Raw genomic sequence first — 57,671 nt, forward strand, 5'->3', positions numbered from 1 at the left:
CCCTGGAAGCTCCGCCAACAGAAAAGGAGGATTTATGCGCCTTTGATATCACTTGACCTGAAACTCGTCATGTGAGCGGCGGATGAACTCGTCGGGGCCAAGCGTCATGAGCTGCTGCCGGTCGGCGCCTTCGCGACGATAGTCCTTGTAGCGGAAGGTGACGCCGCTCTCGTCGAGGCGGATGAGGCGGCTGTTCGAGATCGCGACCCGGTGGGTGTAGCGCGACAGGTAGGCGAGCACCGCTTCCGGGCCGGCGAAGGGCGCCTTGGCGTAGACCACCCAGCGCTTCTTCCGGACCGGCGACAGGTGGCGCAAGAATGCCCGCCGTTCCGCGAAATGAGCAATTGCGCCGAAGAAGGCGAGCCGGCCAGCGTCGTGCAGCGCGACCAACCGGGAGAGGAACAGGCGGCGGAACAGCTTGCCGAGCACGCGCACCGGCAGCAGGAAGGCCGGACGCGACGATATCCACCGGCTAGCGTCCGGCGCGATGCCACCGCCCGGCACGATCATGTGCACGTGCGGATGGTGTGTCATCGCCGAGCCCCATGTGTGGAGCACGGCGGTGATGCCGATGCGCGCGCCGAGATGCTTCGGATCCGCCGCGATCGTCAGCATCGTCTCCGAGGCCGCACGGAACAGCAGGTCGTAGACCACCGCCTTGTTCTGGAACGCGATGTCGGCGACCTCGGCGGGCAGCGTGAAGACAACGTGGAAGTAGCCGACCGGCAGCAGGTCGGCCTCGCGCTCGGCAAGCCATGTCCGCGCCGTGGCGCCCTGGCACTTCGGACAGTGCCGGTTGCGGCAGGAGTTGTAGGCGATGCGCAACTCGCCGCAGTCCTCGCAGGCCTCCACGTGACCGCCAAGGGCTGCGGTGCGGCAGTGCTCGATCGCCGACATGACCTTGAGCTGCTGCAGTGTCAGATGCCCTGCATGGGCGGCCCGGTAGGCCGGCCCGGCAGTGCGGAAGATGTCGGCAACCTCGATCGAGGCGCGCACGCTCAGCCGTCGGGTGAGATCTCTTCCGGCTTGAAGAGGCCAAGCTTGTCGAGCGGGCTCGTGACGGCGCGCACCGTGCGGGTTGCAACCTTGGTGTAGAAGGCGGTGCTATTTAGCTTGGCGTGCCCGAGCAGGACCTGGATGATCCGGATGTCGGTGCCGTCCTCCAGCAGGTGGGTGGCGAAGCTGTGGCGCAGCGTGTGCGGCCCGACCCGCTTGGCGATGTCGGCCGCCTGCGCTGCCTCGACGACCACGCGATAGAGCTGGCGGGTGCTGATGGGCTTCATCGCATGCTGCCCCGGAAACAACCAGCCGTCGCGATGCATCACGCCCTGCTGGCGTCCGACCTTCCACCACTGGCGCAGCAACAAGAGCAGGTCTTGCGACAGCATGGCGTTGCGGTATCGCCCGCCCTTGCCGCGCTCGACGCGCAACAGCATGCGCTCGCTATCGACGTCGGCAACCTTCAGCATCGCCACCTCCGCCACACGCAGGCCCGCGCCATAAGCGACCGACAGCGCGGCCTGGTGCTTGAGGCAGGTGGTGGCGTTGAGCAGCCGGGCGACCTCATCGCGGCTCAGCACCACCGGCAGCTTGCGCGGATGCGCCAGACGAACGAGCTTGCGTGCCAGATCGGGACGATCGACCGTATGCGTGAAGAAGAAGCGCAGCGCCGACACGATGCTGTTCATCGTCGGAACGGGAACACCGTCGTCCTGCTGCTCGATCTGGAACTGGCGCAGGTCGTCGGTGGTCGCTGTGTCTGGTGAACGCCCGAGGAACGTCGCCAAGCGTCCGATGTCGCGGAGATAGTTGCGCTGCGTCTCCTGTGAGAAACGCCGCATGTTCATGTCGTCGATCAGCCGCTGCCGCAGTGGACTGATCGGTGCATCGAGAACAGGATAGGGCATGGTCAGGCTCCTTGTTGAAGAAGCCTGTGATGCTCTGCCGCTGCCGAACCACCCTCAATGCGAGCGCGACGTCCGGCTCGTGATCTCTACCTCACCGCACGCGCCCATCCCGCGCAGCGGGTTCGTTCTCCGGCCCCAATGCGGTCATTCTGGAGCCTGGCTCCGAACGTTCGCAAACGAGGTTAGCTAGAGTGGACTGTATGGCGTCACGGGAGCATACGGAACGATACGGGAAGATTTCTGATTTTTGCCCACGAAAAAGTCAATAAAATCAAAGATTTTAATACGTCCTCCGGGCCCACCATTGGCTTTTGTGGCCGTTGATTTAATTGGATTTTTTGGCCATTTTTGTCCCACCTCTTTCAACCCCCTCAGAAAGTGGGACAATTTTGTTCTCTTTTCGATCGATAACCAGCAGGTATTTCGCCGCTCTCGCTACCTTCCGGCGACGCGCTTTCTTGATGTAGTGGTCGGGCTGCTGGTACGTAGTCCACCCATATATCGCCTTCAGCTGCTCGTGCGTCGCGCCGTTCTCAGCGGCGATCGTCGCGCCGGCCTTGCGAATTCCATGAGCACTGCAGTGCGGCAGCTCAGCTTGATCACACCACTGGCGCATCTTGTTGCCCAGACCGTTCTCCGAGAACGGGCGACCATACTCATTGACCAGGAAGGTCATCTGGTCGGAGGGCGTGTGCTCAAGTTCCGCCTCTAGTTCGGGCAGAAGCGGGAGCTCCACCAACACCGCATCCTTGTTACGACTGGTCTTCCCAGGCTTAATTCTGATCCACTTCTCCCACTGCTCGGTCTCCTCGTTGTAGACGAGCGTGATGTGCTGTCGACCGAAGATCGCGACGTCGGACAACCGCAGGCCAGTAAACATGAAGATCGAGAGCGCACGTCTGGCTGCGGTACCCAGCGGATGCCGCTTCTCATATTGAACGATCTCCGACACGTCCCATGCGTGCCAGCCGTCGCCGCTCTTTAGCCGTCTGATGCCGCGGGCGGGATTGGAGTCGACGCCCGGAATCTCTGTGTCCTTTGCCCACTCAAACATCGCGCTGATGGCTTTTACGATATTGTTTGCCGCGCCAAGGGCGTCGAGCCTGGTGTCCCTGATCTCCTTAACATGAGACCGTTTCATACCGGCGAATGGCAGAGATCCCTTGGTGGGATACTGAGGATCCGGGTCACCTTCGAGGGGATGAGGTAATTCGCATACGCGCTCCAGAATTGCTCGTCGGCGCGCCATAGTGTCTTGGGTGATTTCCGTGCCGCCCCGACGGTAATACTCCTGGCAAAGCCACAGCAACGTGCCTTTCTTCGCTGGCTCGGAAGGCTTGGGGAGGCGCCGGCAAATCTCGGGAAGAGTGCCGGGCCGAACATAAGTGACCTCGGCGCGCGCGCACCGCAGTTCCTCGAGGAACTCGTCGCTGCCGGTCGGTTCACGGAGCCGGACCTTCTTCCGACCCGGTGCGCGAAAATAGTACCGATCATTGCCGTGGCGATCAGTGTCCTTCACTACGCCCTTAAGATCGATTTTCACGGGCTCATCCGTCATGTTCGTGGTTTTCGATCCCAAGGATTGTCTAGTGGCGGCGAATCTTCGTCAAGCTTTGGTGCTCCTCCGATTTGGCGGTGAGGGAGCTTTCGAAAGGCCAATACAAGTTCCTCGACGTCCCAAACAATGCGCCCCTTGCTCGGCATTCGTGGCTGGGGCATCCGGCCGTCCTGGACCATTTCATCAAAGGTCGTTGAGCTTACGCCGATGAACGTCGCAGCCTGCTCGCGATTGATTCCTACCGGCGGGAGCGAGGGCGGCAAGACGCTCGGGGTGCGTAGCATCGGTTTAGCGCGTTGAAAGCGCGTTTTTGACGCCTGCCTGTCTTCCTATGTACCCGTCCGAATATTGCAGACGCTCAATCATGTCCTAGCCCTGTGCTTGCAGGCTCACCCTAGGTCTCCAGACCTCAGGATCGCTCAAGACACCGGACTCTTTTCCAGCCTTTGTGTACGATGATGGGTATCTTAATGCGCTCGAGGCCAAGAACTGAATGGTCGGCGACTTGGAAGGGCAAAATGACCGTGGAACCACGAATCTGAGTCAGAGGCGGAATCCAACTGAGGAAAGTATGGCTGTGTTTTCAGACGGTTATGACTCTCATGCATGCGTAACAACCAACAAGAATACCAACAAAATGTTTCTGTGGTTACTTTCATTCCTCATGGAATGCGCGACTGATTTGGTCCGACAGCGGCTTCACAAAATAAGAAAGCGCCGTACGCTCGCCCGTCTGGATCATCGCTTCGGCCGGCATGCCGGGCACGAGCGTCAGGTCCTTGAGCTTCGTCAGTTCCGCATGCGGAACCGACAGACGCACCAGGTAATACGAAACGCCGTTTTTTTCGTCCGTCGCCAGATCGGCTGCGATCCGGCTGACATATCCGTTCAATACCGGCGTGGTCCTCAGATTGAAGGCTGACATCCGCAGCACGGCCTTGTGACCAAGCTGGATTTGGTCGATGTCCTTCGGGGTGATTCGTGCTTCAAGCGCAAGATCGTCGCCTTCCGGCACGATTAGCATAATCGGATCGGCGGGCGTGATCACTCCTCCGACCGTATGAACTGCGAGTTGTTGAATGGCGCCTGACTGCGGCGCGACAATATCGATCCGTCGCAGTTCCTGTTCAGCCGCCACCTTGCGCTCAACATACTCCCCAACCTGCGCCTGAACCTCTCTGAGCTCCTGGCCGACTTCCGTCTTGAAATCCGGATCGATCTGCAGGATCTGCAGGCGCGTTTCGGCTATGCGGGCTGCCGTCTGTGCCTGATGTGCAATCTTCTCACCGCGTTCGCCGCCGAAAGTGGCAACCTGCGTCTTCAGACTGTTCAAGCGTTGGTCCGAGACAATGCCTTGGTCGCGCAGCCCACTCAGGGCAGCAATTTCCTTTTGGAGGATCTCGGTGCTTTTCTCAGAAGCGATTGCCTGCGCCTTGAGCCCCTCGATCTCGTGCTCATATTGAGTGATGCGTTCCGCTAGCTGCGCCTGCCTTCCGTCGCGGGATTGTCTGCGGAATTCGAACAGCCGCGTCTCGCCATGTACTGCCGAAGCTACGTCCGGAACATCTCTGCGGGCGAGCAGCCAGTCCGGGAAGGCGATCTCCGCCAGATCGTCACGCTCAGCTTCGAGTCGTGCCAGGTTGGCGGCCAGCTCATCGAGCCGCTTGGTGACTACAGCGAGAGTGGCGCGCGTCTGGGTGGCGTCGAGCCGCATGAGGATGTCGCCGGCTTTTACTTTATCACCTTCGCTCACCAGGATTTCTCCCACCACCCCGCCGGTCGGGTGCTGCACCTTCTTCACATAGGAATCGACGACAAAGTGTCCGGACGCGACAACCGCGCCGGAGAGATTCGTGAAGGCCGCCCAGGCTCCGGCTCCTCCCACAAAGATCACGCTCGCCAGCAGGCCCGCCACCAGGTGCCGGCGAATGGACCTGGAAACGTCATTGTTCTGATGAATGCCGGACACCGGGATCCTCCATGTCAGCGCGCTCGTTATCCTGTGTAGACTCGATGGCCTTGACCCCAGCGCCTGATGCCATCGCTGCCCCCTTAAGGACTTTGGAAAGCGCCTCATCACGCGCACCGAATGCTCGCTGCCGTCCACCTTCCATCACCAACACCAAATCCACGGCGCGGATGGCGCTCGGCCGATGGGCAACGACAACCGCAATGCCCTTGCGCTCGCGCACGGAGGCGATCGCCTTGACAACCGCAGCCTCGCCTTCCGCATCGAGATTGGCATTGGGTTCATCCAGCACAACAAGGAAAGGGTCTCGATAAAGAGCACGGGCAAGACCGATACGCTGGCGCTGCCCGGCGGAAAGTGCCGATCCGGCCTCACCAATCGGAGTTTCGTAGCCGTGCTCAAATCGGAGGATCAGTTCGTGCGTGCCCGCTGCTTTCGCCGCGGTGACAATAGCCTCAGGGTCAGGATTATCTTCAAAACGAGCGATGTTTTCGGCAATGGTGCCGTCGAATAGTTCAACACCTTGCGGCAAATAGCCGATATGACGGCCTAGCGCTTCCCGGTCCCATTGATCGAGGCTTGCGCTGTCGATGCGAACCTTTCCGGCGACCGGCGCCCATGCGCCGACGATGGCGCGCGAGAGTGTCGACTTGCCCGAACCCGATGCACCGATGATCCCGAGTGCGCTTCCCGCCTGAACGGCAAACGCAAGGCCGGTCACGGTCGGCTTCCTTTCGCCGGGCGGAACGATTGTCACGCCTTCGAGGCGGAGTTCGCGTTCAGGTGCAGGCATTGGCATAACAGGAGCGGTTTCAGGAACCTTTCCCAAGAGGTCCTCCAGCCGCGCCCAACCCTGGCGCGCCATGAGGAAGGGTTTCCAGCTTGAAATGGCCAGATCGACCGGAGCCAGCGCACGCCCCATCGTGATCGAACTGGCAATCATGACCCCGGCCGTAGTCTCCTGCCTGATGACAAGGTACGCGCCGACGGCAAGAATGGCCGATTGCAGCAGCACGCGCAGCGACTTTGAAATGCCACCCAGCCCACCTGCCACGTCCCCGACTTTCCGGTTGGCGGCCAGATACTTGGCATTGGCCTTGTGCCATCGGGCAGCGATCCGCTTTGCGAGACCGAGAGCTTGCACGACCTCGGCATTGCGGCGCGCTGCTTCCAGTAGACCATTGCGTACCATGTTGTGGTCAATGGTATCGCGTATCGGCCCTTGCGAGAGAGTGTTGGTAAGGAGTGTCAGAGATGTGAGACCGATCGCCCCGATAAGTGCCGTCATGCCGATCCAGAAATGAAAGAGGAAGCAAATGCCAAGATAAAGCAGCATCCATGGCAGATCGAAGAACGCTGTCGGGCCGTTTCCACCTAAGAATCCGCGAACATTGTCGAGATCGCGTAGCGGCTGCAAGCCGTCGCCCGGCATGCGCGTTAAAAGCGGAAGGCGAACGATCGCATCGTGAACGCGTCCGGAAAACTGTTCATCGAAACGCTCGCCAATCCGCAGCAGCACGCGGGCGCGCAAAACATCGAGCAGGCATTGGAACGCATAAAGCCCTGCAGCAAGCACGACGAGCCCCACTAGCGTCGATACGCTGCCACTTGCCAGAACGCGGTCGTAGACCTGAAGCATGAACAGCGGCGAGATCAGCGCAAGCACGTTGACCACGCCGCTGATCAACAGAATTCCCCAAATAGCGGAAGTCAGAGGGAAAGGTCTCAAAGCTGAATCCTTCAAGGAATGGTTACTCACGTAGGTCTCCGTGAGGATCTGGCGACCCAGCTCCCCATATTGCTCCCCGAGCGGCGACCGACTGCATCCGCTCGCTGATTCAGGATCAGTGCTCCCGCCGAATATGTTTGGTTTGGCATCTAATGGAGCGGGTCAACAACAACACCGTCCGGCTGAAGGTTTGGAAGGGCAACGTCATCGTGGCCGGCCGCAAGGGCCCGAACAGGCTTCCGCCTCCACGCCTTCAGGGAGATTTCGGTGTACGACCAGCGCGACGTGCAGGGCTTCGTCAAGCTGTACACGCTGCGACTGCTCCCGGGCGCCCCGGCCCATCGCAAGTAGCGGAAACGGAAAGCGCCCGCCCCCGGGGGGCGGGGCGCTGTTCCGTATGGGTTTTCTGGATCAAACGAAGGTGAAGTCCGACGCGGTCAGGCCTAGGTCGGCCACGGTGACCACACCGCCCAGGTGGACGAATTCATGCGCGCTGTTGTCGGCGGTGACATAGGCCAGAGTTGCGACTCTGTCGGTGTAGCTGCTTTGGTAGACAATGATGTCGCCGGCGTGCTCGCCGGAGATCGCACTCGCGGCTTCAGAAGCAGAGTTGAAAGATTCGCCAGTGATTACCACGACGTGTTCGCCGTTCGCACCCGAGGCCGCACCACTGTAGAAGCTGCTCACCGGGTAGCCGGACTGTATGCTGGCGTTGTTGACGAAGTTCGCGCCAAAACCGTCATTGTAGAGGCCCACCGCATCGAAGGCGAACTTGTCCTCCGCCGGGTTGAAATCGGTGATAGTGGTAATGTCCGACTTCGACCCGACAACCCCAGGCACCGGATTGTGGAACTGGAACACGAACGTGTCACTGTCGGTGCCCCCGGTCAACGTGTCCTGGCCGTCACCCACGTAGAGGACATCCTGGCCGGGACCGCCGCTGAGCCTGTCATTGTCCTCACCGGAGACGCGCGGGTTGAAGCGGCCGTTGTCGCCGGAGAGATCGTCCCAGCCGTCTCCGCCGAAGATGCGGTCGTTACCCTTGCCGCCGATGAGTCGGTCACTGTCCGGGCCACCCGAGATCTCGTCGTTGCCGCCACGACCGTCAATCCAGTCACCGCCCTGGAAACCCTCCATCCAATCGTCAAGCTCGGTGCCGATGAGTGTTTCGGCACCCGGGCCACCCTCGATAATCTTTGCCATCGAAAATACTCCTAATGATGCACCCTGCCTGACGCGTTCATATTGCTCATCGGATAATTAGAGAAATCGATTGCTTGGATAGACACACATTTACGAAATGGATGCATTCACGTTCACTTCGCCCTTCTGCTGAGCAGTTGCGGGCTCGCTGGCGGCGGGGACGCTGGTCGCCCAAGCAATCGATGAAGATTCGACACTCAAACCGGGACCAGGACGAACTTCGTAACGGGGCCGTCCTGGTTGGGCCCCAAACTTCTCTCTGTTTGCTCGACGCCGGCATACCCGCACCGTGAGCGCTGGACGAGGACAAGTTCCGCTGGCGGAGAACGGCGTGATCGGCTTGCCGCGCCGAAACTGATGGCGCTCGTCGAAGGCATGGACTGGACACGCGTTCGAGCCGAACGGCGACGGCGTCCGGCCGGAAGGCGGTGGCGAAGTGACTCAGGCGCAAAAGGCGGGCTTCAGGCCGTGCACAATAAGCTTCTGTCGGCGTCATGACGAGAAGCGCTTCGGCCCGTCCCCACGAAATCGATACGCTCAAGGCGATGTTCGTCGCCATGGCGGCGGAGAAGGCCGAACTGCAACAACTCCGGAGCGAAACACTCAAGGCCGAGATCGTCCGGATGGCGACACTCAACGAGCCTGCCCAGGAGCGGATCGCCGACCTTCATGGGATCGTCAAGCAGCTGGAGCGCGCCGCTTCGGTCGCAGCTCCGAGAAGCTCGAACGTGACCAGCAGGCCTTCGCCTTCGACGAAATCCAGACCGGGCTCGGCGCGATTGAGTCCGAGCTCGAGGCCGCAAGACCGACAGGCGAGCCGCGACGTGCTGCGCGACCGCACAAGGCGTTCCCGGCGCATCTGGAGCGGGTCGAGATCGTCATCCAGCCCGAGCCATGGGGGAAGAAGCGCTCCCGCAGCCAATCGTCCAGTCCGTCAAACGCGGTCGGCCGCACAGGCTTGCGAAACGGAACAGTCCCGCCCTCGCTTAGATACCGAGGCACCGTGTTGCGAGCGCACCCGAATTCATTCGCCCGTCGGTTCCCCAGCCAAGCTCATGCAGCGGCAGCATCGCTGCCACCTCTTCAGGCTGAAGGATCTGCTCTCCCTGCATCGTTCTCGACAATGCAGGAATCGCCCAATCCCAATCGCCATCCATGCCTCCTCTCATAACCGAGGGGTCGTCGGCCGACAACTGAGACGTCCGGTGCTCTTAGGCGGGGTAATCATACGAGATGCCTCCTGCAACATCATTTCCCGCATCCATAGGCTTGCCGGATCATTATTGTGAAGCGCAGGCCATTGGACGGCCTCCGTGAATGCGGCAGGAAGTGGCGGCGGAAGTTCGACAATCCGCAGGGGTGTTAATTTTGCGAAATGCTGCGCCAGCCGTAAGGGCATTGTCCCAATGCGGTTGGTGCCTGATAGAAGGGGCGGGATCATGCTAAAGCCCTGTACGACGACCTCGATACGTCTCTCGAAACCGTTCTCGAGCAAATACCATTCCTCGATGGAGGGCTGCCGGGTGTCCCCGAATTTAAGCACAACCTGCCCCATCGACAAGTATCGGTCGAATGTAAGTGGCTCTGACAGCTGCTTGTTCGTGCCGCAGCCTACGCATACGAGCATATCTTCGAACAGGGCTGCGCGAGGATGTTTCGACATGAACACTTCCGGCATAATCAGAAAATCAACGTCGCCGCGCCGGAGAAGCTCCTCGGGGTCGTCGGAAATAAGCAGACATTCGAAGCGGACGGCGGGAGCTTCCCGCGCAGCACGCTTTACGATCTTCTTAAAAAATACGAGCGTGAGGTAATCGGAAAGGATGATGCGGAAGCGACGATCCGATCGGGCCGGGTTAAAGGCGTCCCAGGAAATAATCGACAGCTGGATGTGCAGCAATGCCTCCCGGACTGCTGTGGCGAGCCCCTCCGCGCGCGGTGTCAAAATGAGTTCGCGGCCGTTCATCGTAAATAGCTCATCGCTGAAATAGGCGCGTAACCGACCGACGGCGGCGCTCATGGCCGGCTGACTCAGGTTAATACTGCGGGCCGCGGCGGTGACTTTACGCTCCCTGATCAAAGCGTCCAGCACAACGAGGAGATTTAGATCGAGTCCCTTAAAACGCATGTATTGACCTATCCGACGCGTGGATGGGTATCGCCCAAAGAAACAATTTTACGAATGGTGAGTAGCGTCAACGCATCAGCCGACGACGAAATAGAGCAACCGATAGGAAGAACGGCAAAACCGTGTATATGCAAAGCGCGCCGATATGCAGGCCCATGCTGCCGGCCGGACGGCCAAGCATCGCCGGACGAATGAGGTCAATTGCATGTGCGAGCGGCAACAAGGAGGCGACGTCCTGAAAAGCGCCGGGCAATTGGTTGACCGGAAACATCGCGCCGCAAAGGAACAGCATGGGTGTTATAACAAGCGTATTATAAAATATGAAATATTCATAACTGGGCGCAAGCGCCGTGACGACCATCGCTAGACTCGCGAAGGCGAGGCCACTGAGAGCGATGACTGGCAGCAAGCAGAGGATGGATGGCCACGATGCGTAGCCGAGCGTGGTGGCAACAATAGTGATTGCTGTGCCCGCCATCAGGGCCTTGGTGGCTGCCCACGCCAATTCGCCGAGTAAGATATCGCCGAGCGTCAGCTGAGTGCATAGCATTGCTTCCCAGGTGCGCTGGTGGTCCATGCGGCCGAAACTCCCGTAAACCGTTTCAGCGGTCGCCGATGCCATCGCGCTTGTGGCAACCATGCCAGCCGCGAGAAACGCAATGTACGAAGTGCCATCAACAGGACCTATCATTGTTCCGATGCCAAAGCCGAGACCGAACAGATAGATCATCGGATCGGCGAGGTTGCCGAGAACCGATGCAAGCCCGATTTTCTTCCATCCAAGATAGTTGCGGCGCCAAACCGCGACCCAATTCCACGCATTGGCGGGCATGCCCGCCGCATAACGTTCGCCCATTGTTCAGTCCTCCATCTCGCGCCCGGTTAGCCGCAAGAACACATCCTCGAGATTGGGGGGACGCTGCAGAAGGCGCAGACCCGCGCGCCCGCGTAGCTGCACCAGCACCTGCTCCGGATCGGGTGCATAGCAAAAAAGCGTCTCACCGCTCACCTCGATGCGCTGTGCGTACGGCCGGATCAGCGCACCCAGTTCATGCGGATTGCCGCCGTAGACCTCGACCACGTCACAGCCGATCTGCTCGTCAATGAGTGCGGACGGGCGGCCTTCGGCGATCTTGCGCCCCTCCTCCATAACGCACAGCCGATCGCACAGCCGCTCGGCCTCTTCCATGAAATGGGTAGTCAAAAGAATAGTCTTGCCCCGCGCCAGCAGCGATCGCAGCCGTTCCCAGATCAGGTGGCGGGCCTGCGGATCGAGGCCGGTGGTCGGCTCGTCCATCACCAGCAAGTGCGGGTCATTGATCAGCGCACGCGCGAGCGTCAGGCGCCGCTTCATGCCGCCGGACAGTTCGGCGACGCGCGCATCCGCTTTGTTCTCGAGGCGGGCGAACTCAAGCAGCGACGGTATAACCGCTTCGATCTGGCGTCTGCTCATCCGGAAGTAGCGCCCGAACACCAACAGGTTCTCGCGTACAGTGAACGCGGTATCAAGATTGTCGAACTGCGGGACCACGCCGATGCGCATACGTGCCAAACGCGCGCGCGCCGGCACTGGAGCGCCGAGCACAGTAATCTTCCCCGCATCAGGCGATGTCATGCCGAGGACCATACGCGCAATCGTGCTTTTGCCCGCACCGTTCGGTCCCAAGAGCCCGAAGCATTCCCCCGCTGCAACGCGGAACGACAGTCTGTCGACAACGAGCTTGTCATAAGTTTTGCTTACGTCAGTAAGATCGATCGCTACCATGGACATGGGTTCATTTTACCGAGAGGGTCGCCAAGACTGGCGGTTGCTTGGTTGCCTGCCGGACCTGAAACTGTGACTCGTCTTCGCCATCCCAGCCGTCGATAACGAACTGATCGACATCACAAGGATTTAGCCCCTGTTCCGCCAAAGCGGCGACAATTGCGTCGAGATTATCGATGGTTTGGTAACGCGGATTGTTGTGCCGCTTTTCCTGCTCAACGCAGAAGACGAGCCGTCCATCCTCGACAAGGGCGATCGCCCCGTCATGGGTCAGCTTGATACCACAGATGCGCATAGTGTCTCCACGTTAACGGCGATAAATTCGATTCATCAGGAAGCGGAAAGCGGGTTCCGGAAACGGACGAGCAAGCAGTGTTCGTTAGCCGACTCGCCCCGACACTCAAGACGCTCTACCTCGATCAACGTTTCGTTCAGCATGGCGATGACCGGCTCAGCACCAGCTGCATGACCCCAGCGACGGCAATTAGCATCCCTTGCCGATCCGAAGATCAGATACCCGCCTGGCGCAAGCACCCGCACCAGGTTTTTGACGGCCGCGCACATCTCGGCTATGTCTTCGAGGTAGTAGAGGACCTCTGCCACAACGATCAGGTCAAACAACTGGTCGGTCGAAAACTGTTGAACATCGGAGAGCATCCAGTTGATGCTCGGCGACTCCTTCATCCGTTGACGTGCTCGAGCAATCGCTTGCGCCCTGACATCGATGACGGTGAGCCCTTGGCAGCAGGGGGCTAGTTTCTCCGTGAATGCGCCGGCAGCGCACCCGACTTCGAGGGCATTTGTGATGGAGCCTTGGGCAAGCGCCATCCGGAGCATTTGCGTGTGGCGCTCCCGCTCGAACGGATTGCCGTCGAGGCGCCACGGATCGTCTGCGGCCAATTCCCGATCGAGCAACTGATGATTCATGTTCTGGGTCAAACTCGTCCACCTCTCGTCCACCTAGGTCGCCGCAGATGTTGCTCGACAGCGCTAATCCCGAAGGATCCGCGCAAGATTGAGCCTGCGAAGCGGAGCCGCATGCGGTGAGAATTCTGCCCTGCTTGATCCAGCGATCGGAGTTTGGGTGGGGGCCTGTTTTCCCCCAGTGTTCGATGTAGCGACAGCAGAGCTTCGCGACAGCCAATCGCTATTGCTCAATGTACACAGCGCGTAGGCCTTCAAGGGAAGTAAGAGAAAGATGTTGATGAACGTGTGCAGGGAAAAGCCCAGAAATCGAAACTGTCGAGCACGAAATGCTACCACGCTGCATCGGAGCATGGTCATGGACACAATCATCAGTCCTGTCCACCAAGGCACAGTGCCTGTCAGTGCGAAATGTGCGAGGCCCGTTAGTACCGATAGGGCGAGGAGTAGCGGCCCGAGATTCTGTCCGACCACGTCCAACGTGAGATAGCTATTGAGGCCGGGCAGCAAGCGCAGCCCAAGCAGCGTGTCCCGGAATGTGCTTCGTGCCCAACGGAGTTGTTGGCGCAGATACGGTCCGAGTCTGTTCGGAACGACTGTGGCCGCGATGGCGCCCGGAACGTACTCGGTTCGAAAGCCTGCTTTCAGCATGAGGATAGTGAGATGGCGATCCTCCCCGAAGTCGCTTGGCTTGCCCCGAAAAAATTGCGACTCGTACTGGTCCAGTAACAAAAGGAGCGCAGACCGGCGGTACATGGCACATGGGCCGCAACAGCACATAACGGCACCGAAGCGAGCCTGTGCCGCGCGCTCCTCGTTGCAAGCCAGCCAGTACTCCATGTCTATCAGCCTTGTCAGCCAGCTCTCGCTCCGGTTACTGGCAATCAACTGACCCATGACTGCGCCGACCGCTGGATCTCGCATCTTCGGTACAAGCTTGGTGATGACGTCGGGCGCGAGTATCGTGTCTGAATCAACGTTAAGCACCAAATCCCCGGATGAGCGGCGTATCGCGGCGATCTGCGCCTTGCGCTTTCCAACATTCTCGGGAAGCAAAATGATGTCGAACCTAGGGTCGCGCGCGTAGGTTTCGTGGACAGTTCCTACGGCTTCGCGATTTCCAGAACCGTCATCAACCACATAGACCCGAAGTCTTCCGGCGTATTCTTGGTCTGCAATGGACGCCAGGCACTCTGAAAGCGTGCGCGGATCCTCGTTGAAGCAGGGGACGATGACATCCACGCTGGGCAGTTGATCGGAGCCGACGAGATCCTCCAACGCCGATGAGTCGTTTGTCGGCAGAGCATAAATCCCCTGCATGCTCTTATAAGCAGTCGAGAGCAGTGCATAAAGCGAAATGGCCACAGTGCTGGTTGTACCAAGAAGAGTCATGGGATCTCGTTTGTTCAGTGATGTTGAGGAAGTGAGCGGATTACAAATCCGCGCTCATGAAGTGCTGGAATCAGCCGGGACAGCGCCGTGACCGTCTGGTCGCGCAGACCGGCGTGAGCGCCCTGGCTCAACTCGCCGGGAGGGCATCCGTCGTGCAAGAGTACGATTGCGCCCGGCCGGACAGAGGCGAGCACGGTACCGATAATCGCGTCGGCCCCAGGGCGAGACCAATCTCGAGGGTCGACGGACCAATGGAGGGCCGTCAGCCCGGCGATCTGTGACGCTGTGAAGACTTCTTCGCTCCAGGCCCCGTAGGGCGCGCGAATATAGCGCACCGAGGCCTGAGGGCACGCCCTCATGATGGCGCCGTTCGCTTCAAAGATCTCACGTTGCACTTCGCCGAAGCCGCATTTGTACAGATCCGGATGAGTCATCGTGTGGTTGCCTAGCTCGTGCCCTTCTGCAAACATTCGTTGGATTAGATCCGGGTGCTCTAAGGCGTAGGCGCCGATGACGAAGAAAGTCGCCGGCACCCGCTGCTCTGCCAACACATCCAGAATCTCCGGTGTGAAAAGTGGATTGGGACCGTCGTCAAACGTCAGATAAACGCTGCGACGGCCGGTGCCGTCAGAGCACTCACGGCGCACTTCGTACAAGCAATCGGGACGGCTCATAGCTCTGGTCCGTTCCGATCGATCATCGTGCCCGTGGGCCATTCGCTGATCGGCCGTCCAACTGGCAGAACAATGGTGAGTGCGTCATCGATGCGTGTGGGCGGCAGGTCGAGGCGCGCCTCTGGTCGGGTGGAGCGCACGCGAATTCCCGACAAAACGGCCATAGGGCTGTATCGCCGCCCGAACCTCTCAACATGATTCCGCAGCGCGTCCCGGACGGTTCCGAAAGCGAATGGAACGCCAAGCTCCTGCAGTATTGGAAGCATGACATGGATTGAATGGGCGATTCCGAGACCCTCAAGATCCGGACGTACCCCGTACAGGCCCAGCTCAGCCACCAACAGATCGACCGCGTCAACCTTGATGAAACGGCGCAGTATGCCCATGTGAGCCGCTACACCGCTCGAATCATAGGCGATTGCGCGGAGTTCAGGCCTGGCTCCGGCCCAGCTTCGACTACCTTCGAACGGTTCTGCGTTGGACGCCCCAGTCGGCCCGTAGGTATTACGAAAGAACTGGGCGAGCTCGACGTGGTCCGAGAGCTGCAACTCGTTTTCCCAGCACAATTTCCACTGCACCTGAGGGCGCATTCAGGACCTCTCTTCAAAATAGTTTCTTGCGGGCCGCATTACCCGGCCAAAGCGGCGGCGTTGTTGGCTGCACTCAACCGTTGTCGTTAGCGACGGTGAGCCAGCCGGTGGGGCTCGCCAATGAGCTCTCTCGATGTTCCCGCCCGTGTGGCGGCGCCGTCGATTTGAGCTTGACGTCGGTCATTTACGTTCCTCTAATGCATGGTTCGTAAATTCGTAAAATTGATTGTTTAGATGATGCCCATCCACACGCTGGATAGATCAGGATATGCGGTTTAAGGGGCTGGATCTGAATCTCCTCGTTGTGCTGGACGCTCTGATCAGGGAGCGTAAAGTCACTGCCGCGGCCAACAGTATTAACCTGAGCCAGCCGGCCATGAGCGCCGCCGTCGCTCGGTTACGCGCCTACTTCAGCAATGAGCTATTTACGATGAACGGCCGCGAGCTCATTTTGACACCGCGCGCGGAGGGGCTTGCCCCAGCAGTCCGGGACGCATTGCTGCACATCCAGCTATCGATTATTTCCTCCGACGCCTTTAACCCAGCCCAATCGGATCGTCTCTTCCGAATCATGCTTTCCGATTACCTCACGCTCGTGCTTTTTAAGAGGATCGTAGAGCGTACTGCGCGGGAAGCTCCCGCCGTCCGCTTCGAATGTCTGCCTATTTGCGACGACCCCGAGGAGCTTCTCCGGCGCGGCGACGTTGATTTTCTGATTATGCCGGAAGTGTTCATGTCGAAACATCCTCGCGCAGCCCTGTTCGAAGATATGCTCGTATGCGTAGGCTGCGGCACGAACAAGCAGCTGTCAGAGCCACTTACATTCGAGCGATACTTGTCGATGGGGCATGTCGTGCTCAAATTCAGGCACACCCGGCAGCCCACCATGGAGGAGTGGTATTTGCTCGAGCACGGTTTCGAGAGACGTATCGAGGTCGTCGTACAGGGCTTTAGCCTGATCGCGCCCGTCCTATCAGGCACCAACCGCATCGGGACCATGCCCTTACGGCTGGCGCAGCATTTCGCAAAAACAACACCCCTGCGGATTGTCGGACTTCCGCCGCCACTTCCTCATCCCGCATTCACGGAGGCCGTCCAATGGCCTGCGCTGCACAATACTGATCCGGCAAGCCTGTGGATGCGGGAAATGATGTTGCAGGAGGCATCTCGCCTGGCGCCTTTGCTTGAAAGCTATTGAGCGTCTCGGGCTTCCTGGAGGCGGTCGCGATCGCGTAGGAGCGGTTGCCATTCGGGCGTCAGGCCTTTGGCTCGGCAGAGCGGCGCAGTTCCTTGCTGAGTACGAGGGCCAGGAACGAGCAGAACACATGCCCGGGTTGGTGCTGAGTTGACTGCCGCCTCCGATTTCGCGTGCGAAGTCCCAGAAGATGTTTAGCCCCACTCAAATGCCAACTTTGCCGGCCCTGCCGCGGCTTTTCACGCGCGGCCAGGCGAGGAGATGCCGGTCGACGAGGTCAATCCCAATGGACTGTGCCGGCCTCGGTCGGCTACTGGCGTGAGGCATCCTTGACGACACCGCCCTGCACCGACAACGTCGAGATGTTGGCAATGAAGCCGGTCGCGATTGACGCTGCGAATGTAGGGAATTTACCTCGCGCTTCCGCCCGAACGCGTGGCCGATCCGTTCACCCAGTTGGCGCTTTCATCCTGGGCCGCGGCTGAGGCCTGTAGGGTGCGGCTACCCCGCATGGATCGGATCATCAATCAACTGTCTCTCATTTATGAAAGGAAACTCCCCGCTTACGATAGAATCCATCAACTTCATATATTTTCCGGCAGATGGATGTCGAACGGCAGAAATGTCTGTCCTGGTGTTTCAGCAGTGCCGGTCTCGATAGCCCGCGTCATCAGCGTTATCAGCTCCTGGGAAAGCCGGCGCATTGGCGTGGCGACCGCCATCGTGATGATGTTATCTGCGAGTGCCGCCCGAGATTCCGGCGTGATTTCATTCACGATCGCGACGAGATCGCGACTTTTACCCTCTTCCCGGACCGCGGAGATGGCGCCCTCCATGCCGCCGCCGGCGACATAGAAGCCGACGAGCTCGGGTTCCCGCTGCATGAGATCAAGCGTTGCCTCATAGGTGACCTGCCGTTTCTCCAGGTTCACAAGCGGATCGAGCACCTCGAACGTCGGCGCGTTCTCACGGCAATAGGAGCGAAAGCCGACGTCACGCAGCTCGTGCCCCTGGAAACGATGGCTGCCGACAAACACCGCCACCTTGCCGGGCCGTTTTGCGACCTTGGACACCATCCAAGCGGCCGTGCGCCCCACCTTGCGGTTGTTGAGGCCGATATAGCCCTGTCGCACGCCGGCGGCGAAGTCGGAAAGCAGCGAGAAAACCGGAATGCCTTTGGCCTTGAGGTCCTCAACCGCTGCTGTAATTTTCGGGTGGTCCGGTGCCACCATCGCGATCGCATGGCAGCGTGCGCCCAAATCCTTGAGCGGTGCGATTAGGTCGCTCGGCATATGTGACGGGGCGAATTGGATGAGCGGAATGCCGTGGAAGGACTGGGCCAAATTGACCGACGCTTCGACCTCGCGCGCAAAGTCTTGGTAGAAATGCTGGGCCGGTTTTCTCAAGATGAAGCCCAGACGGTAGCACGGTAGGTCTCGCCGCAAGCGCTGCTTGATGAGCCCGGCAGCATGATAGCCGATCGCGTGGGCGGCGTCGTGGACCCGCCGCGCGGTCTCCTCGCGCACCGGATGGCGGGCGTTCAGAACCCGATCGACCGTTGCTACGCTGACTCGGGCTTCGCGGGCGAGATCGGCAATTGTGGGGCGCTTGGTCATGGGTCCTATTCTGATTGGTTTTTGACGCAGGCTGGCTCTCTGTCACCTAGCGCGATTCGACAATGGTTTCGGGTGGGCAAAGTGAAGACGCCCGCATACTGAATGATCGACAGCGTATTGGACTACTCCAGACGTAGACCGGCCGGGTATAACGGAAGGTTCATTCGCTTAGGGCGGCGACGATTTGCACTCACACATTTAGCGCTTCTGATACATGGTCCGTGAGGCGCCGTTTAGAGCCTGCGAGTCGATCGTTCAGGTCATGTGACCAGCTTGGCGAAACCGGTCGCGGTGCGTCGCCCTTACTCGGCGGAGGATAGCCGGTTTGATGCCTCGGCAAGCTGATGACCGCAGAAGGCGGCTTTCATCTGCGCTCGGTCCAATTCTCCTTCCCAGCGGGCAACGACGAGGGATGCCACTGCGTTGCCGACGCAATTCGTCAGCGCCCGGCATTCGGACATGAAGCGGTCGATGCCGAGTATCAGTGCCATCCCAGCAACGGGAACACTCGGAACTACGGCGAGCGTAGCAGCCAGGGTGATGAAGCCCGCACCTGTTACACCTGCAGCGCCCTTGGAGGAAAGCATCGCAACGAGCAGCAGCAGCACCTGATCGCCGATTGACAGATCCGTGTTCGTCGCCTGCGCGATGAAGAGGGCCGCCAGGGTCATGTAGATATTCGTGCCGTCCAGATTGAACGAATATCCGGCCGGGATGACGAGACCCACAACCGAACGCCTGGCGCCCGCCTTCTCCATCTTCTGCATGAGCGAGGGGAGCGCGGCCTCCGAGGAGGACGTTGCGAGGACAAGCAGCAGCTCTTCCTTGATGTAGCGAATGAGAGAACAGATCGAAAAGCCGTTGTAGCGGCAGACCGCGCCGAGAACCCCGAACACGAAGAGAAAGGCGGTGAAATAAAACGTCGCGACCAGCATCGCGAGGTTGACGACCGAACCGATGCCATATCTACCGATGGTGAAGGCCATTGCGCCGAAGGCGCCGATCGGCGCGGCTTTCATGAGAATGCCGACGAGCTTGAAGACAGGCGCGATGAGCGCCTGTAGGAAGGAAACGACAGGCTTGCCCGTCTCTCCGGCCATCGCGAGCGCCATGCCGAACAGAACCGAGAAGAACAGCACCTGCAGGATGTCGCCTTCCGCGAAGGCACCGACAATCGTTGGCGGGATGATGTTCATCAGGAAGCCGGTGACCGACTGCTCGTGGGCCTTTGCGGCATAGGTATTCACGGCCTGGACATCGAGCGAGGCCGGATCGATGTTGAGGCCGGCGCCAGGCTGGACGACATTGGCGACGATCAGGCCGACGATCAGCGCCAGCGTCGAGAAGGTGAGGAAATAGACCATTGCCTTGCCGGCGACCCGGCCGACCTTGTGAAGATCGTTCATGCCGGCAATGCCGGTCGCAATTGTCAGGAAGATGACAGGCGCGATGATCATCTTGACCAGCTTGATGAAGGCATCGCCCAGCGGCTTCAGGCTCTCGCCGGTCCCCGGATAGAAATAGCCAATTGCGACGCCTAGGGCGATGGCGGCAAGCACCTGCGCGTAAAGCTTGGCATAGAAGGGTTTGCGGGGCGCGGGACTCGCGCCGCGGACTTGTGCAGCTGACACTGTTTCTCTCTCCCTGACCGGATCGAGGTGGCGTGACTTCTCCCGGGCTTCTCCCTATCGCGGCGCTCCGGTCGAACGCTGCACCAACGCCGCCGCAATACCCATGCCAAATGGATCCGCATGACCTGAACTGACGTTGGGCTCGCCAATGATGGGATGAATGCGGTGGCACAAGACGGGAATGACAAGGCCGCCGTCCAGCACGCGCTTGATGTTCTCCGGCAGATTGCCGGTCGATCTCTCTGGCTTGCGGTTTTGCTGCACATCGTGGTGGGCTCCTCGGTTTGCCGACTTTGGGAAGGGCCGCATCGCTGGCACCAGAGCGGAGAATTGCCGTGTTCTTTGCCGCGCTGCCGCTGCAGCGACAGCTTGAAAGCGACGTCGAGACGTAGGGATTGACGCCGCTGGTGCTGACCGCGACGATGCGGTTCAGAAGTTCCGAGCACCGCCGAGAAAGCCGCGCTCGACCGCCAGCTTCGCGCCTTCACATGCGACGCCGCCGCCTTATCTGCGTCATCAATCGAGGAAATGGCGGTTGCCGCGACCGACCAGTGTCGTCGGCAGTGATTATCGCTCCCGCCCCTGGTTGGCAGGCGCTGGTGAATGGCACGGCCCGGCAATTTAAACTCGGCGCGGTCAGCCGCTCGGGCACCGCATCGCCGGCGCCGTATTTCTGTCGTTCAACATCGTCGACAAAAAATTAGAACTGATGAATTCTATCATAGGCCGCGAGGTTTCCTTTCACGAATGAAAGAAAGCTCGATTGACTATCCCGCCTCGCTCCAGTCTTTTGAAAATCAACGTGTGGTTGCCCCCGTGCAAGCCGAGAACGTGGCCAAGCTTCGTGGAGGGAGAGCCAAGCGATGCGTCAGGGGTCGACCCGCTTTGTACTCGACCACACGGCGGTGGCACGAGTTCACGTCAGAGCATTTTCGCGCTTGCCCGCGATGTCGCGGGCGCACATGCCGCCGGCATGCATTTCATGGCGCGAGATCGAGGATCACATGCACCACAACATTCCCAAATCAGAACAAAATGCCAGCGAGTGCCGCATTTCGCTTCCGGATGCGAAAAGGGCTTACCCAAAGTCCGAGACGAACACCGCGGTCCCTTTTGTGCCATCGCACGAGCACGCGCTTACCGGCATCTTCGAAATATCGAAAGTACTCACCGACCCCGCCCGGCTCGAAGTCACGTTGGCCAAGGTCGTCGATCTCCTGCCCTCGTTTGTGCAGATGCGGCACGGCATCATCGCTCTCTTCGACGCTGAGGGCACACTGGACATCACCGTAGTCACCGGCTGCGACGAGAACAGCGATGAGCGCTCGCGGATGCGTCTGCCGCGCAAGGCAATCGATCGGATTGTGACGACGGACACGCCGCTCGTCGCCGAGAACATAGCGGTGCATTCGGCCTTCACTGCCGCTGACATAGAGGTGCTTGGGGCCTCCGACCCCGTGTCCTTCATCGGCGTTCCCATTCGTGTTGATGGGAACGCCGTAGGCACGCTGACTATCGACCGCGCCTTGGACAGCAGGTCAACGTATCGGCTCGATTATGATGTCCGGCTGCTCACCATGATCGCCAACATGGTGGGACAGACAGTCAAGTTGCACCGCTTCTCCGCGGGCGACCGCGAACGACCGACAGAGGTGGAAGATCGGCTGCAAACGCAATTCTCTGACGTCAAGCACCCTGCACCGCAGCGCAAGAAGGTTCACGTCAAGGGAATGATTGGCGATAGTCCGGCGCTAAGCGCGCTGCTCGAGAAGATCGCAGTGGTAGCTAAGGCAAAGACCACGGTTCTGTTGCGAGGCGAATCCGGTACCGGGAAGGAGCTGGTCGCCAAGGCAATTCACGAGTTGTCGCCGCGCGCCAAGCGGCCCTTCATCAAACTCAATTGTGCAGCGCTGCCAGAGACAGTCCTGGAATCCGAATTGTTCGGTCATGAGAAGGGTGCCTTCACAAGCGCGTTCAATTCCCGCAAGGGTCGCTTTGAGCTCGCCGACAAGGGGACGTTGTTTCTGGATGAGATCGGCGAGATCTCGGCCTCCTTCCAGGCAAAGCTACTGCGCGTGCTGCAGGAGCAGGAGTTTGAGCGCGTCGGCAGCAACCAGACCATCAAGGTCGACGTTCGCGTGATTGCCGCCACGAACAGGAACCTTGAAGAGGCGGTTGCAAGGAATGAGTTCCGCGCCGACCTATATTATCGCATCAACGTGGTTCCCTTGCTGGTGCCGGCGTTACGCCAAAGGCGCAGCGATATTCCGCTCCTCGCAGCTGAGTTTCTCAAGAATTTCAACGATGAGAACGGCCGTACGCTGACCTTCGATGCGCGTGCGATTGAAGTACTGATGAAATGTGAATTTCCCGGCAACATTCGCGAGCTTGAAAATTGCGTGCACCGGACAGCGATCCTGGCGGAGGGACGATCAATCGGGAGAAACGACTTTGCGTGCTCCCACGACCAATGCTTTGCCGAGGCGCTGCGGAAGAGCAGATCGGGCAAGGCCGCGCTGCAACCAGCGCCAATCCTCCCAGAGGCAGTGAATCCGGCCACGCCGCCGGATGCGGCCACTCGTTCGGCCGCCACCACAGTCCCGCCTGCCGGAGCAACCCACTCATTGGGCGCGAGGACCACCGACGCCGAGCGCGTCATTGCTGCCATGGAAAGATGTGGCTGGGTGCAGGCAAAGGCGGCGCGCCTGCTTGGACTGACCCCGCGCCAGATTGGCTACGTGCTGAGGAAATACGGCATCGAGGTCAAGCGTCTGTGAAAGCTTGACTCAGGCGGATTAGCTGAGACCGCTTAGCGGCTTGGCCCGCGCAGGGATGCAGATCCGCGTCCGCGTCAAGTCGATCCGACCGAGGACAGCCTGGCCGAATTCCCGTGGCAGCCGGCGTTGCGACCATCTTGTGAAAGGCGACGCTGCCATCGTCAATCCGTCCGCCATGTTGCTCTCGTTGCGCGCTCATACGGATGCCCCTGTGCGACTGAAACGGAGATAAAATATGTCCGATGCAAAACTGCAAGCTGTGCTTTCGTCTCTTCCGCAAGGGACGCGACAGTTAGATGCTCTGCCGTCCAACGGACCAGCGCCGGACAAAAGTTTTGTCAAGCTGAATACGAATGAGAACCCGTTTCCGTTGCCGCCAATCATAATGCAAAGTGCAGTGGCGGCCCTCCAGCGCCAGTATCTGTATCCGGACGACGATAACATCAGCTTGAGGGAAGCAGCGTCCAATACCTATGGCGTATCCACGGATCAGGTCATCGCAGGCAACGGGTCGTCTGAACTGCTCGGACTCATCTACAGAGCTTTCCTCGCCCCTGGCGACAAGGTGGCGATGATATCGCCAGGGTTTTCGTTCAACCGCAAACTTGCCATGTTGCATGGTGCTGAGTTTCTCGAGATCGGATGTCAAACTCATTCGCTGCCAATGGAGCAATTGCTTTCCGGTCCGGCAAAAGACGCCAAGTTCATTCTGGTGGCCAATCCAAACAATCCGACCGGAACATTCCTCTCGATAAGCAATATCGAACGCCTCGTGGCACAATCGGATCGCCTGGTCGTCCTTGATGAGGCCTACGTCGACTTTGCACCCGATCACGGGCTGCGCCTCATCAACCGTTATTCGAACCTTCTGATCTTGAGAACATTTTCGAAGAGCTATGCCGCCGCCGGCATTCGCGTCGGTTTCGGTTTCGGTCACCCTGAGATTATTGGCAGGCTGCGCAACATCCAGAACGTCTTCAACATGAACGTGATCGGGCATGCGGTTGGTATCAGCGTGCTTGCGCATCGCGGCGCCTACGCAGAGAACCACAAGCACATCAGACATGAACGACAGCGAGTGACAGCCGCACTGTCGCAACTTGGATTTTCCGTAACGCCCTCCCACGCTAATTTCTTGCTAGCCCGTGTGCCAGCGGGACAGGACGGCTCATGGTGGCAAGCAGCCTTGGAAAGGCAAAAGATACTCGTTGCCTACTTTCCGGACAATGGTTTGGAACATTGCATCCGCGTCAGCATCGGCACAAAAGAGCAATTGGATGCATTTCTTGCTGCCGCTCGCGATATAGTTGGAAACTTAAACATACCAAGCACCACGGGCAGGGGAGCGTCCGGCTCTGCTCGTTCGGTACGCTGACGCTAATCCGATATCACACATTGCTATCTTTAGACTTGCTTGGTCACCCAAGCACGACAACATTTTTCTTTAAAATCGGGGACAATATCGAGTGACAAACGTCTTTCCTTCAAACCTAGCCTTCGGCATCTTCGATCATCTGGACGAGGACGGCCTCGATATTGCCCGGCAGTACGAAGATCGCCTGATATTAGCAGAGGCGTGCGATCAGCTAGGGTTCTATGCCTATCATCTCGCAGAGCACCACTGTACCCCCCATGGGAGAGGTCCATCGCCGAATCTGTTCTTATCGAGCGTCGCCCAGCGCACCCGGCGCCTGCGTCTCGGACCCTTGGTGATGCTGCTTGCGCTTTATCATCCGCTGCGTGCGTTCGAAGAGATCTGTATGCTGGACCAGTTGAGCGGTGGCAGGCTCGAACTGGGCATAGGGCGCGGTGCTCTCCCGATCGAATTGGGTTACTTCGGGATTGGTGCGGACGCGGTGCCGGGCCGCTATGCGGAAGCCAGCGAAATTCTTATTGAAATACTTGTTAATGCGATGAAGGTCGGCACGCTGTGCTATCAAGGCCGCCATTTTGAGCTCAATGACGTTCCTTTGACGCTAAGACCTCATCAGCGTCCACATCCGCCGACATGGGTCGCCGCCAATCGACCCGAGTCCGCAGCCTGGGCCGCTGCGAATGGAGCAAATATCGCGTGTGTAGGACCTTCCTCTTCTGTTCGCAAAACTACTGATGCGTTCCGCGCCTATCGAGAGGACAACGCTGGCGCGAGCGATCAAGCGCCATTTATTGGATTGCTCCGCATGGTCGTGGTTGGGCGTTGTGACACACATGCCTATTCGCTGGCGGCACCTGCTTACGAACGATGGCTCAAGAGCTTCCAATTCCTTTACGAGCTTAACGCTATCCCCACTCCACCAAACCTGCCGCTGACCTTCGATGCGGCAATAGAGCGTGAATTGTGCGTGGTAGGATCAGCAGCGTCTGTGCGAGAAGCTCTGCTCGGTCAGTTGGAAGAGGCAGGTGCCAACTACCTGCTTTGTCAACTGGCATTTGGAAATCTGCCGCTGGATGCTTCCCTGTACACCGCGACGACCATTCAATCCGAAATCATGGCTCGACTTGTCTGACCGTGAAATTCGCGGTCTGATCTGAAGGTTAAATCGTTGTAACAGCGCTCCCTCACATCCACGTGCTCGAGCGTGCACGTGGTGGGGCGGGCAATCGGGAGGGAGGCCAAACTGACCACGCGCCGGCGGCACAGATTACCAGGGGTTTGTGCGTTGGCTGGCGTCTAGGCCATCGTGTGAACCTGCACGATCCTAAGGAGATGATGGCCGAGCGCGTCACGATGCGGGCGCGTCTGCTCGTCGCGCTCGCGCTAGTCGTTGCCCATAGCCCGCCGCAGAGGTTCTTCTCGCCAGGGGCGGCGCCGGTGCGCCGCCCAGATCCAGCTTCATCAGCGGCTCGGCGGTAGCAAAGCCGTCACTCGCTACGGCGCTGTTGAGGGCGCGCTCGCGAGCGGCTTTGCTACGCCGAGCGACACCACCTGGAGCGAGTTCGCCCGATGTCGCGGGGTGCACCGCGGTCGGATAACGATGCTGGAGGAAATCTTCGCAGCCGGTCTTCACGATGTGCGCGAGTGCTTTCCATGAATGCTGCCTGCTTCCTCGTCTGCGGCGGCCTGAGTGTCCGGCACGCCCGAGTCAATGCCATTACCACAAGGCCGCCAAGACGTCAGGTCTGGGAGCCGGCTTGTACGGTCCTATCGTGTTCGGGAATATCGTCGAAGGAGGCGTAGTTGAGATTGTAGAGTTTGGAATACAGGCCCCCCATAGCTATTAGCTGATCGTGGTTGCCAGTCGCAATAACTTGGCCATTCTGAAGCACGATGATGCGGTTGGCACCCCGGGTCGTGGCAAGACGGTGGGCGATCACGAGGCCAGTGCGGCCTTCAAGCAGCTTTATCAGAGCCTTCTGAATCTGCATTTCCGTGTAGCTGTCGATGTTGGCGGTAGCTTCGTCGAGCACGAGGATCTGGGCGTCAGCGACGAGGGCGCGAGCGAAACTGATGAGCTGGCGCTGGCCGAGAGATAAGTTGTCGCCGCGTTCGCCAAGTTGGGTCTCATACCCGTCGGCGAGGCTCATGATGAAGTCGTGCGCACCGACCGCCTTGGCGGCCTCGATCACCTTGTCGCGCGTGGCTTCCGTCTTGTGGTATCGAATGTTCTCGAAGACCGTCCCGGTGAACAGGAATGGCTCCTGCAGCACCATGGCGACCTGGCGGCCGAGCGATTCCTGGGTGAGATCGCGCACATCATGTCCGCCGACCAGCACTTGGCCCTGCTGAACATCATAGAAGCGGTGGACCAGGGCCATCGCGCTCGATTTGCCAGAACCGCTCGGCCCGACCAGTGCGACCGTCTCGCCGGGATTGACCCGGAACGAGACATTTTTCAGCACCGGACACTTGGGATTGTAGCCGAAGCCGACGTCCCTGAACTCGACCGAGCCGTCCATTTCGGGCGAAAGCACCTTGGCATTGGGTTTGTCCTGAACATCGATCTTGACGTCGAGCACATCGGTCAGGCGCTTGCCTGAGGCCATGGCGCGCTGCATGATCGAATATTGCAGGGTGAGTGAGCGGATCGGGTCAAAGAAGCGCTGGATGTAAAATAGGTAGGCAACCAATACGCCCACATCTATGCGGCCATTCATGACCATCGAGCCGCCGACCACAATAACGGCGGCCATGGCGAGGCCGGTAAGGCCATCGACGATAGGCACCATGACCAGTGCATATTTGGCAGCGATCAGGTGGGTCCTGAGGTTGGCATGGGCCTTGTCGTCAAAAAGAATGAAATTCACCTGCTGGCGGTCCATGGACTGGACGGTGCGCACGCCGTGAATGGCTTCGGCCAGCGCGCCGTTGACGACGGAATTAGTCTCGTGTGCAGCCATGAAGGCGGCGCGGGCACGCGGCAGCCAGACAATGCGGACGATCACCAGGACCGGCAGAACCGAGAGCGTTAGGAGGCCGAGGCGGAAGTCGAGCCACAGCATTACGAAAACGATGCCGAAGAGAAGCGCAACATCGCCTACGGAATATACCGAGGTTTCGAGGAATTCCTGTATGGAGTTGACGTCGCCTTGCAGGCGCGACATGAGGCGTCCGACCTCGGTCTTGTCCATGAAGGAGAGCGAAACCTTCTGCAGATGGCCAAACATGGCGCGGCGGATGTCGAACAGGACAGTTTCGGCCACTTTCCCAACCACGGTTTCCTGCAAGTAGCCGGCACCGAAATTGACCAAAATCGCCAAAACGAACGCGCCGACGGCCGCAAGCTGGGCTGAGCGATCGGTCCTTGCCGGGCTCATGCCCTGGTCGAGCGCGTAGCGGATGATCAACGGGATGAGAAGCTGCGTCCCGGTGAAGATCAGCATTGCTGCAATCGTGATGACTACCCTGGCCCGATAGGGACGGACGAAGGCCCAGATGCGCCGGAGGATGCTCTTGTCGAAAGCCCGGCCGAACATCTCCTCCTCGATGCGGTGCGAGCCGACAACCGCGCGCGGAGGGCGTCTGCCGTCGTCACGTTCGGCTTCGAGTTCGCCGGCGCGGCCCTGCGCCATCAGCGGGCGCCCCCATACTGGGTCGTATTGTAATCACCCGGGCGCGTCTGGAGATCGTAAAGGGCCCTGTAGCGTCCCCGCTTCGCCAAAAGCTCTTGATGCGTGCCGCGTTCTACGATTTCGCCGTTATCGACAAAAAGGATCTGATCGGCATGCATAAGCGCACTCAGCCGGTGCGCGATGATGATCGTCACCCGATCCTTGGCGAAGCGCCGCATCGCCGCGCGGATGCGCTGCTCGGTGCCGGCATCGATCGCGGCCGTTGAGTCGTCGAAAACGACGACGGAGGGGCGCAGCATCATGGTGCGAGCAATCGTGAGACGCTGGCGCTGGCCGCCAGAGAGAGAGACGCCGCGTTCGCCCACAACCGTCTCGTAGCCTGCTGGGAGCCCGAGGATGTAGTTGTGGAGCTGGGCGAATTCGCCAGCGCGTTCTATTCGCTGTCTCTTCGCCCAGGGATCGCCATAAGCGATGTTGTTCTCGATCGTGGTGGTGAATAGGAATGCATCCTGCTGTACGACGGCGACCGCCTTGCGAAGCGTCGCGAGGGTGACATTACGTATGTCCTGGCCGTCCAGCGTGATGGCGCCACCGGTCACGTCGTAAAAGCGGGGGACCAGATGAGCCATCGTCGATTTGCCCGAACCCGGCGGACCGACGATCGCGATCGTCTCGCCTTTACGGGCCTCAAAGCTGAGGTTCTTCAGAATGGCGCGGTTTTCGGCGCTGGGGTACGCAAACGAGACATTGTGGAAGCGCAGAGTGCCGTCGCTTATCTCAAGCGGTCTGGCCTCGAGAGCATCCCTGATTGTGATCTCCTGGTCGAGGAGACCGAAAAGCCGCGAACCGCAGCTAGAAGCGCGGGCAAAGGCATTGACCATGAGGCCGATCTGGCGGACTGGCATTTGCAGGATTGTCATGAAGGTCAGGAAGGTCGCCACCGTTCCGACGCTGATCTCGCCAGCGACGAGCTTGCTGCCACCGATCCAGAGCACCAATCCCATTGCGAAAAAGAAGGACAAGGTCATCGCCGACGTGCTGGGCACGTAGATGTCAACGCGGTCGTGGGCGAGGTCGAGCGCGTTCTTGGAAGCGCCGTCGAACTTCAGCATCTCGTAGGCTTGAGCCGCAAAAGCGCGGACCACGCGGATGCCTGCGAGATTTTCCTCCATCACGCGGCTCAGTACCGAAAGCCGCTCATGCAGGTCGAGCCAGGTGGCGCGCAGCCTAAGCTGTGTGGCCGATGAGCGCCAGGCGACAAAAGGCACGAAGCTCAGCGCGACCAGGCCGAGCATGGGATCGGTCGAGATCATCATGTAGGCGCCGATCCCGATCAGCATGGTGAGCAGGAGCACGCGAACGAGCGCGGTGGAAAAATACATCCGCACGCCTTGGAGATCGAGCATTCCGATGGTGATCAGATCGCCTGAATGGACCCGGTCGTGAAAGGAAAAGCTGAGACGCTGGATCTTGTCGTAGTAGGCGAGCCGCAGTTCGTACGCGACATGATGCCCGACGGCTTCGGCAAAATAGTTCTGCGCCATCGTGAAAAGGCCGCGTAGCGCGCTGACGGCGAGCAGCAGGAGAGCCGGGGTCCAGAGCGCTTGTCCTGCCGCGGTCCCCGCGACACCGCCCCCGATGGCTGTCTGGGTCTGGTCGACAGCCCGGCCGAGAAGCTGGGGAATGAGCAACTGGAGGATTGCCGCCATGATCGTCGAGCCTATAGCGAAGGCGACCTGCCAGGGATGCCGCAAATTCATACGCGTGATACGCAACAGCGTACTCAAATCCCTGCCCCAGCGCGCCGCTTCCACATGGGTCAACGAATTCAGAGCGTTCGTTGCGCTGTCGATAGCATCACTGCTCACGGGTGTATTCCCGACTGCATTTTTCGCCTTCGAGGCAAGCCGAAGGACCAATCATCAAAGGGGCCCGCCATTGTTAATCCTGTCCACCACCTGCAGCAGTGCCCGTTCCTATAAGCCGAGCCGCGGCTTCACTTACTGGCATGTCGATCACCGTGATTCCGCTTGCCGCAAGGAAACGCGATTCGTTTCTGGTCAGCGTTTCCGCGTCCATTACTGCGCAATGTGGACCTCGGGAGCGCTTCATGATCTGCCTGGCGTAGGTGCGCAGCATCTGATCGTTGAAGCGGCAGCCAACGAAGAAAAATCCGCGGGTGATGCGCTGTTCCTTCACCACGTCTGGGATCGGTGTCTGGATATCGATTTCGGTCAGGACTTCGACATAGTCGGAATCTGCGACGAGAAAGTTTTGCGCCGGCCTAATACTCCCGTGAGGTGTATAGAGAACCGTCTTTGCCCCCGATCGGGGGTCGAGTTCCCTCCCGGACAAATCGTAGGTTTTCGTCCAAATGTTACCGATTTCGTTCGCCCGCGTGACGCCTTGTATCTCAACGACGTCCGTTCGGCCGGTCTCTACGAGAGCCGTGCGCATCGCGCCGTCGTACCAGCTGTCGACGATGAGGGAGAGCGGCAGCCTTGCGAGCCAGGCGTGGAGGAGGGTAGGCGCCACCGGCGCTGCGAATATGTCGGTCATCCAAGCTTGAAGCGTCCGGCGATGCCGGCGCTGTTCGATGAACTGCGCAACCGACCACATATTGGTGCGGATCCTGGAAGGGGCTGGCGCCCGTGCATTGAGTGCCGCGGCAACGACCTCGGGCGTATGCGGCACAGGCGGTTCCGCACAGTTGAACCCAAGAAGACCCGGACCGAGATAGGGGATCACCTGATCGGCGGCGAGCGCTTCCTTCGCCAGGTCAAGCAGCTTTTCGGCAAAACTGTCCCGCACGATGACCAGGTGGCCCGATGTCAGGATCGTGTTCATGCTCGTTTCCTCGCGACGCACCTTATGAACGGGCAGCATCAGTCCTCTTCGGAAACCTTCCTTGCCTCGACGGTGATCGGCAGACGCGTATCCCGTGGAAGATCGGGTAGGAGGAGCCGCCACCCGTTCCTGAGCGTCACAGTTCCGCCCCACAACTCTTCCTTCTCGAGCTTGATGATCGGCTCTTCGAGGTCCTTCTTCGGGACATACGCCGACAAGCCAGCATCGGTCCTGCGGATCATGACTTTCATCTGGCCGTCCCTTCATTGGTATTGCTATCAGCACTGCAGGGCACCTCGGCTTTGTCGAGGCTCATCAGTTCACGCGCTCGCATGCCGACGACTGTGCCACGGTCGATCCATTCGACCGCATAGATGAAGAACTGCTGGAGAAAGGTGCCAATGTCGCGCACATACCCCTCGTCGCCCTTCCGCACGAGATTTTCGCCGATCTCCCTGCCAGGATAGGTGCCGTCATTCTTTATGTGGCGAGTGGCACGTACCCGCTCTCCCGGCATGAATCGTGGAGGCCTGCGGATTTCGACCTCCTCTTCGCGTCCGAGCGACATGTCCGTTCCCTGATTTCTCTTGAGGCTGCAGATTGTGAACAAAGGCGTTCCAGGCGTCCTGCGAAGGCATCCCCGACCATGTCGGCGGCCCAATGTCCGTCACGCAGGAACGCAGGTCTTCGGCACCGGGCATACCGAGGCACATTGCTGCGCATCGAAGACTCCCTCGCATTCGGTGCACTTTTGCGGCTCGATCACATAGCTCTCGCCTTTGAATTTGATCGCGCCGGAGGGACACTCGAATTCGCAGGCGCCGCATTGGGTGCATTGGGATGCGATGATCTTGAAAGCCATTTTAACTCCTGGTCCGAATGGATGAGACGCGCTCAGGCCGTCGCCGCGAGTGCGGGGGTCCCAGACGCGGCCGCGTAAATCGCGCTGATTGCGGTCTCGATGTAGTCGTGGGCATATGCGTCGGTGGCTTGGATTCCAGCGTCGGCGAGCTGATCCTGCGGGCAGTTTCCGATCTTGGCGCACAGCACGATATCTATGCCTTCAAGCGCTGCGATGACGCCATCGAGGGCGGCTTCTCCGCCCCAGCCGCCGAGGCAATACTGCTCCACCTTCCGATGCCCGACAAAACTGATCCCTCTCGGCGAGGCTTGATAAACCTGGAATTCCTTCGCATGGCCGAAATGTTCATTGACGCGGCCGCCGCCCTTGGTCGCCACCGCGAAGAGAAGGGACTTGCCGGGGCTCGCTGCCTTGACCAATCCGATCGCTTCTCTCCTAGCCGCCACGTGATCACGGCGCTCCTCCGCGACCAGCTCCCGATAGGCCTTGCGATTGCTGGCATCGTAGGTGACCTCGCCGGGAATCCGGTCGACTGTGAATTCCTGGCCACGATCCTCTCCGAGCAGGCCGACGGCATCTGCCCGGCACTGCCGGCAGTGGCGCATCAACTGGGCGCCGCCTTCGACACGATCCTGAAGAGCCTTCATCTCCATTGCGTTTGGGCCGCGTTGCCCGCTCAGTCCGTAGTGCGTGCCGTGCGCCGGGTCCGAAATCAGCGGCATGAGGTTGTGCAGGAACGCGCCTCGCTCATTGACCCATCTATTCACCTCGATCAGATGCTCATCGTTCACGCCGGGGATCATCACCGAATTGATTTTGGTGAGGATGCCGCGCGCGGTCAGCATCTCCAGACCCAACATCTGCCGCTCGTGCAGGATCCGGGCGGCTTCGATGCCGACGTAGCGGCGATGGTCGTAAAAGATCCAAGGATAGATCTTCGCACCGACCGCAGGGTCGACCATGTTGATGGTGATCGTCACGTGATCGACATTCATATCGGCAAGCTCATCGACATGGTCCGGCAGCGCGAGCCCATTCGTGGAGATGCAAAACTTGATGTCTGGGATTTCCCTGGCGACTCGTTCGAACGTTGCCTTCGTCTTCTTCCAGTCGTAACAGGCATCGCCAGGTCCGGCGATGCCGAGCACGGAAAGCTGCGGCACCTCGTTGGCGACCGCGATCACCTTGCGTAACGCCTGGTCGGGCGTCAGCTTTTCGGAGACCACCCCAGGCCGGCTTTCGTTGGCGCAGTTATATTTGCGATTGCAGTAGTTGCACTGGATATTGCAGCCGGGCGCGACCGCGACGTGCATGCGCGCGAAATAGTGATGCGCCTCTTCTGAAAAGCAGGGGTGATCCTTGATCTTCTCCCAGACAGCCGGATCCGTGTCGTCCGGCTTTATCGACGAGCCGCAGGACGAAGAGGCGCAGCCACCGGCTTTCACGGTGGCGAGCAACTGGTGATCGAACGTCGTGCTGAGGCTCTCAAGCGAAATTGCCGGTGCGGACATCGAACGGCTCCGTTGCTGGGTAATGTCGCAGTTCAAACCGCAAGAGCTATGCCATGTCAAAGAGCGGTTTTGGTTCACGAATTGGCTTTCGTGTCGGATTGCGTCGGATTGCTCCGACACACCTTTGTCGTGCTTCCGACAGTGGACAAGCAAATCGGGTCGCGAAGGCTACCAGCCTTGGGCGCGAAGGGTGTGAGGGAGACTACTCCGGGCTTACGTTTGACGTCATCACGACGTCTAGAATTTCTTCACCTCGATACCATGCCGGCGCAGCGCGTAGCCGATTTGCCGCGGCGTGAGGCCGAGGATACGAGCCGCCCTGGCCTGAACCCAACCGGCCTTGTCCATCGCGTCGATCAGCCGGTCGCGTTCCGTCAGACGCGGGGGACAAGCGGGATCGTTCGGATCGCCGGCCGCAAGGGGAGATACGTTGCCTGCGGAGGCACCGATGCGACTGGCCGGCAGCCGCAATCCGACCGGCACTGCGTTGACCCGTGCGAGATCGTCGATGGTATTGCCGCCATTCGAGCGGTCGGCTCGCTTCCAGAGGAGCCAGGAAAGGCACTGGCTCTTCTTACAGGCGAAATCGGATGGCGTGATCGTCCTTGAACGCGCAAGTGTCGCCGTCCTTTGGACGCAGTTCTCCAGCTCGCGGACGTTACCAGGGAAGTAGCATTGCGAGATCAGGTCAAGCGCCGACGGCGCGAAGGCGAGTGCGCGATCGTTCTCCTTGTTGAATCGGTTGAGGAACGCGTTCGCAAGGCGTGGAATATCGCCAGGTCGCTCTCTGAGCGGAGGGAGGATAATTGGCACCACATTGATGCGGTAATAAAGGTCGGCCCTGAACTCCCCTTTTATAACGGCCGTCTCGAGGTCCTTGTTGGTGGCGCATATGAGGCGCACGTCGACCTGTAGCGTTTTGGTGCCGCCGACTCGCTCCAACTCGCCTTCCTGCAAGACACGCAACAACTTGGCTTGAAAGGCCGGCGAAATCTCGCCGATTTCATCAAGTAGCAGCGTTCCCTCATTTGCCAATTCAAAACGACCGGCGCGCTGGGAGATAGCACCCGTGAAAGCGCCCTTTTCATGCCCAAACAGTTCTGATTCCAGAACGCTTTCAGACAGTGCAGCGCAGTTCAATTTGACGAAAGACTTCTTCCTCCGACGTGAGAGCTTATGGATGGCTTGCGCAAAGAATTCCTTGCCGGTGCCGCTTTCACCCCGCAGAAGCACGGTGGAATTGGTCCCTGCTACGACCGAGACGGTTTCGAGCACCTGCTTGAGTGCGGGGCTTTCCCCGATGATCCCGTCGATTTTGGCATCCGCATGCCGGGCAGGGTCGTAGGTCCTCCCCTCGTTGGGCGATTTCTCCGGTCTCCATTGCTCATGGACACACCGCTGACGATCTGTACTCAGGGTGCGATGGAGACGGATCGTCCGGCCGACAAGGTTGGCGACCATCGTCAGGAAGTATGTGTCCTCGTCGTCGCGAAAGTCGGTGGCGCCGTCTCCGGCGCGGTCGATCGACAATGTCCCAAGGATTTTATGATCAGCCTTTAGCGGGATACCGATAAAGGCAATTGGGATGGTGCCGCTGCTCGAAGATGTTTGAAGGTCAGCCTGAAATAGTTGGGACTTGCGGACGTCCGGTATGAAGAGCGGCGTCCCCGTAGCGACGATTTGATCTGTTATGGCCTGTGGTATGACGCGGCGAGTGCCTGATTGAGGTGCGTGGGTATTGCCGGCAGTTGCGGCAATCTCCGGCTCTCCTTCAGCGTCCAGGACGACGATTGCTCCGTGACGCATCTGCAGAAACGAAGGCAGGATGTTCACGACATTGGCGAGCGTAATCTCCAGCTCGCTGGGGGCGGTCAGCACCTTCGATATCTCGTAGAGTCCCCTGAGCGCGATATCTGCTTGGGGCATGCTTTTGATGGGCGGTTCAGGGCGGGTATCCCGAGGTGCTACCTCGTCGACCCGATCTTGCGGTACGTGAGCCATGGAAACACCTCAGCGGTTGTCGTCCAGAGTGCTCCTCCTTTTGTGTCTGAGTCTGAATTGTGAAAGCACAGTATTCACGAGCTTCTCTTCGTGGCGCGGCAATTCAAGCAAAGATAGACTTGGCGTTGGTCGCGACCTCAGGTGTACCAAGATTGACCCTCTTGATACGGTGCGTGCGTCCTCATCCGAATTTGAAGAGGACTCCGAAGCCGCCGCGTGGATAGTTCCACTCGATCTCGCCACTGGTCTCGCACAAAATCCGGCAGGTGCCGCACTCCATGCAGCCGTCGGCGGTGATCTCCACTTGACCTTTGTCGTTCAACTCATAACATTTCGCGGGGCAGACGTGGGTCAGCGCGAGCAAGTTCGCGCTTGGCCTCTCGTGCGGTCGCACTTTGATATGCGGACGGCCAGAATCCACCAAGTAGCGGTTCTGGTAAAGCTTGTCCTCGACACGTGACTTCGTCACTGCGATCGTCATTTCGTCTCCCCTCAGCGCCACGCCAATGCAAGGCGGACCGCGTCGCTGACCAGCCCCCAGCGCGAGCGCGCCTTGATGAAGGCCGCCGTGGTCGCCTTTTCCTTCTCGATCTTCGGCGTGCCGTCGACACGCATGAAGTTCTGCGCGGCTTGCGACATCAACCGCGGATAAGCCGTGAAGTAATTGCAGGAATTGGTGTGGAGCAAGGCCGGCATGTCTTTGTATTTCCTTAGGTCCTTGACCACGAAGGACTTGTCCAGCATGGCTTTGTAAAGGGCGAGATTCCGTTTGGTCATAGGACCGTTGCGGCTCTTGACCTCGATGATTGCCTCAGCCGCGATGCGGCCGGAGGTCATGGCGAGGTTCGAACCCTCGCGGTGAATGGCGTTGTTCAGTTGCGCGGCATCGCCGACCACGACCCAACCGTCGCCAAAGAGCTGCGGAATAGCCTTGTAGCCGCCTTCGGGAATGAGATGCGCGGAATATTCTTTCACTTCCGAGCCGGCGATCAGCGGCCGGATCGAAGGATGGGTTTTTAAGGCGTCGAGGAGGACGTAAGGGCTCTCGACCATCGCGGCGAAATCGGAGACGAGGCAGCCAATGCCCAGTGAGATCGACTCCTTGTTGGTATAGAGGAAGCCGAGCCCGGCCATGCTGCGGGAGGTCGTGCCCACCGCCTCGATCACGCAGCCTTCATCGCCTTTGAGGCCGAACCGCTGCTCAATGACCTCTTCGGGCAGGAAATGCATTTCCTTGACGGCGAGCGCCACGGTTTGCGGCTTCGGCATCTCGCGCAGGCCGGCCCGCGTGCCAAGCAGTCCGCATACGCCTTCTGCGAGGACGACCACGTCCGCGTAGATGGCTCCGCCGGCCCGGTCTGTGCGGACGCCGATCACCCTGTCCTTGGCGTCACGGATGAGTTCCGTCACGGTCGTCTCGCACAGAACCGTCGCGCCGGCCTCGCGCACCTTACGCGAAAACCATTTATCGAACTGGGCACGGATGATCGTGTAGCGGTTGGGCTTCGCCTCATTGAAGTCGTCCGACCGATAGTGAATCCCGGTATGGGATGTGTCGTCCATCACCCAAAGCCGCTGTTCAACCAAATGCCGCTCGAGAGGCGCATCGTCCCGGAAATCCGGGATGATCTTCTCCAGCATGTTCGCGTACATGATAGCACCCTGGACATTCTTGGAGCCCGGATATTCACCCCGCTCCAACTGCAGCACCTTCAGGCCGTGGCTGGCCATGGTGTAAGCAGCTGCGTTTCCGGACATGCCGGCCCCAATAACAATGGCGTCGAATTTTTCCTCAATCATGTCCATCCCTTAGCTCGCAAGCTTATCGCGACTGTGGGGCGACAGCCGCCGCGTGAAGGCTTCCGTCAGTGCGGGCAGGAAGCGGATCGCGTCGGTGACGATCCCGAGGTGAGCGAAATCGAAAATCGGCGCGTTCGGGTCGGTGTTGATGGCCACGATCAGATCCGCCCCCTCGACGCCAACCCGATGCTGGACGGCGCCGGAAATCCCGGCCGCTATGTAAAGCTTCGGCCGGATGGTCTTGCCAGTTTGGCCGATCTGCCGATCAGCTGGCATCCAGCTCTTCTGGACCAACGGGCGCGAACAGCCGTGCTCGGCGCCGATTGCTCGCGCGAGATTCTTCACAAGCTGCAGGTTCTCCGCCGCGCCTAGACCGAGGCCTCCCGCAACCACGACGTCGGCATAGGCAAGATTTGCCTTTGCCGACTGACTATCCGGCAGGAAGCCGAGGATTTTGGTAACGATCTCGTCCTCGGCTACCGAGAGCTTGTGCCGGATGACACGCCCGACCGGTTTATCCGCCCGCTGCGGCATGGGCATGACCCTCGGTCGCACTGTCGCCATCTGGGGGCGGAAATTGAGCGTATAGATCGTGCACAACAAGGAACCGCCGAAAGTCGGACGGGTGGCGGCGAGCGAACCGTCGGTGTCCACATCGAGTTCGGTGCAGTCGGCCGTGAGCCCTGTCTGCAAGGTCGTCGCCACGGAGCCGGCAAGATCCCTGCCGAGTGTGGTGGCACCGAGAAGAAGGATCTCCGGTTTGTGAGTGTCGACCAGATCCGTCATCGCCTTGGTGAATGGCTCGTTCCGATAGTCGGCGAGCAGCGGCGCCTCGACGATGTAGACAAGGTCCGCGCCATAAGCGAACGCTTCGGCAACGGCGTTCCCGATGGCCTCTCCCGGCGGTCCAAGCACGACCCCCGCAAGCTGGACCTGAAGCTTGTCTGCTAACTTGCGGCCTTCGCCGAGCAGTTCGAATGATACCGGATGGACCTGGCCGCGTTCGAGCTCGATGAAAACCCAAACGTGCCGGTAGTCCTTGAAGTGCGCGGGCAGCTCCTTCTTTATGCCGGCACGGCCGGCGGCAGGGCGAGGGGTTTCTCGGTTCGCGGTCGACATCGTCTGCTCCTTGCCCTCTCACGCGCCGCCGTTGAAGGCGAGCTCATGTTCCAATGCCGGCTGGCGGGTGAAGATTGCCGTGATGAGTTCGTCAGCGACATCGCGTAAGGCCATCTCGGCGGTGTCGATTTTTGCCGCCTTTTCCGCCCGCGCAGGAGGCGCGAAAACGCGCTTGACGACCGTCGGTGAGCCGCGCAGGCCGCATTTGGTGAGATCCTCAATGCCGGCATCGGCCGCACTCCATTTCAAGACCTGGCTGCGCGCGGCGCACAGGGCGTCCTGGATCGAGCCCCGGCGGATCTCGTTTGTGCCTTCCAGCATGGTGATCAGGCAAGGGAGCCTGCTCTTCAGCATCTGTGTGCCGCCTTCGGAGCGGCGCTCAACCTTGATCTCGCGCGCAGCAAGGTCAATAGAGGCGATCTTCGCGACATAGGTCAGTTGCAGGAGTCCGAGGCGCTTGGCGATGCCGGGCCCGACCTGGGCGGTGTCGCCATCGATCGTCTGCTTGCCGGTGAAGACGAGGTCTGGCGTGCCGAACGTCTCGCCAACCTTCGCGATTGCCTGGGAAAGGGCGAACGAGGTCGCCAGCGTGTCGGAGCCGGCAAAATAGCGGTCGGTCAAGAGCACCGCTCGGTCGGCGCCGTAACCGAGCGCCTTGCGCAGCGCGTCCTCTGCCATGGGCGGACCCATAGTGAGCACGGTAACTTCGCCACCATGGGCGTCGCGCAGTCTGAGGGCTTCTTCGAGGGCGAACAGGTCGTAAGGGTTGATGATGGTCGGAACACCCTGGCGCATGATCGTGTTCGTCACCGGATGGACCCGTATCTGTGCCGAGTCCGGCACCTGCTTGATGCAGATTACGATGTGCATTGGCGGTTTCTCCAGGCTCCTGTCCGGATGCGGGCTTGGCGGTTCATCTCCTTGGTTTGCATCATTCGTGCCAACTGTTTTGCGCTGCCCCCTATTCCTGGAACTTCGCTTGGTTGCTTCTGAGGGCGCCGTGGTGATGACCAGATTTGTCGGCTTCTCGACATTGTCGCGTCGCAACCCGTGTCGCGGTCATTCCTGTCCGAACCGCTTCAGTACGGAGTCGAACGGGACAAAGGTGCGGCCCGGCGTGGCAGGTTTGTTCGGATCGTGGTCTTTGAGCACCTTGAAGACCCGATGGGTGAGCGGCGAGGAAACCGCGAAGTCCTCGTAAGCGCGTTCGAGCGTCGCGCGCACCCGCGCGGCAATCACCTGGTCGGGCAGACCGGAGAAATCTTCTTCGGCAAGGTATTGGCCCACGCGCTTCATGATATGGAGCCGCGAGACATTCAGCACCTTCGGATCATAGGAGACGCCAAGGACTGCGAAGAACTCCTCCGCAGCCGACAGGCGTTTCAGTCGTGCAAGGATGTCGGTGACATCGATGGGGCGGCTGTCAGCGGAACAATTCATTGCATTCTCCCTGGTCGGAAAACTGTGGTGTCGGTGCGCTCGCGCACGGCTGACCTGGACCCGCACAGCTCCGCGAGGGATGCCTCGCTGCACATTCCATCGTAGAGCTCGACCAGTTGAGTTGCAGTGACGGTCGATTTGGTCTCGGCCGCCTCGCGCCGGACGCGGGCCACCATCGCGGCTGCCAGATCCGGGTCGAGATCGCGACCGCTTTCGCTCAGCACATGGGCAATCGCAGTGGCGCCGGAATGCTTGCCGATGACGATACGCCGGCAGCGGCCCACGAGAGCCGGATCGAGCCCTTGATAAGTACGCGAGTCCTTCAGCAGCCCTGCGACGTGAATGCCGGATTCGTGGGTGAAAACATCGGCGCCGACGACCGGCTTAATGGCCGCGGTCTGCCGGCGGGCGGCCCAAGCCACCTGGGCGGCGAGGTCGGGCAATGCGGTCAGCTCGATGCCGGTATCCGCGCCGTCAAAGACCGCCATCGCGGCGGCCACCTCTTCCAGCGCGGCATTGCCCGCACGCTCGCCGAGCCCCAGGACGGTGACGGACGCATGGCGCACGCCTGCGCGGATCGCGGCCAGCGTGTTGGCGGCAGCAAGTCCGAGATCGTTGTGCGCATGAAATTCAAGGTCGATTGGAGACTGCGCCACGAGCTGGGCGACAAGTTCGAAGGTCGAAAACGCGTCGAGAACGCCGACTGTGTCGGCTAGCCTGACGCGGCTTGCGCCGGCGCGTGCAGCCGTCTCGATGACGCGGGCGAGATGATCCCGATTGGCCCGCGAGGCATCCTCGCAGCCCACCGCGACGAAGAAGCCGGCGGCGGCTGCGCGCCTGACCATATGTTCGATGACCTGGAGCGCTCCCGCCTCATCGAGGCCGAGCTTGGCGGCAAGTTGGATGTCCGACGCGGGCAGCGATAGATTGACGGCGTGGACGCCGCTCTCGATCGCTGCATCGAGATCCAGCGACGTCATACGGCACCAGGCCATGAGCCGAACCGGGAGACACCGCGCGACCACGGCGCGAATTGTTTCGATCTCGTCGGCGCCCATGACCGGCGTGCCGATCTCGATCTCTGTGACGCCGGCCGCCGCAAGAGACTCGGCGATCTCCTGCTTTTCCGTCGTGGTAAAGGCGACGCCGGGCGCCTGCTCGCCATCGCGCAAGGTCGTATCGTTGAGAAAGACATGACGGGTCATGAACGGTAGCCGGTTCTGCTGCCGCTCAGGCATAGACCGGATTGAACGTCTTCGGAGCTTCGCTTACCCGGCCCAGAACTGGGAAAGCCACGCAGCTTCTCCACGATTGCCGGCATGACCTCGAGCACCCGGTCGACGTCCGCTTCGCCGTTGTCCCGCGCCAAGGAGAAGCGGACTGCCGCGTGTGGCGTTTTCATCGCGCTCAGGACATGGCTCGGTTCCAGAGAGCCGGAGGTGCAGGCAGAGCCGGAGGAACACGCGATGCCCACGCGGCTGAGGAGGAGTGGAATTCCATCACTTTCGACATGTTCGAAGGAGATGTTTGCGGTGTTGGGCAACCGTTCCAGGGGATCTCCAGTGACACAGGTGCTTGGGATGCGCTGGAGAATCCCGTCCTCTAAACGGTCGCGGAGCGACTTTACCCGTGTGGTCTCGTCGTCCATGAATTTCAAGGCGAGTTCGGCCGCCATGCCGAGCCCGACTATGCCGGGCGTATTCTCGGTGCCAGCACGCCGGTTGTGTTCTTGGTGGCCCCCCTTGATCAGCGAGTGGAAATTGACGCCACGTTTTACGAAAAGCGCGCCGATCCCTTTCGGCCCGTGCAGCTTGTGGCCGGAGAGCGACAGCATGTCGATTGCGGTCGACTTCAGGTCCATCGGAAGCTTGCCGACCGCCTGCACAGCATCGGTATGGAAAAGGGCGCCCACTTCCTTGGCCAACTCGGCAAGCCTGGCCACGGGGAAGATCACACCAGTCTCATTGTTCGCCCACATTATCGAGACGATTGCCACCTGTGGGGTGAGGGCGGCCATATAGGCATCGAGGTCGAGCCGGCCACGGCAATCCACCGGGATCCTGTGCACCTTGACGCGGCGGGTTTTCTCAAGATGCGCGCAGAGCGTCAGCACGGCGGCATGCTCGACCGCGGACGTAACGATCTCGGTTCGGTTGGGCGCCGCCTCGAGCGCCGAAAGAAGCGCTGCATTGTCGCTTTCTGTCCCACCCGAGGTGAAGGTGATCTCATCGTCGAACTCCGCGCCGATCAGAGCTTGCAACTGCCTCCGCGCCTTTCTCACCGCCGCACTGACTGAGGCGCCAAGAGCGTGCGCCGACGAAGGGTTGCCGAATTGATCCCTAAAGAACGGCAACATCGCTTGCACGACCTCAGGATCGACCCGTGTGGTTGCGTTGTTGTCGAGGTAGACAGGTTTCATGTGCGATCCTCAGTTGACCGGAATGACGCGACCGTGCGACCGCCTCATTGAGCCTCTGGCGTATGCCGTTGATGATGATGGGCCCGAACTGGCAGCCGGCGCAGACGCCCGAGAGTTTGACGTAGACCGGATCGGCGTCGACATGGCCAAGTCCGCAGTGGCCGCCGTCACCCCGCAGGTAAGGACGCCCGAACACGACAACGTTATCGATAAGCCGAATTTGGCGCAGCGGCGCGATTTGGCCGCCAGCAGCTCGGGTGCCACCAGGAACCGAACTGTTTCGGCAGGCGACGTTCTTTGCATCCTACCGGAAGCGATTGCCGGTCCCGAGATCGGCTTTGACCTTGCCTTGTTGTTGAGGACGGGGACATCTGTTGTGCCGGCCATGTAAGCCTCCTCTTCCGCAAAAGAGTCCGTTGGCGGCAATCGCTTCATGGACCCGCACAGGCGCTTCGGGCGATCAACTGAAGGACTTGCCGCAGCCGCACTTCTCGCGCGCGTTGGGGTTATCGAAGACAAAGCCGGAAGATTCGAGCCCGGTGAGGAAGTCGACGGTCATGCCGGCGACATGGGGTTGGGAGCCCGCGTCCACGAACAGCTTGATCCCATCTGTCTCGGTGATCGCGTCGCCCTCGCGCGACACGCTCTCCAGGCCCATTAAGTATTTGAAGCCGGCGCAGCCGCCGGCCTGGACCATGATGCGAAAGCCTTCCGCCGGCTCGCTGGCGCGGGAAAGAGCAGTCTTGATGGCGGCAACAGCGTTGTCGGTGAGCGTAATCATGGCTCCATTCTCCTCAGTCCGGGACCTGCTTGCGCATCACGCTGCATGCACCGTGCCAAAGCGAAAACCGTTTCAACACAGCGCGGCATCTCTGACCCTGCGGTGGTTCTTGTGAGTCCATTGCTGCGAAGGTGTCGGCCAACCGACACGTACTGTCGGGTTTGTCGGGTCCGCCACGCGGGATGTTGGGCCTGAGTTGTTGGCTGAACTCACATTAAACCAATGACCATTACAGAAGACTCCTTCTGAGCTTCTTCGGCGCAATTGGCACGGTTTTTGAAGCTCCACTGGCGAGGCGGCAAGAGACTGCCGATCCACAATCGTGTCGTGGGTGCCCTCGCGATCGATGCGGCGAAGCAAGGGAGCAACATGTCAGGACTGGGTCAGACACGCTTTGTTTGGCGAAGCAGCGCCGCCCGTGGCATCCGAATGACCGATTGGCCGATTGCGACAACACCCACAATCGCTCACCACTGCCCGGTGGCCACCGGCCGGCTCGATGAGATTCCATCGGCATGTGCCTGCTCGTGTCACTCGGGTCTCGCCGCTCCGATAGCACCCCCGGTTTTCCCGCGCGGGTGCGACGACGTGCGCACGCTGTCCAGCGACACTTTGTTCACGGGCCAGCAGCAGATCAGGGTCGAGCATTACGGCGCGCCCGATCGGCTGAAGATTCACCGGCACGGCAGCTGATCCTCACACGTAGGTGGAAGCAGGGGTAAGACATGGACCAGCGCGAGAAACCGTCGCCGGACGAAATCCGGCGGGCGTGCGAAGACAATCCGAAAATCCGGGAGCATGATCTCGCCGCTCGATTGGGCATTTCGGAAGCCGAATTGGTCGCGGCGCATTGTGGTCACGGCGCGGTGCGCATCGAGCCGCGCGTTGATGATCTGCTGACCGGCCTCGAAGCGGTCGGCGAGGTGATGGCGGTCACCCGCAACCAAAGTGCCGTGCACCAAAAGATCGGCGTCTACGACAAAGTGGTCACCGGCAACCCCCATGCCATGGTGCTCGGCGACGAGATCGACCTGCGCATCTTCCCGAAAGCGTGGGCGTATGGCTTCGCCGTCGAGAAGCGCGAGGGAGCCGAGATCCGCCGCAGCCTGCAATTCTTTGATGCCACCGGCGAGGCGATGCACAAAATACATCTCAGGCCCGCCTCGAACCTGCACGCCTATCAGAATCTGGCGGCAGAGCTCGTATCCTCCGACCAGGAGCCGATCATATCGGTCGAGGCGAGCGGGGCGCGCGATAACGCAGTGAGTCCAGACCAAACCGCCACGGTCGACGACCTACGCGAGCACTGGAGCCGGCTGAGCGACGTGCATCAGTTCTACCATATGTTGAAAACACTGAAGCTCAGCCGCTGCCAGGCGATGCGTATGGCCGACGAGGATTACGCCTGGCTGCTCGACAATGATGCCGTTGGCGCCCTGTTCCAACAGGCGGCCGAAGACGAGATGCCGATCATGTGCTTTGTCGGCAATCGTGGTTGCATCCAGATCCATTCCGGCCCGATCAAGTCGGTCAAGCAGATCGGGCCGCGGATCAATGTGCTAGACGAGACCTTCCATCTGCATCTTAGGACCCATCACATCCGCGAGGTCTGGGCCGTGCGCAAGCCGACGAGGGACGGTCACGTCACGTCCGTTGAAGCCTATGGCGCCGACGGCAAGATGATCATCCAGTTCTTCGGCACGCGCAAGGAAGGCGAACGCGAGCGCAGCGACTGGCGGTTTCTGGCCGAGAGTCTGCCACGCGTTCCCGGTCCGACCGACAGGGATGTGTAGAGCCGGCAGGCCCGTAGGATTGAACCGGCCGCCATAGGGCTCGGCGCCACGTTCCGACAGCGGCTCGCGAGGAAATATAGGTCCATGTGCGATAGAGCTTGCCGTGTTAGCGCATACGCACGGTCAGGTGTGCACGCCGGAATTGACCGCATCGATACAGTCAGGCTCGTCGCCGGCCGGATCGCTGCGCACGAGTGCATCGCTCGTCTGACCGGAAATCCTTGCAGCGGCTACAACAACGCATATGCCATCAGCGCCGAACCGAAGCGGAAGCGCGGCCGGGTGTTGTCGGACCGCACCCGATCGTTGCGCTGGATCGCGTCGTTGCTCAATCCGGGCCGTGCGAGCGATCTCCTCGCTCGTCGACCGGAAAGCTGTGCAGCAGCAGCCAAGCCGAACAGCCCGATGTCCCGGACTCGACAAAACCGACCACGGATGTCGGTTGTCGGACGTTGTCCTAAGAATGATGGACAGGTGATCATCAGCGGCAGGCCCAGTGCAGGCTGGCATCGATTGGTGCAGCGCCATGGGTACGCCTATCCGGCACGCGACTTGCTTCGACAATTTGATCAGCAGGGCATCAGCAGTGCGTCACGGTGCTCAGAGGTGATTGACCAGCCTCTCAACCCTAACGGGGATAAGCGGCGGCTTTGCTTCATGACCGCAGCGCGGCGGAGATGCCCCTTCTGATCGACTTCGCAACCGATCTCATCCGCGCTGGTGCAGGTGGGCTGTATCAGGCGACAGAATCTAGAAGGCGCCCGACAAGAGACGTGCCCATGCTGGAAATCGACTTTATGAACAGCCGTGCAATCTCAATCGAGCCATGAACGCCAATGTAGAGAACACAAAATGGCGACCAACCCCGTTCCAGATCATGTCCCGCCCGAAATGGTGAGGGACTTCAGTCTGTTTACATCGCCAGGCATGCCACCAACACCCAACGGGGATCCACACGCAGCTGTCGCTTGCGTACATGACGGGCCTCCGATCTTTTACTCCCGCTACAACACGCAAGATGGCCGGGGTACCTGGGTCATCACCCGTGCCGCGGACCAGCGGAAGGTGCTGCAGGACGCAGAGACTTTTTCCAGCCATCGCAGCATCTTCTCCTCCATACTGGGTGAAAACTGGCCGACGATCCCGCTTGAGCTCGATCCACCGGCCCATGGCGTCTTTCGCTCACTGCTCAATCCGCTGCTTTCGCCAAAGCGGGTGTTGGCTTTGGAACCGGCTGTCCGCGAACGGGCGGTCGAGCTGATCGAAAGGATCGCCGCGTCGGGCACAAGCTGCGACGTGATGAAGGATTTTGCCTTTCCTTTCGCGGTGAGCACCTTTCTTCGCTTTCTGGGGTTGCCCGATGACCGACTCGATACATTCGTCGGCTGGGGGAAAGATCTGCTCCACGGCGACGATAAGGAACGACCTGTGGCTGCCCGGACGATCGTGGCATTCATCGACGAACTTGCAGCCATGCGCCGCCAGGAGGCGGTTGACGATTTCATGACCTTTATCGTGCAGGCACAGGTCGAGGGCCGCCGGCTGACGGACACCCAAGTCCGCGGCATCGGCGTGCTTGTCTTCGTCGCTGGGCTCGACACGGTCGCAGCAGCTATAGGCTTTGACTTGGCGTACCTCGCGCGCAACCTCAAAGATCAGCAATTGCTGCGGAGCGAACCGGACCGCATCCCGCTCGCAACCGAAGAATTGCTGCGGGCCTATCCGCCCATTCAGTTGATCCGCGTGGCAACGAAAGATATCGACTTCGAAGGCGCGCCGATCCGGAAGGGGGACTATGTTTCCTGCGCCACGATGATTGCCAATCGTGACCCGGCGGAATTCGAATGCCCCAACACGATCGATTTGGAGCGGGAGGACAACCGCCACGCCGCGTTTGGCTATGGTCCCCACCGTTGCCTTGGCTCACACCTTGCCCGGCGGGAGATTGTCATTGGGCTGGAGGAGTGGCTGGCGCGCATCCCGGCTTTCAGGATCAAGCAGGGTACGGCACCGATAACCTCTGGCGGCCATGTGTTCGGGATCGAAAATTTGATCCTGGACTGGTCTTAGGCCCGCCCCGAGTCGGGGCACAGACAATGGAGGCAGCGCCATGCGCATCATCGTCCAAAAGGCCAAATGCCAGGGTCACGCGCGATGTGCGGCGCAAGCGCCGGACATCTTCAAGCTTGATGACGAGGGCTACATCCTGCCTGGTGACATTGAAGTTGCGAAAGGGGAGGAGCTGTCTGCATCGCGAGGCGCGCGATCCTGTCCTGAACGTGCGCTGGAACTCACCCGCTGACGCTTTGAATCGGACGTCATTCAACCGAGAGTCTGGCGGACTTGAATGGGGTCGACCATGTGGCCGCATTGGAAAGGACGGCACGCGACCTCTGTCCCAGCACGGTCCACGTCCACTCCGCGGGGGCATTTCCGGAGCGGAGGTGCTCCCCATGAGGCGCAAACGCGCAAACGGCAGGGCGGGCGTTCGCGAAACACCTCTTCCAATCACAGAATTTGCGACAGAGCCGATGGACCAGGCGAAAATTGCCGAACTACTCGACCGCGAGGCGATCCGCGATTCCCTCTACCCGAAGAACTGCCCGGCCCATGTTGCGGCCGGCCCGGTCGCTGCATGACTTGATAGGACAAACCAGGAGAACGGCACCATATTTGCCCAACACTATGCCCGGCTCAGCACCGGCCGATGGCCGCAGATCGAGCTGGAAAGGAGGTTCGACCAGCATGTGCTTGCCTGTGTGCTTTCACGTGCGCTCGAGGAGATCGAGGCCGGCGAGGCGACCGCGACGGAGGCAACCGGCCTTGCGCGCGCCGAGCTGCGCGATATCCTGGCCCGCTGTTTCCCTGCTTTTCCTATCAACGCGTTTGCCTTGGAAGAGGTGAGCGAGCCCGAGCCGGATCTGGAGGAAGAACTTCTGCGCGGACTGCTGCTGGCGCATGCCCGGCCGGGCGACCCGGCAAGCGCCCGCTTCGCCAAGATCATCGCCCGGCGTGCCATGCGCAATGACCATCTCTGGCAGGACCTTGGCCTTTTTAATCGAAGCGACCTCGGCCGCCTGCTCGCCGCGCATTTTCCGACGCTGGCGGCCGGCAACACCCAAAACATGAAATGGAAGAAATACTTTTACCGCAAGCTCTGCGAGGCCGAAGGTTTTTCGCTGTGCAGCGCGCCCAGTTGCCGGGAATGCAATGATTTCGAAAGCTGCTTCGGCCCGGAGGAAGGCGAAAGCCGCCTCACGCGGATCAAGAACGGCATCGCCTCGGATTGAGAGCCGCTTTCGTCAGTCGTACAGCCCCAGCGCTCGCGCCGCGCCATGTGTCTCTTGTCGAATGTCGACGGACGCCTTCGAGGATTTGAATGCTGTGCCTGCTGTCCGATTGCTCGCGACGCTCGCTTCGGCGGGCGCCGTCATCATGGCGGTGCAGGATGCGACCCGCACCACCGCCGCCGCGCAACTGGTGTTCTCCGGGCCGTTGCTGCTCGCCTGCCTCGCGGTTGCGGCGCCTGGGCGGCCGCGGTTCACCGCCGTCATTGTTCGCGCTAGTGCACAGTTTCGCCTCGCTCACCCATTGGGGCGGCCAGATTGTCTCCGGCGTGGCCATCAATTTCGTTGCTGCCGGCTCCGCCATCATTCTCGGCCAGGTTCCGGCAGGGCGCGCGCTGGGGTTCCTGGAAGCTTTTCGAACTTTCTGGATCACGCCTCAACCCGAATTGCGTGTGCTTGTTGGACAAATTAGGTCACTAGATTCGGATTTAGGATAGATTCAGGAGGCTTCGAATTTCTAACGCTCGCGACCTCGCAGGTCGTTCACGTCAGCACGAAGGCGTTTAACTCTACGTGTCTTATTGGCAGCTATGCGCCCAATCTCGGACGCTGGACTCGCCAACCCCGGATCCGGAAACCTGACGTTTTTTCAGTTCAGTCCGACGCACGAGCCATGCTGAACAGCAGCGCCTCTCGATCTGACGGGCGAGTCAGGCAGCCGTCGAAGCGGGCGGAGCCTGCCCGGCAGCAGCCTTTTTTGTAGCAGTCGCCGGCGGCTGGACCAATTCAGAAGGGCTAGTTTCGGCTAAGAGTTCAACTGCCTCAGTTGAGGCGGCCTCGCCCTTGAATAGGCTCGATATGGATGCGGCCACTTTGGTCTTGCTCGTCGTGTCAGGCTCGACAACCTCCTGCATGGGCAATCTGAGATTCGCTAGACTCTCCACAAACGCCTCGAAGTGAGGTATCGCCGCTGAAGGATCCTCGTCCAGGGCGAACTCGCGGCGGATGACCTGGATGCGGATGCGGACGTCGTCGGACTGCGGCGTGTCGTCGAGCTGGCTCTGGATCTCCTCGAGGATCTCGGCACCCTGCTCGCAAGTCCCGCTGCTCTTGTGATCGCGGATGAAGATCCTGTGATAGCGCATGATCATTGCCCCGAGGCGTTCGCGGTTCGCTTCCCGCTGTGCCTGCCGCCTCGCCTTGTTTACAGCCTTGAAGAGGCTGGACATGCGCTCGAGAAAGATGTCGATAGGCCCCTGGAGCTCACCCTTATCTCGCTCGATTGTCTCAACGACGGCGCGTGCGAAGCCGAGCTTCTCGATATGTCCGCTCTCTGCCTTGGCGACCGCCTGAATGGCGGCGAACATCGACTTGCCGGTTTCAATCTGGGCCTGAATGCTTTGCAGGGAGATGGTAGGAGCTTCCGTATCGCGAAACCGCGTGATCTCGCCGATGCACGCGTTCATCGCGGCGGTGGCGAGTTCAACGGGGATCAGGTCCTCAATCTCCTTCACCTCGACGCCGTCTGCGAGTTCAAGTGCTCCCAGCTGCAAGACATGTTGGCTGTCGATCAGGCGCTTCGCCTTCTTGTCCGTCCGCATATGGCTGGCCGCATCGTTGCCTGCGGGGTCAGAGTCGAGGAGGGCGACAACAGGCGGCTTGTCGGTATCCCGACCTCTGATCAGGTAGAGCATGTAAGGGATCTCGCTCGCCGATCCGCAGGGCACAATTACTAGATTGTTGAGGTCGAGGGTCTCGGCCGTTACGCCAGGCCGCCTCTGCCGCATGATTCGGAGCGGCTCCGGCGAGAAGCACCTGCTCCGTGATCCCCTCGACGAGCAAGTTGACTGACCCCACGAAGGCCGTCTCGCCGACGAACGCACCGAAGGCAGAGCGAAGGGGCTCATAGTGGTTTCGCGAAACGTTTCGAACAACCCGGGTGCCATCATAGCCGCGCCCCTTCTCGAGCACTCGGATACGCTCGGCGTAGTTTTTGTCCAGCAGGAACGGCGAGTGCGTGACGTAGATCACCTGCACCGGTGGGCGGCCGTCCTGAGGGTCGGCAAGATCCTGGAGGACTTTCATGAGGTCCTGCTGAGCCTCGGCGGAGAGGTAGGTATCTGGTTCGTCCATTAGTAAGAGGCTTTCGCGCTCAGTCTGTGGACGGTGCGACTGGGCTTGGATGAGATATGAGAGGAAGTATTTGAGGCCGCTGCTGCGCTCGTCAAAGGTATACTCGGTCCCCGTACGGTCCCTGATCGTGAATACCAACTCGTGTTCGCGCGGTGTGACCTTCAGCGAGAAATCACGGTCCTGGACCCACCACTTTTTGAAGTTGAGGTAGCGCTCCAGTTGTTCGTTAATGGCTTCCACTAGCGCGTTGGCGTAGCCCTCCTTGCCGTCCGCGATCGCCTCCCGCAGATCCTTCAGCCTGGCCGGCTCGACGTTGCCGAGCTTCAAGAGCAAATCGCGCGCGAGAGCGAGCGACTTCTCCGCGCCATCTACGCGGCGAGCCTCGCGGAGGGCGTTCGCGATTGGTGACAGCGCCAGCCGTATATTGGGAGCGTTGGCGGCGAATATTTTATCATCTCCCAGCATCTCCGCGAAGCTGCCGGCGACTTCGAGCAGCGTTGTGCGCTGTCTGCGGTCGGAGATGCTGCTGGGCTGGGCGTCCCCATTCGCCAGCCAGTGCAGGGGGACCGCTGCGGGTAAGGCGACGTCCGGCATGATACGGAAGGGCTTCGGCAGGATGTCGGCGAGCGGTTGTGCCACTGAGGACGCCTCGACCACGTGCTTCTTCCAACCTTTATCGGGGTCTGGGGTCCAAATGTCGAGCGCCTCGGGCGTCTCCCTGAACATCATGAAGCGGTCGAACTTTACATCTTTTGCGCCGGCGACGTTGGCGATCGCTTCCGCCTCGTCCGACTCGACCATACTCCAACCGAGGCCAAGGTGCGGCCAGCAGGTCGCCTCCCGCTCCACGCTGAAGAAAGGCGAGTAGCGGCAGAGATCGCGCTGCTCGAAGCCAATCCCTGACACGGCCTTCTCGACCGCACTCAGAAGGTGACTCTTCCCAGATTCGTTCGCGCCGACGATGGTCGTAATCCGACTGTCGAACTCGACCTCAACGTAGGGATACCAGGCGTCACGAAACATTTCCCAATCGCCCTTGGGCTGGGCATGGGGCGTCGCCTTGCGGATATGGTCGAAGTTAAACGACTTGTAGAAGCGCGCATAGACGGTTGAAAGTCTCATGGTCAATCCATGTAAAGATGGTGTCAGCCGCAGTAATCTGCGAACGCCGGAAGCGCGAACGAATGGAGTACTTTGCATGCCTGAACCAAGCGCACAAGATAGGCCGCGCCATCGGCTAGGGAGCTTGAATCGTTTTCAACATCAATAATTGCAGATTCGTGGCCGAATATACGGCAGAGTCCGAGACGAGGCAGTTCTTCCAAGACGATCGCTGCCGAAGGAGCCTCCAGCGAACGGCGGCTACCCTAACGGTTGCTGCTGAAAGCTGCGGGTCACCGTCCGGCCCTAGGCCGAATGTCAGGAACGCGCCGCATCGCTGCCGTTGTGGTCGGGTAGCGGTGAGCGGCGAAAGGCCGTTCACAATACTGAGACTTGAACTGGCGACGACAGGCCACGGCAAACCAGACGAGATGTCCGGGTGACGGGGCCCGGCCTCAAAACCGCCTTCCGCGTCCCGCTCGGCGTCAATTCGCTCAAGGTAGTCAGAGAAGGATAGCGCGTCACGAGACCTCGCAGCAACTCGATCCGCTGGGCCTCCTCGAGATAGCGCGCTCTGCCCAAAAAATTGCGTACATTCCATTTGTTGAAATCGAATTTTGTCCCGAGCATATCCAGCCCCACGAAGAAGGCCGTTGGTCGGTCCGACATCGGCAGCAACTCGACCCAAGCGAAAAGTGCGGGCAGCTCGTGGTCTCGTATCCATTTACGATCGCCATGTTCGGCCATCACCGCTTCAAGCCCACTCAAGATTGTGTCGGCAGGAACAACGAGGCCACCAACGACCATGCGTTGCGCTAGCTCGCGCCTTACACCATGGGTAATGTTTCCAATCAGAATTTCATTGAACTCTGCGGCTCGATCGCCATGAGGCATGAGGACGGCACATCCAACAAACCGCGCGACGCGTACCAGGTCATTAGGGGAACCTTCCTCCTTGACTGTGTGGGCAGCCGCTATGAGAACTTCGGCAATATCGCACGTCTGGGCTCGGTCTCTGGAGCGGTTTGCAGCAGCGCGCGCAAAGTCGGGCCAATTGCCGAACTTGCCCTCCGGCATCGGCTCGTGCCGCTGCTGCCAGATCACTTGCAGCCCGACGGCAGCTTCGGCACCAAACTCCCGGTCAAGGAGGCAACGTTTTAAAACGGCCTCGGCGTCTTCGGTGCCAATGGTCGTAAGTACGACGCGGTACTCGTGGACATGCGAGATCCGCATTTCGTCCAGGGCGTGTCGGTTGGACTTGTTGGCCGCAAACGCAACCTTGGCAGCATGAACGCCTGCCAGATCGGCTCCGAGCATATCGTCCAGAATCGGCACTTGACTGGCGTCAGGAACCCGCAAGTAAGCCGTGCCATGTGATGGCGCGAAGCTGATTGAGCGATGAGCTGCCGCCCCTTGCATCGACGAGACCATCTCGCACCATCGGTAGTCTTTAGCCGAAACAGAGTGAGGTCAGCCGGCGCGTGCGGCCTTTGTGCGATTACGTCCACCTGCCGCTCTTTTAACGCTACGCACGGAGACGGCTTTGGGAGCCACGACGTCGCCGAGCCGCTCTATACGGAGGGGCGCGCGCGAGGGAAGGCGAACGACGAGTTCGAGTTGCCCCCCGATCGCCTCGACGTAGCTCTTAAGAGTAGACAAGTACATGTCGGCTTGTTTCTCGATCTTCGAGACCGAAGGCTGCTTGATCTTGAGGACCGAAGCGATTTCGGCCTGGGCCTTTCCAGCGGCACGCCGCAAATCGCCGAGACTCTCGACTTCTCCCCTTAACTCTTCGAAACGCGCGTCGACCCGCTCCCGACGATCCTCGGGGAGCGCAGCGATTAGGTCATCAAGCTTGCGTCCCATCACTTCTTCTCCTTCTTCGCCGCCGCCAAACGGTCGAGATGCCCTTGATAGCGCTTGTCCGCCTTGGCGATCAGACTTTTATAGAAGCGCTTCTCACTCACGCCCGACTTATCGCCGGCGACGAGCAGGATCGCCTTCCGCTTCCGATCGAATGCGAACGCAACCCGCCAGACACCATCATCAGCGTCGAAGCGAAGTTCTTTCATGTTCGCGAACGACGAGTCATTCAAGGTATCCGCATGCGGTCGCCCCAGCTGGGGCCCGAACACACCGAGCAGCTTAGCCGAAGCCAATAGCTCATCTTGGACTGTCTGGGGCAACGCCTCGAACTCCCCATCGAACTTATCGCCAAAAACGACTTCCCAAGTCATATATAGCCCCTAGGCTATGTAGTCAACATCATCAAGCTGCCGAACGATAGTCTGCGGCCGAAACAAGGTATGCGCGGTCGACGATAGTCCGGCCGCCGTTGACACGACTGGCAATTCGCGACCTGTCTGCGCTATCGAGCGGCATCGTCACCGGCGTTCTGACGGGCATGGCCGGCGCGTAGCTGTCGCTTGCCCAGAAACCCGGCTTGTCGTGAAGGATATGACCGCCAGCAAGGGTTCCATCGCGCCGGCAGCGCTCACCGTCGCCAAATATGGAAACCGGTGCCGGCGAGGTTCGCGTGTCTGGCGGGGAAGGTCCCTGGCCCGGAGGTGAAGCCGGCGAGGCGCTTGCGCTGGTCCATGCGTAATCGTGCGGAGGACCGCGCCGCGCCGCGCTGTGCATCGCATCTCTCGTCCCGCTGCGCTGCTGAGGCCTCTTCTGTCAGGCGGTCTAGGTTTCGCGCTTCGGGCCGAGCAGGAACACTGTCAGGGCGGCGGCGAACGTGGCAACAGCACTGTAGGCAATGGCACTGGCAATCCCGGCATTGTCCACCAATACTCCGCCGAAAATCGCGCCGGCTGCGATTGCCACTTGGAATGCTACGACCATCAGCACACCGGCGCTTTCGGCCTGCTCGGGAACGGCCCGCCGCACCATCCACGTCTGCAATCCCACCGGCACCGCGCCGAAAGCAAAGCCCCACGCTGCAACCGCAATCGCCGAGGCGAAGGCCGATGCTCCCGTCGTCAGCAGCGAAACAGCGGCTATCGCTATGAGCAGCGGTGCAAGGGCCGCGACTGCCTTGAGACTGTACTCCGCTAGAAGCCCGCCGGCCAAATTGCCGAAGAATCCGCCGATGCCAAAAGCAAGCAACACAAGCGAGATCGTCTCGACGTCAAGCGCGGGAATCTTCTCGAGGAAGGCGCGGATATAAGTGATTCCGGCGAAGTGGCCGGAAGCGACCAGCAGGACGACCACAAGCGCGACCTTGACCATCGGAATCTTAGCCACATCCAGCAGGCTGCGGAAGCTAGCCACTCCAATCGGAGGCAGTCTCGGAATGGTTATGAGTTGCACCAGCAGTGTAGCCGCGCCGCCGACTGCGGCGAGCATGAAGGCGCTTCGCCATCCCCAGATATCGCCGACATAAGCGCCGATTGGAGCTGCGCAAACGGTAGCCACGGAAACGCCGGTGAGGATGATCGACATAGCGCGCGGCAGGAGGTGGCTTGGAACGAGCCGCATCGCCAGTGTTGCCGACATCGACCAGAAGCCTCCGAGCGCTATGCCGAGCACGACGCGTGCAGTCAGGAGAACCGCCAGCGACCACGCGCCGGCCGCCAGAACGTCCGACAGGATCAGCAGCAGCGTCATCGCCCACATGACGATCCTGCGGTCCAGGCGCTTTGTGATGATGGCCACCGTCGGCGCCGAGATCGCCCCGACGATAGCGGTCGCCGTCATCGCTTGTCCAGCCGCTCCCTCGGTGATACCGAGATCATGTGCGAGCGGCGTGAGCAGGCTAACAGGCAGAAACTCTGCCGTGACCAGCCCGAAGGTGCCCAAGGAAAGCGAAATGACCGCACCCCATGCGGGACCAGACGGTGGGACGGGCTTTTCTGGGTCGTGCAGAACAGCGTCCATGACGCCTGCTGCGGATTGGGTCATGAACGAAGTCTCCACTTTGATGCAATGCAACGTGATGTTGGCTGCCTTGACCCAAATCTAAAAACACAAGCGCATTTCCCGGCGGCGTTGCACGGAGGAGGGAATGTTCATTGCTTCGCGATATTTTGTGACGGTGCGGCGCGCAACATCGATGCCGGTTTCCTTCAGCCGGACAGCGATGTCCTCATCGGAAAGCACGTCGCCGGGAGATTCTGCGGCAATGATCGCTTTGATCCGATGCCGGACAGCTTCGGCGGAGTGCGCATCGCCGCCTTGGCAGGACGCGATCGCGACGGTGAAAAAATACTTGAGTTCAAAGACTCCGCGCGGGGTAAGCATGTACTTGTTCGAGGTCACCCGGCTTACCGTCGACTCGTGCACGCCGATCGCGTCAGCGACGGTTCTAAGATTGAGAGGCCGCAGGTGGGCGACGCCATGTTCCAAAAAGGCATCCTGCTGACGCACGATTTCAGCCGCAACCTTAACAATCGTCTTGGCGCGCTGATCGAGGCTGCGGATCAGCCAGTTCGCGTTTTGCAAGCATTCGTCGAGAAATGCTTGATCTTTCGAATTTTGGGCAGTCTGACGCGAGACTTCGGCATAGTAGCTTTGGTTGATCAGCAGCTTTGGCAGCGTGGCGGGATCAAGTTCGATCTGCCACCCGCCTTGCGGTGAGGGCGTGACCCAGACATCGGGTATGATTGATTCAGACGCACCGGATTGGAATCGGTTCCCAGGCTTGGGATCGAGCGCCCGAATCTCATGCATCATGTCGAGAAGGTCTTCTTCATCGACGCCGCAATGCTGCTTCAGTGCCTCAAAATCCCGTCGCGCAAGCTTTTCAAGATGGGCAACCAAAGCTGCCATTGCCGGGTCGAGCCGGTTTCGCTGGCGCAACTGGATCTCGAGGCATTCTCTGAGACTTCGCGCAAAAACTCCCGGTGGATCAAATTGCTGCAAGGTTCCGAGAACCCGTTCCACAACAGCCTCACGGACATTCAGGCTCTCGGCCAGCTCCAAAAGGTTTGCCCGAATATAGCCAGTGTCTTCCAGATCGGCGGCAAGCTGGCCAGCGATCAGCCGCTCCTGTGGTGTGAACGCAGTGAGGGCGATCTGACGAGCGACATGGTCGTGCAATGTTTCGGCGAGGGTGGCAAACTCGTCGAGGGAAGGGCCATTGCCCGGCGGGTTGTTGGTCGTGTTGCGAAGTGATTTCCATTGCCCGAGCCGTTCAGGCAACCCTGCCCCGGTCGGTCCGTCAACGGCGTTTGCGCCTGGGCCGACAGGCTGATCCGCTCCCGAAATCGAAACGTCGTCAAAAGGCCCGCCATCGCTTGATGCAGATTCCAAAAGCGGGTTCTTCTCGATTTCCCGCTCCACGAACTGATGCAGTTCAGTATGCGCCAGTTGCAGCAGGCGAATCGACTCAATGAGTTGAGGCGATGCGACCATGGATTGCTTCTGGCGCTGAAGCAGGCTTGCTGAGGATTGCATGGTGAGCGCGATAATCCTGTCGAGGAGCCTCTTGGGGCCGGCAATGGCACCAGTGAGACGTATTCTAGGTCATGCGGCGGCTTTCAGCGTTTCGAGAACGTTTTGCGGGGACGAGACGCCATAGGGGTCGGCCTCGCAGTTGTCGGAGAAACCTTCCTCCTCGAACCAGTGCTCCACCACGCCATTGTTGATCAGGGCGGCGTAGCGCCAGGAGCGCATCCCGAAGCCGAGATTGTCCTTGGCGACCAGCATGCCCATTTTGCGTGTGAACTCGCCTGAGCCATCGGGGATGAGCTCGACCTGCTTCAGGCCCAAGGACTTCCCCCACGCATTCATGACGAAGGCATCGTTGACTGAGAGGCAGTAAATCGCGTCAATTCCCTGCTTCACAAACTCATCATAGAGCTCTTCGAACTTGGGCAGTTGGTAGGTGGAGCAGGTCGGGGTGAAGGCGCCAGGCAGCGAGAACAGGATGACCCGCTTGCCGGCAAAGTAGTCGTCAGATGTCTTTTCTTGCCAGCGATATGGATTTGGCCCCTGGACTGACCTATCGTGAACACGCGTGAGAAAGGTGACGAAGGGAACTTTCTTTTGAACTGTCATCAAGTTGCTCCTAAAGAAGAAAACTGGCGCTGAATTCTGGCAGAGGCTGGCGCAATACCGAGCAAAGGCTCGTATGCCCGGCACGGAATGAGGACCTCGCGGCTCGCAACCTCCTTTTTCCCTCCCGACGTATAGGAACGTCTTGGCGGCTGGTCTTGGCCACCCGAACGCAATCGATCTGAGCGAGCTGGACACCGTCGAGCCGCTTGGTTCCCACGGCTATGGCGCCGGAAGCGGGATCGGTCACTCGCGATCGTGCATTTGGAAAAGGGATAGCGGCCGGAAGTAGCCAATATCGCAAGCATGTGGGGGCCTGAAATGTGACTTCACGCAACAGACCCGCGGCACTGAACTGGTTCAGCGTGTTGCCGATGTGTGGCAGCGACCCGCCGACCTTGGCTTGGGTGACCCTTTGATGGGGCTCTTGGGCACTCACACGCTGAACAGAACCGGTAGACGGCAATTGCGTGAGCGCCACGTGTTGGCGTGCCGGCATCGGACCAGCC

49 protein-coding genes and 5 pseudogenes are annotated in these 57,671 nt (G+C 60.0%); 10 read left to right on the forward strand and 44 right to left on the reverse strand.

Going from position 1 to position 57,671, the window contains the following annotated elements; genetic code table 11:
• Window positions 1-75: 75 nt before the first annotated feature.
• The 6 genes and pseudogenes from NKH98_RS26005 to NKH98_RS26030 all read right to left on the reverse strand — a co-directional run.
• Window positions 76-996 (reverse strand): annotated as a pseudogene (locus NKH98_RS26005) (IS91 family transposase); the annotation flags it as partial.
• A 2-nt stretch (window positions 997-998) separates the two neighbouring features.
• A complete protein-coding gene (locus tag NKH98_RS26010) occupies window positions 999-1,907 on the reverse strand; it encodes a tyrosine-type recombinase/integrase (protein ID WP_352902861.1) in 909 nt (302 codons plus the stop codon).
• Between the two features lie 325 nt (window positions 1,908-2,232).
• Window positions 2,233-3,450: a tyrosine-type recombinase/integrase gene (locus NKH98_RS26015; protein WP_352450734.1), complete on the reverse strand. Its 1,218-nt coding sequence runs from the start codon at window positions 3,448-3,450 to the stop codon at window positions 2,233-2,235.
• Between the two features lie 670 nt (window positions 3,451-4,120).
• Window positions 4,121-5,434: an HlyD family type I secretion periplasmic adaptor subunit gene (locus NKH98_RS26020; RefSeq protein ID WP_352450735.1), complete on the reverse strand. Its 1,314-nt coding sequence runs from the start codon at window positions 5,432-5,434 to the stop codon at window positions 4,121-4,123.
• Window positions 5,409-7,178: a type I secretion system permease/ATPase gene (locus NKH98_RS26025; protein ID WP_352450798.1), complete on the reverse strand. Its 1,770-nt coding sequence runs from the start codon at window positions 7,176-7,178 to the stop codon at window positions 5,409-5,411. Before NKH98_RS26025 ends, NKH98_RS26020 begins: the two co-directional genes overlap by 26 nt.
• A 396-nt stretch (window positions 7,179-7,574) precedes the next feature.
• Window positions 7,575-8,366, reverse strand: a complete 792-nt coding sequence (locus NKH98_RS26030; RefSeq protein ID WP_352450736.1) for a calcium-binding protein — start codon at window positions 8,364-8,366, stop codon at window positions 7,575-7,577.
• Between the two features lie 436 nt (window positions 8,367-8,802).
• Between NKH98_RS26030 and NKH98_RS26035 the strand changes: the two are divergent.
• A pseudogene (locus NKH98_RS26035) lies at window positions 8,803-9,183 on the forward strand (transposase domain-containing protein); the annotation flags it as partial.
• 77 nt (window positions 9,184-9,260) lie between these two features.
• Here the strand turns inward: NKH98_RS26035 and NKH98_RS26040 are convergent.
• The 9 genes and pseudogenes from NKH98_RS26040 to NKH98_RS26080 all read right to left on the reverse strand — a co-directional run.
• Window positions 9,261-9,523, reverse strand: a pseudogene (locus tag NKH98_RS26040) (hypothetical protein); the annotation flags it as partial.
• A gap of 8 nt (window positions 9,524-9,531) precedes the next feature.
• Window positions 9,532-10,494: a LysR family transcriptional regulator gene (locus NKH98_RS26045; protein ID WP_352516375.1), complete on the reverse strand. Its 963-nt coding sequence runs from the start codon at window positions 10,492-10,494 to the stop codon at window positions 9,532-9,534.
• Window positions 10,495-10,561: 67 nt separating this feature from the next.
• Window positions 10,562-11,350 (reverse strand): ABC transporter permease, encoded by a 789-nt coding sequence (locus NKH98_RS26050; protein ID WP_352516374.1) that lies wholly within the window; start codon window positions 11,348-11,350, stop codon window positions 10,562-10,564.
• Window positions 11,351-11,353: 3 nt separating this feature from the next.
• Window positions 11,354-12,265, reverse strand: coding sequence for a nodulation factor ABC transporter ATP-binding protein NodI (gene nodI, locus NKH98_RS26055; protein WP_023719311.1), 912 nt, complete (start codon window positions 12,263-12,265; stop codon window positions 11,354-11,356).
• A 43-nt stretch (window positions 12,266-12,308) separates the two neighbouring features.
• Window positions 12,309-12,554: pseudogene (locus NKH98_RS26060) on the reverse strand (carbamoyltransferase N-terminal domain-containing protein); the annotation flags it as partial.
• Window positions 12,555-12,589: 35 nt separating this feature from the next.
• The gene (nodS, locus tag NKH98_RS26065) at window positions 12,590-13,186 is read right to left on the reverse strand and encodes a nodulation methyltransferase NodS (RefSeq protein WP_352902940.1); all 597 of its coding nucleotides are present in this window, start codon (window positions 13,184-13,186) and stop codon (window positions 12,590-12,592) included.
• A 63-nt stretch (window positions 13,187-13,249) separates the two neighbouring features.
• Window positions 13,250-14,575 (reverse strand): chitooligosaccharide synthase NodC, encoded by a 1,326-nt coding sequence (gene nodC, locus NKH98_RS26070; protein ID WP_352902866.1) that lies wholly within the window; start codon window positions 14,573-14,575, stop codon window positions 13,250-13,252.
• 14 nt (window positions 14,576-14,589) lie between these two features.
• Complete coding sequence (gene nodB / locus NKH98_RS26075; RefSeq protein WP_352902869.1) at window positions 14,590-15,249, reverse strand: chitooligosaccharide deacetylase NodB; 660 nt, start codon at window positions 15,247-15,249, stop codon at window positions 14,590-14,592.
• Entirely contained in the window at window positions 15,246-15,839 is a 594-nt protein-coding gene (locus NKH98_RS26080) for a NodA family N-acyltransferase (RefSeq protein WP_352615318.1), read from the reverse strand. The genes nodB and NKH98_RS26080 overlap by 4 nt, the downstream gene beginning before the upstream one ends.
• Before the next feature lie 268 nt (window positions 15,840-16,107).
• Here NKH98_RS26080 and NKH98_RS26085 point away from each other — a divergent pair, with 268 nt between their 5' ends.
• Window positions 16,108-17,037, forward strand: a complete 930-nt coding sequence (locus NKH98_RS26085) for a LysR family transcriptional regulator (protein ID WP_352457033.1) — start codon at window positions 16,108-16,110, stop codon at window positions 17,035-17,037.
• A 581-nt stretch (window positions 17,038-17,618) separates the two neighbouring features.
• Here NKH98_RS26085 and NKH98_RS26090 read toward each other — a convergent pair.
• The 3 genes from NKH98_RS26090 to NKH98_RS26100 form a co-directional block, all read right to left on the reverse strand.
• Window positions 17,619-18,650: a LacI family DNA-binding transcriptional regulator gene (locus NKH98_RS26090; RefSeq protein WP_023678260.1), complete on the reverse strand. Its 1,032-nt coding sequence runs from the start codon at window positions 18,648-18,650 to the stop codon at window positions 17,619-17,621.
• A 302-nt stretch (window positions 18,651-18,952) separates the two neighbouring features.
• The gene (locus NKH98_RS26095; protein ID WP_023678259.1) at window positions 18,953-20,281 is read right to left on the reverse strand and encodes a dicarboxylate/amino acid:cation symporter; all 1,329 of its coding nucleotides are present in this window, start codon (window positions 20,279-20,281) and stop codon (window positions 18,953-18,955) included.
• Between the two features lie 54 nt (window positions 20,282-20,335).
• Window positions 20,336-20,545, reverse strand: coding sequence for a hypothetical protein (locus NKH98_RS26100; RefSeq protein WP_156937379.1), 210 nt, complete (start codon window positions 20,543-20,545; stop codon window positions 20,336-20,338).
• Between the two features lie 740 nt (window positions 20,546-21,285).
• Here NKH98_RS26100 and nifA (NKH98_RS26105) point away from each other — a divergent pair.
• From nifA (NKH98_RS26105) to NKH98_RS26115, 3 genes are all read left to right on the forward strand, one after another.
• Window positions 21,286-23,058 (forward strand): nif-specific transcriptional activator NifA, encoded by a 1,773-nt coding sequence (nifA, locus tag NKH98_RS26105; RefSeq protein WP_352902941.1) that lies wholly within the window; start codon window positions 21,286-21,288, stop codon window positions 23,056-23,058.
• 235 nt (window positions 23,059-23,293) lie between these two features.
• Window positions 23,294-24,433 (forward strand): histidinol-phosphate transaminase, encoded by a 1,140-nt coding sequence (hisC, locus tag NKH98_RS26110; protein WP_352902872.1) that lies wholly within the window; start codon window positions 23,294-23,296, stop codon window positions 24,431-24,433.
• A gap of 91 nt (window positions 24,434-24,524) precedes the next feature.
• The gene (locus NKH98_RS26115; protein ID WP_352902875.1) at window positions 24,525-25,565 is read left to right on the forward strand and encodes an LLM class flavin-dependent oxidoreductase; all 1,041 of its coding nucleotides are present in this window, start codon (window positions 24,525-24,527) and stop codon (window positions 25,563-25,565) included.
• A gap of 607 nt (window positions 25,566-26,172) precedes the next feature.
• Here the strand turns inward: NKH98_RS26115 and NKH98_RS26120 are convergent.
• From NKH98_RS26120 to NKH98_RS26200, 17 genes are all read right to left on the reverse strand, one after another.
• Window positions 26,173-28,068 carry an ABC transporter ATP-binding protein gene (locus tag NKH98_RS26120; protein ID WP_352902878.1) on the reverse strand — a complete coding sequence of 632 codons (1,896 nt, stop codon included), beginning with the start codon at window positions 28,066-28,068 and terminating at the stop codon, window positions 26,173-26,175.
• On the reverse strand, window positions 28,068-29,936 hold the full coding sequence (locus NKH98_RS26125) for an ABC transporter ATP-binding protein (protein WP_352902881.1): 1,869 nt from the start codon (window positions 29,934-29,936) through the stop codon (window positions 28,068-28,070). Before NKH98_RS26125 ends, NKH98_RS26120 begins: the two co-directional genes overlap by 1 nt.
• A 73-nt stretch (window positions 29,937-30,009) precedes the next feature.
• A complete protein-coding gene (locus NKH98_RS26130) occupies window positions 30,010-30,915 on the reverse strand; it encodes an SIR2 family NAD-dependent protein deacylase (protein ID WP_352902884.1) in 906 nt (301 codons plus the stop codon).
• Between the two features lie 38 nt (window positions 30,916-30,953).
• On the reverse strand, window positions 30,954-31,166 hold the full coding sequence (gene nifT / locus NKH98_RS26135; protein WP_023678250.1) for a putative nitrogen fixation protein NifT: 213 nt from the start codon (window positions 31,164-31,166) through the stop codon (window positions 30,954-30,956).
• The gene (locus NKH98_RS26140; protein ID WP_352450751.1) at window positions 31,163-31,483 is read right to left on the reverse strand and encodes a nitrogen fixation protein NifZ; all 321 of its coding nucleotides are present in this window, start codon (window positions 31,481-31,483) and stop codon (window positions 31,163-31,165) included. Before NKH98_RS26140 ends, nifT begins: the two co-directional genes overlap by 4 nt.
• Before the next feature lie 99 nt (window positions 31,484-31,582).
• A complete protein-coding gene (locus NKH98_RS26145; protein WP_023678248.1) occupies window positions 31,583-31,777 on the reverse strand; it encodes a 4Fe-4S dicluster domain-containing protein in 195 nt (64 codons plus the stop codon).
• 32 nt (window positions 31,778-31,809) lie between these two features.
• The gene (gene nifB / locus NKH98_RS26150) at window positions 31,810-33,288 is read right to left on the reverse strand and encodes a nitrogenase cofactor biosynthesis protein NifB (RefSeq protein ID WP_352902942.1); all 1,479 of its coding nucleotides are present in this window, start codon (window positions 33,286-33,288) and stop codon (window positions 31,810-31,812) included.
• Between the two features lie 237 nt (window positions 33,289-33,525).
• Window positions 33,526-35,289 (reverse strand): nif-specific transcriptional activator NifA, encoded by a 1,764-nt coding sequence (gene nifA / locus NKH98_RS26155; RefSeq protein WP_352902887.1) that lies wholly within the window; start codon window positions 35,287-35,289, stop codon window positions 33,526-33,528.
• Between the two features lie 181 nt (window positions 35,290-35,470).
• The gene (locus NKH98_RS26160) at window positions 35,471-35,770 is read right to left on the reverse strand and encodes a ferredoxin family protein (protein WP_023678245.1); all 300 of its coding nucleotides are present in this window, start codon (window positions 35,768-35,770) and stop codon (window positions 35,471-35,473) included.
• Window positions 35,771-35,781: 11 nt separating this feature from the next.
• Window positions 35,782-37,089, reverse strand: a complete 1,308-nt coding sequence (locus NKH98_RS26165) for an FAD-binding protein (RefSeq protein ID WP_352777121.1) — start codon at window positions 37,087-37,089, stop codon at window positions 35,782-35,784.
• Between the two features lie 9 nt (window positions 37,090-37,098).
• A complete protein-coding gene (locus tag NKH98_RS26170; RefSeq protein WP_352857064.1) occupies window positions 37,099-38,208 on the reverse strand; it encodes an electron transfer flavoprotein subunit alpha/FixB family protein in 1,110 nt (369 codons plus the stop codon).
• 18 nt (window positions 38,209-38,226) lie between these two features.
• Window positions 38,227-39,078, reverse strand: a complete 852-nt coding sequence (locus tag NKH98_RS26175) for an electron transfer flavoprotein subunit beta/FixA family protein (RefSeq protein WP_352752958.1) — start codon at window positions 39,076-39,078, stop codon at window positions 38,227-38,229.
• Window positions 39,079-39,267: 189 nt separating this feature from the next.
• Window positions 39,268-39,648 (reverse strand): nitrogenase stabilizing/protective protein NifW, encoded by a 381-nt coding sequence (gene nifW, locus NKH98_RS26180; protein ID WP_352503026.1) that lies wholly within the window; start codon window positions 39,646-39,648, stop codon window positions 39,268-39,270.
• The gene (nifV, locus tag NKH98_RS26185) at window positions 39,645-40,853 is read right to left on the reverse strand and encodes a homocitrate synthase (protein ID WP_352902892.1); all 1,209 of its coding nucleotides are present in this window, start codon (window positions 40,851-40,853) and stop codon (window positions 39,645-39,647) included. Before nifV ends, nifW begins: the two co-directional genes overlap by 4 nt.
• Window positions 40,850-42,067 (reverse strand): cysteine desulfurase NifS, encoded by a 1,218-nt coding sequence (nifS, locus tag NKH98_RS26190; RefSeq protein ID WP_352902895.1) that lies wholly within the window; start codon window positions 42,065-42,067, stop codon window positions 40,850-40,852. Before nifS ends, nifV begins: the two co-directional genes overlap by 4 nt.
• Window positions 42,018-42,263: a NifU family protein gene (locus tag NKH98_RS26195; protein WP_352902899.1), complete on the reverse strand. Its 246-nt coding sequence runs from the start codon at window positions 42,261-42,263 to the stop codon at window positions 42,018-42,020. The genes nifS and NKH98_RS26195 overlap by 50 nt, the downstream gene beginning before the upstream one ends.
• 264 nt (window positions 42,264-42,527) lie before the next feature.
• Window positions 42,528-42,848, reverse strand: coding sequence for a HesB/IscA family protein (locus tag NKH98_RS26200; RefSeq protein WP_023678237.1), 321 nt, complete (start codon window positions 42,846-42,848; stop codon window positions 42,528-42,530).
• Window positions 42,849-43,573: 725 nt separating this feature from the next.
• Here NKH98_RS26200 and NKH98_RS26205 point away from each other — a divergent pair.
• From NKH98_RS26205 to NKH98_RS26225, 5 genes and pseudogenes are all read left to right on the forward strand, one after another.
• Window positions 43,574-44,641, forward strand: coding sequence for a hemin-degrading factor (locus NKH98_RS26205; RefSeq protein ID WP_352850831.1), 1,068 nt, complete (start codon window positions 43,574-43,576; stop codon window positions 44,639-44,641).
• Between the two features lie 852 nt (window positions 44,642-45,493).
• Window positions 45,494-46,711, forward strand: a complete 1,218-nt coding sequence (locus NKH98_RS26210; protein WP_352548234.1) for a cytochrome P450 — start codon at window positions 45,494-45,496, stop codon at window positions 46,709-46,711.
• A 40-nt stretch (window positions 46,712-46,751) separates the two neighbouring features.
• Window positions 46,752-46,943, forward strand: coding sequence for a ferredoxin (locus NKH98_RS26215; protein ID WP_352902901.1), 192 nt, complete (start codon window positions 46,752-46,754; stop codon window positions 46,941-46,943).
• Window positions 46,944-47,310: 367 nt separating this feature from the next.
• On the forward strand, window positions 47,311-47,931 hold the full coding sequence (locus tag NKH98_RS26220) for a nitrogen fixation protein NifQ (protein WP_352902944.1): 621 nt from the start codon (window positions 47,311-47,313) through the stop codon (window positions 47,929-47,931).
• A 266-nt stretch (window positions 47,932-48,197) separates the two neighbouring features.
• Window positions 48,198-48,305, forward strand: a pseudogene (locus NKH98_RS26225) (ABC transporter permease); the annotation flags it as partial.
• Between the two features lie 333 nt (window positions 48,306-48,638).
• On the opposite strand, the gene NKH98_RS26230 reads toward NKH98_RS26225, so the two are convergent.
• The 9 genes from NKH98_RS26230 to NKH98_RS26265 all read right to left on the reverse strand — a co-directional run bounded on the left by NKH98_RS26230 (window position 48,639) and on the right by NKH98_RS26265 (window position 57,165).
• Window positions 48,639-49,622: a hypothetical protein gene (locus NKH98_RS26230; protein ID WP_352902904.1), complete on the reverse strand. Its 984-nt coding sequence runs from the start codon at window positions 49,620-49,622 to the stop codon at window positions 48,639-48,641.
• Window positions 49,558-51,183 carry an AAA family ATPase gene (locus tag NKH98_RS26235; protein ID WP_352902906.1) on the reverse strand — a complete coding sequence of 542 codons (1,626 nt, stop codon included), beginning with the start codon at window positions 51,181-51,183 and terminating at the stop codon, window positions 49,558-49,560. The genes NKH98_RS26230 and NKH98_RS26235 overlap by 65 nt, the downstream gene beginning before the upstream one ends.
• Before the next feature lie 115 nt (window positions 51,184-51,298).
• Window positions 51,299-51,652, reverse strand: a complete 354-nt coding sequence (locus NKH98_RS33040) for a hypothetical protein (protein ID WP_502894328.1) — start codon at window positions 51,650-51,652, stop codon at window positions 51,299-51,301.
• Window positions 51,541-52,593 carry a hypothetical protein gene (locus NKH98_RS26240; RefSeq protein ID WP_352902909.1) on the reverse strand — a complete coding sequence of 351 codons (1,053 nt, stop codon included), beginning with the start codon at window positions 52,591-52,593 and terminating at the stop codon, window positions 51,541-51,543. Before NKH98_RS26240 ends, NKH98_RS33040 begins: the two co-directional genes overlap by 112 nt.
• A gap of 39 nt (window positions 52,594-52,632) precedes the next feature.
• Entirely contained in the window at window positions 52,633-53,028 is a 396-nt protein-coding gene (locus NKH98_RS26245; RefSeq protein ID WP_023801991.1) for an XRE family transcriptional regulator, read from the reverse strand.
• Window positions 53,028-53,399: a type II toxin-antitoxin system RelE/ParE family toxin gene (locus NKH98_RS26250; protein WP_352902912.1), complete on the reverse strand. Its 372-nt coding sequence runs from the start codon at window positions 53,397-53,399 to the stop codon at window positions 53,028-53,030. The genes NKH98_RS26245 and NKH98_RS26250 overlap by 1 nt, the downstream gene beginning before the upstream one ends.
• Before the next feature lie 451 nt (window positions 53,400-53,850).
• Window positions 53,851-55,068, reverse strand: coding sequence for an MFS transporter (locus tag NKH98_RS26255; RefSeq protein ID WP_352902915.1), 1,218 nt, complete (start codon window positions 55,066-55,068; stop codon window positions 53,851-53,853).
• 57 nt (window positions 55,069-55,125) lie between these two features.
• Window positions 55,126-56,562: an RNA polymerase factor sigma-54 gene (gene rpoN / locus NKH98_RS26260; RefSeq protein WP_352902918.1), complete on the reverse strand. Its 1,437-nt coding sequence runs from the start codon at window positions 56,560-56,562 to the stop codon at window positions 55,126-55,128.
• Window positions 56,563-56,631: 69 nt separating this feature from the next.
• Window positions 56,632-57,165, reverse strand: coding sequence for a peroxiredoxin (locus NKH98_RS26265; RefSeq protein ID WP_352902921.1), 534 nt, complete (start codon window positions 57,163-57,165; stop codon window positions 56,632-56,634).
• Window positions 57,166-57,671: the final 506 nt, after the last annotated feature.

The sequence above is a fragment of the Mesorhizobium sp. M0833 genome (assembly GCF_040319905.1).
In the GTDB taxonomy this organism is placed as follows: Bacteria; Pseudomonadota; Alphaproteobacteria; order Rhizobiales; family Rhizobiaceae; genus Mesorhizobium.

What these genes read in the sequence shown, in the direction of transcription:
- NKH98_RS26010 (WP_352902861.1), bottom strand. Translation starts at nt 1,907, where the DNA reads ATGCCCTATCCTGTTCTCGATGCACCGATCAGTCCACTGCGGCAGCGG.
- NKH98_RS26030 (WP_352450736.1), bottom strand. Translation starts at nt 8,366, where the DNA reads ATGGCAAAGATTATCGAGGGTGGCCCGGGTGCCGAAACACTCATCGGC.
- NKH98_RS26045 (WP_352516375.1), bottom strand. Translation starts at nt 10,494, where the DNA reads ATGCGTTTTAAGGGACTCGATCTAAATCTCCTCGTTGTGCTGGACGCT.
- NKH98_RS26050 (WP_352516374.1), bottom strand. Translation starts at nt 11,350, where the DNA reads ATGGGCGAACGTTATGCGGCGGGCATGCCCGCCAATGCGTGGAATTGG.
- nodI (WP_023719311.1), bottom strand. Translation starts at nt 12,265, where the DNA reads ATGTCCATGGTAGCGATCGATCTTACTGACGTAAGCAAAACTTATGAC.
- nodS (WP_352902940.1), bottom strand. Translation starts at nt 13,186, where the DNA reads ATGAATCATCAGTTGCTCGATCGGGAATTGGCCGCAGACGATCCGTGG.
- nodC (WP_352902866.1), bottom strand. Translation starts at nt 14,575, where the DNA reads ATGACTCTTCTTGGTACAACCAGCACTGTGGCCATTTCGCTTTATGCA.
- nodB (WP_352902869.1), bottom strand. Translation starts at nt 15,249, where the DNA reads ATGAGCCGTCCCGATTGCTTGTACGAAGTGCGCCGTGAGTGCTCTGAC.
- NKH98_RS26080 (WP_352615318.1), bottom strand. Translation starts at nt 15,839, where the DNA reads ATGCGCCCTCAGGTGCAGTGGAAATTGTGCTGGGAAAACGAGTTGCAG.
- NKH98_RS26085 (WP_352457033.1), top strand. Translation starts at nt 16,108, where the DNA reads ATGCGGTTTAAGGGGCTGGATCTGAATCTCCTCGTTGTGCTGGACGCT.
- NKH98_RS26090 (WP_023678260.1), bottom strand. Translation starts at nt 18,650, where the DNA reads ATGACCAAGCGCCCCACAATTGCCGATCTCGCCCGCGAAGCCCGAGTC.
- nifA (WP_352902941.1), top strand. Translation starts at nt 21,286, where the DNA reads ATGCACCACAACATTCCCAAATCAGAACAAAATGCCAGCGAGTGCCGC.
- hisC (WP_352902872.1), top strand. Translation starts at nt 23,294, where the DNA reads ATGTCCGATGCAAAACTGCAAGCTGTGCTTTCGTCTCTTCCGCAAGGG.
- NKH98_RS26120 (WP_352902878.1), bottom strand. Translation starts at nt 28,068, where the DNA reads ATGGCGCAGGGCCGCGCCGGCGAACTCGAAGCCGAACGTGACGACGGC.
- NKH98_RS26130 (WP_352902884.1), bottom strand. Translation starts at nt 30,915, where the DNA reads ATGAACACGATCCTGACATCGGGCCACCTGGTCATCGTGCGGGACAGT.
- nifT (WP_023678250.1), bottom strand. Translation starts at nt 31,166, where the DNA reads ATGAAAGTCATGATCCGCAGGACCGATGCTGGCTTGTCGGCGTATGTC.
- NKH98_RS26140 (WP_352450751.1), bottom strand. Translation starts at nt 31,483, where the DNA reads ATGTCGCTCGGACGCGAAGAGGAGGTCGAAATCCGCAGGCCTCCACGA.
- NKH98_RS26145 (WP_023678248.1), bottom strand. Translation starts at nt 31,777, where the DNA reads ATGGCTTTCAAGATCATCGCATCCCAATGCACCCAATGCGGCGCCTGC.
- nifB (WP_352902942.1), bottom strand. Translation starts at nt 33,288, where the DNA reads ATGTCCGCACCGGCAATTTCGCTTGAGAGCCTCAGCACGACGTTCGAT.
- nifA (WP_352902887.1), bottom strand. Translation starts at nt 35,289, where the DNA reads ATGGCTCACGTACCGCAAGATCGGGTCGACGAGGTAGCACCTCGGGAT.
- NKH98_RS26160 (WP_023678245.1), bottom strand. Translation starts at nt 35,770, where the DNA reads ATGACGATCGCAGTGACGAAGTCACGTGTCGAGGACAAGCTTTACCAG.
- NKH98_RS26165 (WP_352777121.1), bottom strand. Translation starts at nt 37,089, where the DNA reads ATGATTGAGGAAAAATTCGACGCCATTGTTATTGGGGCCGGCATGTCC.
- NKH98_RS26170 (WP_352857064.1), bottom strand. Translation starts at nt 38,208, where the DNA reads ATGTCGACCGCGAACCGAGAAACCCCTCGCCCTGCCGCCGGCCGTGCC.
- NKH98_RS26175 (WP_352752958.1), bottom strand. Translation starts at nt 39,078, where the DNA reads ATGCACATCGTAATCTGCATCAAGCAGGTGCCGGACTCGGCACAGATA.
- nifW (WP_352503026.1), bottom strand. Translation starts at nt 39,648, where the DNA reads ATGAATTGTTCCGCTGACAGCCGCCCCATCGATGTCACCGACATCCTT.
- nifV (WP_352902892.1), bottom strand. Translation starts at nt 40,853, where the DNA reads ATGACCCGTCATGTCTTTCTCAACGATACGACCTTGCGCGATGGCGAG.
- nifS (WP_352902895.1), bottom strand. Translation starts at nt 42,067, where the DNA reads ATGAAACCTGTCTACCTCGACAACAACGCAACCACACGGGTCGATCCT.
- NKH98_RS26200 (WP_023678237.1), bottom strand. Translation starts at nt 42,848, where the DNA reads ATGATTACGCTCACCGACAACGCTGTTGCCGCCATCAAGACTGCTCTT.
- NKH98_RS26205 (WP_352850831.1), top strand. Translation starts at nt 43,574, where the DNA reads ATGGACCAGCGCGAGAAACCGTCGCCGGACGAAATCCGGCGGGCGTGC.
- NKH98_RS26210 (WP_352548234.1), top strand. Translation starts at nt 45,494, where the DNA reads ATGGCGACCAACCCCGTTCCAGATCATGTCCCGCCCGAAATGGTGAGG.
- NKH98_RS26215 (WP_352902901.1), top strand. Translation starts at nt 46,752, where the DNA reads ATGCGCATCATCGTCCAAAAGGCCAAATGCCAGGGTCACGCGCGATGT.
- NKH98_RS26230 (WP_352902904.1), bottom strand. Translation starts at nt 49,622, where the DNA reads ATGCTCTACCTGATCAGAGGTCGGGATACCGACAAGCCGCCTGTTGTC.
- NKH98_RS26235 (WP_352902906.1), bottom strand. Translation starts at nt 51,183, where the DNA reads ATGAGACTTTCAACCGTCTATGCGCGCTTCTACAAGTCGTTTAACTTC.
- NKH98_RS26240 (WP_352902909.1), bottom strand. Translation starts at nt 52,593, where the DNA reads ATGGTCTCGTCGATGCAAGGGGCGGCAGCTCATCGCTCAATCAGCTTC.
- NKH98_RS26245 (WP_023801991.1), bottom strand. Translation starts at nt 53,028, where the DNA reads ATGGGACGCAAGCTTGATGACCTAATCGCTGCGCTCCCCGAGGATCGT.
- NKH98_RS26250 (WP_352902912.1), bottom strand. Translation starts at nt 53,399, where the DNA reads ATGACTTGGGAAGTCGTTTTTGGCGATAAGTTCGATGGGGAGTTCGAG.
- NKH98_RS26255 (WP_352902915.1), bottom strand. Translation starts at nt 55,068, where the DNA reads ATGACCCAATCCGCAGCAGGCGTCATGGACGCTGTTCTGCACGACCCA.
- rpoN (WP_352902918.1), bottom strand. Translation starts at nt 56,562, where the DNA reads ATGCAATCCTCAGCAAGCCTGCTTCAGCGCCAGAAGCAATCCATGGTC.
- NKH98_RS26265 (WP_352902921.1), bottom strand. Translation starts at nt 57,165, where the DNA reads ATGACAGTTCAAAAGAAAGTTCCCTTCGTCACCTTTCTCACGCGTGTT.